The sequence below is a fragment of the Salinibaculum salinum genome (assembly GCF_037645885.1).
GTDB lineage: Archaea > Halobacteriota > Halobacteria > Halobacteriales > Haloarculaceae > Salinibaculum > Salinibaculum salinum.
Genome location: NZ_JBBENW010000025.1, coordinates 1 through 48,858, shown reverse-complemented (window position 1 = coordinate 48,858; position 48,858 = coordinate 1). Strand labels below are relative to the sequence as shown.

The 48,858-nt window shown below is 61.5% G+C and carries 54 protein-coding genes, 3 tRNA genes and 2 pseudogenes; 35 read left to right on the top strand and 24 right to left on the bottom strand.

Annotation, left to right across the window (positions count from 1 at the left end):
* The 7 genes from WDJ60_RS17265 to WDJ60_RS17235 form a co-directional block, all read left to right on the top strand.
* Window positions 1–359: transposase (locus WDJ60_RS17265; RefSeq protein WP_340101958.1), on the top strand; the 359-nt coding region annotated here is incomplete at its 5' end.
* Between the two features lie 220 nt (window positions 360–579).
* Entirely contained in the window at window positions 580–768 is a 189-nt protein-coding gene (locus tag WDJ60_RS17260; protein WP_340101957.1) for a hypothetical protein, read from the top strand.
* 155 nt (window positions 769–923) lie between these two features.
* Window positions 924–1,787, top strand: coding sequence for a hypothetical protein (locus WDJ60_RS17255; RefSeq protein WP_340101955.1), 864 nt, complete (start codon window positions 924–926; stop codon window positions 1,785–1,787).
* A 170-nt stretch (window positions 1,788–1,957) separates the two neighbouring features.
* Window positions 1,958–2,254 carry a ribbon-helix-helix domain-containing protein gene (locus WDJ60_RS17250; RefSeq protein WP_340101954.1) on the top strand — a complete coding sequence of 99 codons (297 nt, stop codon included), beginning with the start codon at window positions 1,958–1,960 and terminating at the stop codon, window positions 2,252–2,254.
* On the top strand, window positions 2,244–2,531 hold the full coding sequence (locus WDJ60_RS17245) for a type II toxin-antitoxin system RelE family toxin (protein ID WP_340101953.1): 288 nt from the start codon (window positions 2,244–2,246) through the stop codon (window positions 2,529–2,531). The genes WDJ60_RS17250 and WDJ60_RS17245 overlap by 11 nt, the downstream gene beginning before the upstream one ends.
* Window positions 2,532–3,046: 515 nt before the next feature.
* Window positions 3,047–4,108, top strand: coding sequence for a hypothetical protein (locus tag WDJ60_RS17240; protein WP_340101951.1), 1,062 nt, complete (start codon window positions 3,047–3,049; stop codon window positions 4,106–4,108).
* A 415-nt stretch (window positions 4,109–4,523) separates the two neighbouring features.
* Window positions 4,524–5,222, top strand: a complete 699-nt coding sequence (locus tag WDJ60_RS17235; RefSeq protein ID WP_340101950.1) for a hypothetical protein — start codon at window positions 4,524–4,526, stop codon at window positions 5,220–5,222.
* Here the strand turns inward: WDJ60_RS17235 and WDJ60_RS17230 are convergent.
* The 4 genes from WDJ60_RS17230 to WDJ60_RS17215 form a co-directional block, all read right to left on the bottom strand.
* On the bottom strand, window positions 5,219–6,106 hold the full coding sequence (locus WDJ60_RS17230; RefSeq protein ID WP_340101949.1) for a prenyltransferase: 888 nt from the start codon (window positions 6,104–6,106) through the stop codon (window positions 5,219–5,221). The two genes, WDJ60_RS17235 and WDJ60_RS17230, sit on opposite strands and share 4 nt — an antisense overlap.
* 30 nt (window positions 6,107–6,136) lie before the next feature.
* Window positions 6,137–7,996, bottom strand: a complete 1,860-nt coding sequence (locus WDJ60_RS17225) for an SLC13 family permease (RefSeq protein ID WP_340101960.1) — start codon at window positions 7,994–7,996, stop codon at window positions 6,137–6,139.
* An 81-nt stretch (window positions 7,997–8,077) separates the two neighbouring features.
* Window positions 8,078–10,117 carry a DEAD/DEAH box helicase gene (locus WDJ60_RS17220; protein WP_340101948.1) on the bottom strand — a complete coding sequence of 680 codons (2,040 nt, stop codon included), beginning with the start codon at window positions 10,115–10,117 and terminating at the stop codon, window positions 8,078–8,080.
* Window positions 10,118–10,187: 70 nt separating this feature from the next.
* Complete coding sequence (locus WDJ60_RS17215) at window positions 10,188–10,580, bottom strand: cupin domain-containing protein (RefSeq protein ID WP_340101946.1); 393 nt, start codon at window positions 10,578–10,580, stop codon at window positions 10,188–10,190.
* A 185-nt stretch (window positions 10,581–10,765) separates the two neighbouring features.
* Between WDJ60_RS17215 and WDJ60_RS17210 the strand changes: the two genes are divergently transcribed.
* The 3 genes from WDJ60_RS17210 to WDJ60_RS17200 all read left to right on the top strand — a co-directional run bounded on the left by WDJ60_RS17210 (window position 10,766) and on the right by WDJ60_RS17200 (window position 12,681).
* Window positions 10,766–11,959, top strand: coding sequence for a CBS domain-containing protein (locus WDJ60_RS17210; protein ID WP_340101945.1), 1,194 nt, complete (start codon window positions 10,766–10,768; stop codon window positions 11,957–11,959).
* Between the two features lie 42 nt (window positions 11,960–12,001).
* Window positions 12,002–12,421, top strand: coding sequence for an ester cyclase (locus WDJ60_RS17205; RefSeq protein ID WP_340101944.1), 420 nt, complete (start codon window positions 12,002–12,004; stop codon window positions 12,419–12,421).
* A 128-nt stretch (window positions 12,422–12,549) separates the two neighbouring features.
* Window positions 12,550–12,681, top strand: coding sequence for a hypothetical protein (locus WDJ60_RS17200; protein WP_340101942.1), 132 nt, complete (start codon window positions 12,550–12,552; stop codon window positions 12,679–12,681).
* 44 nt (window positions 12,682–12,725) lie between these two features.
* Here WDJ60_RS17200 and WDJ60_RS17195 read toward each other — a convergent pair whose 3' ends face one another.
* Complete coding sequence (locus WDJ60_RS17195) at window positions 12,726–13,394, bottom strand: HNH endonuclease (protein ID WP_340101941.1); 669 nt, start codon at window positions 13,392–13,394, stop codon at window positions 12,726–12,728.
* A gap of 285 nt (window positions 13,395–13,679) precedes the next feature.
* Window positions 13,680–13,750 (bottom strand) — tRNA-His (locus tag WDJ60_RS17190).
* 134 nt (window positions 13,751–13,884) lie between these two features.
* On the opposite strand from WDJ60_RS17190, the gene WDJ60_RS17185 reads away from it, so the two are divergent.
* Window positions 13,885–14,340, top strand: coding sequence for a DUF5814 domain-containing protein (locus WDJ60_RS17185; RefSeq protein WP_340101940.1), 456 nt, complete (start codon window positions 13,885–13,887; stop codon window positions 14,338–14,340).
* 27 nt (window positions 14,341–14,367) lie between these two features.
* Here the strand turns inward: WDJ60_RS17185 and WDJ60_RS17180 are convergent, their stop codons facing one another.
* The 3 genes from WDJ60_RS17180 to WDJ60_RS17170 all read right to left on the bottom strand — a co-directional run bounded on the left by WDJ60_RS17180 (window position 14,368) and on the right by WDJ60_RS17170 (window position 16,476).
* Complete coding sequence (locus WDJ60_RS17180) at window positions 14,368–14,817, bottom strand: DUF8146 domain-containing protein (protein ID WP_340101938.1); 450 nt, start codon at window positions 14,815–14,817, stop codon at window positions 14,368–14,370.
* 120 nt (window positions 14,818–14,937) lie between these two features.
* A complete protein-coding gene (locus WDJ60_RS17175; protein WP_340101937.1) occupies window positions 14,938–15,537 on the bottom strand; it encodes an RPA family protein in 600 nt (199 codons plus the stop codon).
* Window positions 15,538–16,476 (bottom strand): replication factor A, encoded by a 939-nt coding sequence (locus tag WDJ60_RS17170; protein WP_340101935.1) that lies wholly within the window; start codon window positions 16,474–16,476, stop codon window positions 15,538–15,540.
* 201 nt (window positions 16,477–16,677) lie between these two features.
* Between WDJ60_RS17170 and WDJ60_RS17165 the strand changes: the two genes are divergently transcribed.
* The 5 genes from WDJ60_RS17165 (at window position 16,678) to WDJ60_RS17145 (ending at window position 19,681) form a co-directional block, all read left to right on the top strand.
* On the top strand, window positions 16,678–16,965 hold the full coding sequence (locus WDJ60_RS17165) for a DUF7091 family protein (RefSeq protein ID WP_340101934.1): 288 nt from the start codon (window positions 16,678–16,680) through the stop codon (window positions 16,963–16,965).
* 54 nt (window positions 16,966–17,019) lie between these two features.
* On the top strand, window positions 17,020–18,009 hold the full coding sequence (locus tag WDJ60_RS17160; RefSeq protein WP_340101932.1) for a mannose-1-phosphate guanylyltransferase: 990 nt from the start codon (window positions 17,020–17,022) through the stop codon (window positions 18,007–18,009).
* A gap of 68 nt (window positions 18,010–18,077) precedes the next feature.
* Window positions 18,078–18,308 (top strand): hypothetical protein, encoded by a 231-nt coding sequence (locus tag WDJ60_RS17155; RefSeq protein WP_340101931.1) that lies wholly within the window; start codon window positions 18,078–18,080, stop codon window positions 18,306–18,308.
* A 147-nt stretch (window positions 18,309–18,455) separates the two neighbouring features.
* Window positions 18,456–18,526, top strand: a tRNA-Gly gene (locus tag WDJ60_RS17150).
* Window positions 18,527–18,838: 312 nt separating this feature from the next.
* Complete coding sequence (locus WDJ60_RS17145) at window positions 18,839–19,681, top strand: NAD+ synthase (protein WP_340101930.1); 843 nt, start codon at window positions 18,839–18,841, stop codon at window positions 19,679–19,681.
* A gap of 4 nt (window positions 19,682–19,685) precedes the next feature.
* Here the strand turns inward: WDJ60_RS17145 and WDJ60_RS17140 are convergent, their stop codons facing one another.
* Together WDJ60_RS17140 and WDJ60_RS17135 are read right to left on the bottom strand one after the other, a co-directional pair.
* Complete coding sequence (locus tag WDJ60_RS17140) at window positions 19,686–20,354, bottom strand: co-chaperone DjlA (RefSeq protein ID WP_340101929.1); 669 nt, start codon at window positions 20,352–20,354, stop codon at window positions 19,686–19,688.
* A 26-nt stretch (window positions 20,355–20,380) separates the two neighbouring features.
* A complete protein-coding gene (locus tag WDJ60_RS17135) occupies window positions 20,381–21,073 on the bottom strand; it encodes an enoyl-CoA hydratase/isomerase family protein (protein ID WP_340101928.1) in 693 nt (230 codons plus the stop codon).
* 60 nt (window positions 21,074–21,133) lie between these two features.
* On the opposite strand from WDJ60_RS17135, the gene WDJ60_RS17130 reads away from it, so the two are divergent.
* Window positions 21,134–21,805 carry a DUF7114 family protein gene (locus tag WDJ60_RS17130; RefSeq protein WP_340101927.1) on the top strand — a complete coding sequence of 224 codons (672 nt, stop codon included), beginning with the start codon at window positions 21,134–21,136 and terminating at the stop codon, window positions 21,803–21,805.
* Between the two features lie 48 nt (window positions 21,806–21,853).
* A tRNA-Thr gene (locus tag WDJ60_RS17125) sits at window positions 21,854–21,925 on the top strand.
* 459 nt (window positions 21,926–22,384) lie between these two features.
* Here WDJ60_RS17125 and WDJ60_RS17120 read toward each other — a convergent pair.
* Entirely contained in the window at window positions 22,385–23,779 is a 1,395-nt protein-coding gene (locus tag WDJ60_RS17120; RefSeq protein WP_340101925.1) for a permease, read from the bottom strand.
* Window positions 23,780–23,957: 178 nt separating this feature from the next.
* Between WDJ60_RS17120 and WDJ60_RS17115 the strand changes: the two genes are divergently transcribed.
* Window positions 23,958–24,329: an SHOCT domain-containing protein gene (locus WDJ60_RS17115; RefSeq protein WP_340101924.1), complete on the top strand. Its 372-nt coding sequence runs from the start codon at window positions 23,958–23,960 to the stop codon at window positions 24,327–24,329.
* Window positions 24,330–24,491: 162 nt separating this feature from the next.
* Window positions 24,492–25,103, top strand: a complete 612-nt coding sequence (locus WDJ60_RS17110; protein WP_340101923.1) for a rhomboid family intramembrane serine protease — start codon at window positions 24,492–24,494, stop codon at window positions 25,101–25,103.
* Here the strand turns inward: WDJ60_RS17110 and WDJ60_RS17105 are convergent.
* The 3 genes from WDJ60_RS17105 to WDJ60_RS17095 all read right to left on the bottom strand — a co-directional run bounded on the left by WDJ60_RS17105 (window position 25,091) and on the right by WDJ60_RS17095 (window position 29,013).
* The gene (locus tag WDJ60_RS17105; protein WP_340101921.1) at window positions 25,091–26,089 is read right to left on the bottom strand and encodes a phosphatase PAP2 family protein; all 999 of its coding nucleotides are present in this window, start codon (window positions 26,087–26,089) and stop codon (window positions 25,091–25,093) included. The genes WDJ60_RS17110 and WDJ60_RS17105 overlap by 13 nt on opposite strands.
* The gene (locus WDJ60_RS17100; RefSeq protein WP_340101920.1) at window positions 26,086–27,882 is read right to left on the bottom strand and encodes an ABC transporter substrate-binding protein; all 1,797 of its coding nucleotides are present in this window, start codon (window positions 27,880–27,882) and stop codon (window positions 26,086–26,088) included. Before WDJ60_RS17100 ends, WDJ60_RS17105 begins: the two co-directional genes overlap by 4 nt.
* A gap of 144 nt (window positions 27,883–28,026) precedes the next feature.
* A complete protein-coding gene (locus WDJ60_RS17095) occupies window positions 28,027–29,013 on the bottom strand; it encodes a DUF5784 family protein (RefSeq protein ID WP_340101919.1) in 987 nt (328 codons plus the stop codon).
* Window positions 29,014–29,135: 122 nt separating this feature from the next.
* Here WDJ60_RS17095 and WDJ60_RS17090 point away from each other — a divergent pair, with 122 nt between their 5' ends.
* Window positions 29,136–29,309: a DUF5786 family protein gene (locus WDJ60_RS17090; RefSeq protein ID WP_340101918.1), complete on the top strand. Its 174-nt coding sequence runs from the start codon at window positions 29,136–29,138 to the stop codon at window positions 29,307–29,309.
* Here WDJ60_RS17090 and WDJ60_RS17085 read toward each other — a convergent pair.
* Window positions 29,306–30,079, bottom strand: coding sequence for a DUF7530 family protein (locus tag WDJ60_RS17085; protein ID WP_340101916.1), 774 nt, complete (start codon window positions 30,077–30,079; stop codon window positions 29,306–29,308). The two genes, WDJ60_RS17090 and WDJ60_RS17085, sit on opposite strands and share 4 nt — an antisense overlap.
* Entirely contained in the window at window positions 30,079–31,020 is a 942-nt protein-coding gene (locus tag WDJ60_RS17080) for an NAD(P)H-binding protein (protein WP_340101914.1), read from the bottom strand. The genes WDJ60_RS17085 and WDJ60_RS17080 overlap by 1 nt, the downstream gene beginning before the upstream one ends.
* Window positions 31,021–31,130: 110 nt before the next feature.
* Between WDJ60_RS17080 and WDJ60_RS17075 the strand changes: the two genes are divergently transcribed.
* From WDJ60_RS17075 to WDJ60_RS17065, 3 genes are all read left to right on the top strand, one after another.
* The gene (locus WDJ60_RS17075; protein WP_340101913.1) at window positions 31,131–31,340 is read left to right on the top strand and encodes a DUF7561 family protein; all 210 of its coding nucleotides are present in this window, start codon (window positions 31,131–31,133) and stop codon (window positions 31,338–31,340) included.
* A 49-nt stretch (window positions 31,341–31,389) separates the two neighbouring features.
* A complete protein-coding gene (locus WDJ60_RS17070) occupies window positions 31,390–33,129 on the top strand; it encodes an ATP-dependent DNA helicase (protein ID WP_340101911.1) in 1,740 nt (579 codons plus the stop codon).
* 262 nt (window positions 33,130–33,391) lie between these two features.
* Complete coding sequence (locus WDJ60_RS17065) at window positions 33,392–33,649, top strand: DUF5789 family protein (RefSeq protein WP_340101910.1); 258 nt, start codon at window positions 33,392–33,394, stop codon at window positions 33,647–33,649.
* Window positions 33,650–33,682: 33 nt separating this feature from the next.
* Here the strand turns inward: WDJ60_RS17065 and WDJ60_RS17060 are convergent, their stop codons facing one another.
* Both WDJ60_RS17060 and WDJ60_RS17055 read right to left on the bottom strand, forming a co-directional pair.
* On the bottom strand, window positions 33,683–34,699 hold the full coding sequence (locus WDJ60_RS17060) for a class I SAM-dependent methyltransferase (RefSeq protein ID WP_340101908.1): 1,017 nt from the start codon (window positions 34,697–34,699) through the stop codon (window positions 33,683–33,685).
* On the bottom strand, window positions 34,692–35,792 hold the full coding sequence (locus WDJ60_RS17055) for a 60S ribosomal export protein NMD3 (protein WP_340101907.1): 1,101 nt from the start codon (window positions 35,790–35,792) through the stop codon (window positions 34,692–34,694). Before WDJ60_RS17055 ends, WDJ60_RS17060 begins: the two co-directional genes overlap by 8 nt.
* Window positions 35,793–35,896: 104 nt before the next feature.
* Between WDJ60_RS17055 and htpX the strand changes: the two genes are divergently transcribed.
* The 3 genes from htpX (at window position 35,897) to radA (ending at window position 38,577) form a co-directional block, all read left to right on the top strand.
* Window positions 35,897–36,769, top strand: a complete 873-nt coding sequence (htpX, locus tag WDJ60_RS17050) for a zinc metalloprotease HtpX (RefSeq protein WP_340101906.1) — start codon at window positions 35,897–35,899, stop codon at window positions 36,767–36,769.
* A 1-nt stretch (window position 36,770) separates the two neighbouring features.
* Entirely contained in the window at window positions 36,771–37,382 is a 612-nt protein-coding gene (gene pspAB, locus WDJ60_RS17045; protein WP_340101905.1) for a PspA-associated protein PspAB, read from the top strand.
* A gap of 145 nt (window positions 37,383–37,527) precedes the next feature.
* Window positions 37,528–38,577 carry a DNA repair and recombination protein RadA gene (gene radA, locus WDJ60_RS17040; protein ID WP_340101904.1) on the top strand — a complete coding sequence of 350 codons (1,050 nt, stop codon included), beginning with the start codon at window positions 37,528–37,530 and terminating at the stop codon, window positions 38,575–38,577.
* A 111-nt stretch (window positions 38,578–38,688) separates the two neighbouring features.
* On the opposite strand, the gene WDJ60_RS17035 is transcribed toward radA, so the two are convergent.
* Complete coding sequence (locus tag WDJ60_RS17035) at window positions 38,689–39,675, bottom strand: CPBP family intramembrane glutamic endopeptidase (protein ID WP_340101903.1); 987 nt, start codon at window positions 39,673–39,675, stop codon at window positions 38,689–38,691.
* A 138-nt stretch (window positions 39,676–39,813) separates the two neighbouring features.
* Between WDJ60_RS17035 and WDJ60_RS17030 the strand changes: the two genes are divergently transcribed.
* Window positions 39,814–40,722: an acyltransferase gene (locus tag WDJ60_RS17030; protein WP_340101902.1), complete on the top strand. Its 909-nt coding sequence runs from the start codon at window positions 39,814–39,816 to the stop codon at window positions 40,720–40,722.
* A gap of 38 nt (window positions 40,723–40,760) precedes the next feature.
* Here the strand turns inward: WDJ60_RS17030 and WDJ60_RS17025 are convergent, their stop codons facing one another.
* Together WDJ60_RS17025 and WDJ60_RS17020 are read right to left on the bottom strand one after the other, a co-directional pair.
* A complete protein-coding gene (locus tag WDJ60_RS17025; protein ID WP_340101900.1) occupies window positions 40,761–42,290 on the bottom strand; it encodes a PAS domain-containing sensor histidine kinase in 1,530 nt (509 codons plus the stop codon).
* Window positions 42,283–43,752, bottom strand: coding sequence for an ATPase domain-containing protein (locus tag WDJ60_RS17020; protein WP_340101898.1), 1,470 nt, complete (start codon window positions 43,750–43,752; stop codon window positions 42,283–42,285). The genes WDJ60_RS17025 and WDJ60_RS17020 overlap by 8 nt, the downstream gene beginning before the upstream one ends.
* Window positions 43,753–43,921: 169 nt before the next feature.
* Here WDJ60_RS17020 and WDJ60_RS17015 point away from each other — a divergent pair.
* Window positions 43,922–44,359: pseudogene (locus WDJ60_RS17015) on the top strand (bacteriohemerythrin); the annotation flags it as partial.
* Between the two features lie 127 nt (window positions 44,360–44,486).
* On the opposite strand, the gene WDJ60_RS17010 reads toward WDJ60_RS17015, so the two are convergent.
* The gene (locus WDJ60_RS17010; RefSeq protein ID WP_340101897.1) at window positions 44,487–44,633 is read right to left on the bottom strand and encodes a hypothetical protein; all 147 of its coding nucleotides are present in this window, start codon (window positions 44,631–44,633) and stop codon (window positions 44,487–44,489) included.
* Window positions 44,634–44,685: 52 nt separating this feature from the next.
* Here WDJ60_RS17010 and WDJ60_RS17005 point away from each other — a divergent pair.
* The 6 genes and pseudogenes from WDJ60_RS17005 to WDJ60_RS16980 all read left to right on the top strand — a co-directional run.
* Window positions 44,686–45,042: pseudogene (locus tag WDJ60_RS17005) on the top strand (protoglobin domain-containing protein); the annotation flags it as partial.
* Entirely contained in the window at window positions 45,022–45,987 is a 966-nt protein-coding gene (locus WDJ60_RS17000; RefSeq protein WP_340101959.1) for a methyl-accepting chemotaxis protein, read from the top strand. The pseudogene WDJ60_RS17005 and the gene WDJ60_RS17000, both read left to right, overlap by 21 nt.
* Before the next feature lie 53 nt (window positions 45,988–46,040).
* The gene (locus tag WDJ60_RS16995) at window positions 46,041–46,310 is read left to right on the top strand and encodes a DUF7577 domain-containing protein (RefSeq protein ID WP_340101896.1); all 270 of its coding nucleotides are present in this window, start codon (window positions 46,041–46,043) and stop codon (window positions 46,308–46,310) included.
* A 38-nt stretch (window positions 46,311–46,348) separates the two neighbouring features.
* Window positions 46,349–47,071, top strand: a complete 723-nt coding sequence (locus WDJ60_RS16990) for an Nmad3 family putative nucleotide modification protein (protein WP_340101895.1) — start codon at window positions 46,349–46,351, stop codon at window positions 47,069–47,071.
* A 46-nt stretch (window positions 47,072–47,117) separates the two neighbouring features.
* Window positions 47,118–47,804, top strand: coding sequence for an RAD55 family ATPase (locus WDJ60_RS16985; protein ID WP_340101894.1), 687 nt, complete (start codon window positions 47,118–47,120; stop codon window positions 47,802–47,804).
* Window position 47,805: 1 nt separating this feature from the next.
* Entirely contained in the window at window positions 47,806–48,222 is a 417-nt protein-coding gene (locus tag WDJ60_RS16980; RefSeq protein WP_340101892.1) for a DUF8057 family protein, read from the top strand.
* A gap of 1 nt (window position 48,223) precedes the next feature.
* Here WDJ60_RS16980 and WDJ60_RS16975 read toward each other — a convergent pair whose 3' ends face one another.
* On the bottom strand, window positions 48,224–48,652 hold the full coding sequence (locus WDJ60_RS16975; protein WP_340101890.1) for a universal stress protein: 429 nt from the start codon (window positions 48,650–48,652) through the stop codon (window positions 48,224–48,226).
* Window positions 48,653–48,858 lie beyond the last annotated feature (206 nt).

Below are 48,858 nucleotides of genomic sequence, written 5' to 3'. Positions count from 1 at the left end.
TCGTGTCGAACAAAATCGACGCGCCCGCGAGCCATCTCATCGAGTTGTACGCGATGAGATGGCGCATCGAGACGTTCTTCAGAGACACCAAGCAGGACCTCGGTTTTGGTGACTGCGAGCTCCGGCATGCCGCAGGTGCCAGTCGGCACTGGCACCTGCTGATGCTGGCCTACAGCCTCCTTAAGCTGGGTGCTGCACACAGCGCTCTTGGAACGATTCTCGGTCATGCAGCGTCGCTACGTGCCGATATCAAACGATCCTTCCGCGAAGGCGTCGAGAACCTCATCTCCTGGGCACTGAATAGCCCGAACCGAAGCACCGACGAGCTAATGCAAGAAATCGAGGGTATCTTCGTCTAACGTGCGAAGTCAAGTAAGTATAGACCGGTTGGCGGCGGGTCTCGTTTGGAACTGTGCGTGTCCCGGACTGGACGAATCTAATTCCCCGGTAGCTCCTATCGATGCGGATGTAGTATGTCCCATTGTCAGTGTACGCAGGCGGCTTTCGGGTTGTCACCAGATGGCCGGACGCGACTGTCTGCGCTGTGATGGTCTGGCCCTCCGGTGAGAGGGTCTCGAAATGAGCGGCCCGCTGCTCCATGTCTGGCGCGTCTTCAACGACAAACTCGTGTGTTGGACCGAACATCAGCGGGAACAACTGGACGGCAGCGACGAGGACAACCGCGATCCCGAGCCCGAGAACGAGCAGCCCGGGGACACGTCTGAGAGCGGGTTGGTTCACTACAATCCAGTGATAGATGAGTTATAGTAAATGTCTTGTGTCACTAAGGTGTTTGTCACTGTCTCCTCTCTATTGAGCAGTTGTCCGAATCTGGATGGAACACCGGTCACTAAGCGTGCGGAGTGAGCGATTAGATGGTGGTGACCACAAGACATTTGCGGGGATATCGGGCATGACAGAGTATGGTTTCTTTCCCTCCGCGAGAGCGACTGCCTGCTCTTTGCTTGATTCTTGTTGGGGTGACTCTCTGTGCGTCAGGGATTTTCTGGATTGGCCCGACGAACGGGTATTCTGTTGACCAGACAGAAACAGCAGTTGCAAGTTTCGCTGAACTGCCAGCAGACGCCCAACGTATCGTCGAGGAGGGCAGTGGTTCTGGTCCAGTCACCGTCGAAGACGTTCCTGATGAGTTCAGTCCGAACAGCGCAACCCTGGTTCGACACGGAGACAACTCATTCTGTGTATACACAGAGGAGAATTCAGGCGCCAACCAGACTGTCAGCGTTAGAGACTGTACTGACGTCACGTTCGATTTTGAACGCCTCTCTCCGCGCGGGAAAGCAATCGTGTCTGTGACACTCGACAGTCCAAATAATGAGATTACTCTCAATCAGGACGTGCCGCAGGAGTTTTCTGCCGGACCGGGAGATTCTGGTGACTTCTACCCTCCTCAAGGGAATAATCGTGTTGAGAATGGGAACTACTATATTATCAAAAACGACACAGTCTATCATTTTACCATCCAAGGACCTGGCGGGTTAGCATTTGGGAGCACGATACTCTTCGGGTTGTTCGTCATCAGCGGACTCGCACTCACCCTGTACGGGTTGGTTAGCTATGCCCGCTCGAAGGTGTACACTCCGCTGATGCTCCTGGCAGGAGTGTCCGTGTACGCTCTGCCGCCACTACTCAGTCTGGTCCGACTCCATCAACAGTCGCTCTGGTTGAACACGCAACCAAGCCATCTCATCGCAGTCGTCTTATTTTTCCTGTCAGGTCTGTCAGTGGCCTTCTACGAGGAATACCAACAGAACGAGGAAGCCTGAATTAAACCCTGCGGCTACAGAGTGGTCTATATTTATTCTGTACTGACTGATTCGGGAGTCTGATTCCAGCTCTTCAGTGGGGTCCGCGTTCACAGGGCTTCTCTCGACTCATTTTCTGAGCACTGTGCCGCAGCAAGGTTTAGGTATATACGAGAGCATAGCATGTGTATATGTCCGACGCAGACACGAGTACGGGAGATGACGGCCCCGAGATGGTGCAAATCAATCTCCGGCTCAGTAAGGCGTTTCTCGACGATATCGACTCGACGTGGCAGGAGCAGGGATTCAACTCTCGGAGTGAGTTCCTCCGCTATGCGGCCCGAGACGCGGTAAAACACCCCGAATTCTCCAGAGAAGGCTGGAAACAGGTCGCGGCGAGCGAACACGACCTTCGCTCGGGCAACGCTGAACTCGTGTCGCGCGAAGAAGTCGTCGAGATGATGGACCGGGACGAGGATGCCGAGTGAAGACAACTGGACGTGGAAATTCACGCTACAGGCTGTGGACCAGTTCGACTCGCTCGACCCGCACGCACAGGACCGTCTCGTCTCGAAACTCGACGAGGTTGTCGAGTCAGAATGGCGCGAACCCGACGAGTTCCTCGACCCGCTCACTGGCGGGCCATTTTCGAAACTCCGAGTCGGACAGTATCGACTCGCCTGTACGCTTGACCGAACCGGGTCAGTGCTGGAAGTCCACCGGATCGAACATCGGAGCGGGGCCTACACTGCTGACGACGACTGATTGGACCTGAGCTTAGAACCACAAGGCGACATCGGGATTAATACGATTCTTTCACGTGGTGTGTCGAAACCCCGGCGAGTCCCTCTCTGGCTTGATTGTCATCTTCGGGTGTTTTCGGGTCTCTACCGCTTACTATGTATGGCATTCCTGAACTCGGGTAGAATTCGTTACGGTTCCTGGCGGAGGTTATCGCTGGCTTGGATTCGTGTTCTGGGACACTTCTCTGGTGGAACCGGACGTTCCTCCGGAAACAGATTCCGTTCTAACAACCCTCGTTTTCTGCAAAACAACGGTTACTCCGCGCTGGATACACAGGAGAAGGATACGTTAGATGTATCTGTCCAGATATCAGTTGGGAGCAGAACCAAATGGTTTTGCGTCTACTACACTATACTATTCCCAATGGAAAGGCAGTCCCACCACGTCAACTCGTCGCGTTCCTCCGCGAGTGTGTTCGATTGTACTGGCGACACGGGAGTTGGGTGGACGCTTCTGTGTGCCCACTGGCTCGCAACATGACGCTGTACGATCGCGTCGCGGGCCTCCCGCTGACGATATCGGGCTCAGATCGGACCAGCCGCTGCCGAGAGATGGCAGGTGAGGCGACTCGCGTCACATCGACGTTCGTCCTGCTGGGAGAGGATGAGTTCGGCGCCGGCGAAGACGTCACGCACGAGCCTGTGGACCACGAGGCGTTGCCCGAGCCACTGACGTTCGATTTCGCGGGCGAGTATACCTTCGACGAGTTCTCACAGTCACTCAAGGCTGTAGACCTCTTCCCGACAAAGCCCCCCGAGTACGAAATCTCGAGAACGTACCGACGCTGGGCGGTCGAGAGCGCTGCACTTGACCTTGCGCTCAAGCAAAACGACACGACACTGGCGTCCCGTTTTGGTCGGGAGCGAGCACCGGTTCGGTTCGTTGCCAGCCCCCCGGTCCCGGACGGAGACCCGACTCGAGTCGGGGAGATACTCGCGGTCAACCCTGCCTGCGAGTTTGCACTTCAGCCGACCGACGCGTGGACCGCGGACACCTTCGCGACGCTCGCGGAGACCGACGCTGTCCGCGTCCTCGATTTGAACGACCAGCCCGAGGGAGTCGACGACGGTCGAGCACCGGACTTTGCGCTCTATCACCGGGTCTTCGAGACGTTCCCCGACGGCGTCGTGGCAGATCCTGCCGTCTCCGACGACGTTCGCGACCTTCTCGCGACGAATGCGGAGCGCCTCTCGTGGGGGAGGTCAATCCGCAGCGTTGCCGACCTCCGTGACGCGCCGTTCGAGCCGAACTGGTGTTCAATCGCCCCGTCGCGATTCGGAACCGTCCGGTCGCTTCTCGAGACCATCGAGTACTGTGAGGACCAGGACATCAATATGTACGGCGACGGGCAGTGTGAACTCTGTGTCGGGCGTGGGCATATCCAACTGCTTGCGTCACTGTTCTACCCTGACGGGCCAAACGACGTCGCGCCGCGAGCGTACAACAAACCGACGACAAAAACGGACCTGCGCGCGAGCCCTCTCGAGCCGCCCGAGGACCCGACTGGGGCGGAGTGGAAGCACCTCGAATTCGAGTAGCGGAGCATTGAGGTGTCGGCGCCGACTGTATTCCCACGACGAATTCGCGCCCGACGAGCACAGATGCCATTTGGCTCCATTCTCCGTTCTGGAGCCAGACGAACGTAACACGATGTTCCACGTGACCGCTGTGTTGGCTGATCTCCTGTTGTGTCGGGCACTCTTTTCAACCCCAGCGGTTGCACGTCAGGCGATACTCTCACGCAGAGATGAACACGAACGTACGGCTGGTCGTGTTCATATTGCATCGAGCCAGTGTGCTGAACACGACCCATCTCTCGAACGCAAACCACTGTGACGAGCTCCACAGGTCGGTGCGTGAGTGACCCGTCTCCCACTGAGCAACCGCCCGTCGTGTTCGCAAAGGGCGGAACCCCGCCCACAACCTCAATACTGTCCAGCCCAACACACGGCTGTGACACGCGAGGCCGCACGCACAGGGTTCGAGCAGTTCGTTGAGGACGCTATCCAGGTGACCGCCGAGCAGTTCAGCGTCTCCCGGGCGCTTCGACAGGGTGTTCGCGGACCTGGTGGGAAAGCTGTCGACCAGTTGTTGAAAGACTCCGAGACGCTGTGGCGACGGGTCGTCCAGCCGGAACTCGACGCCTATCGCGACCAGATCCTCGCACAGTTCGACATCGTCCTCGATTACACCGAGAGCGACGCGGGCATCAACGCCTACCGTGAGGAATTGCTGGCGGTCGACTCCTACGCTGAGGCGCTTCGCGATGACATCGGAACCCAACGGCGAGTGGAGTTACACGACAGATTAGTTGCCCGTCAGCAGGGGCTCGGCGACGCAGTGACGCCCATCGTCGAGGCAGAGGCTGACGACTTCTGGCAGGCAGCGGCGGCAACGTTCGACCGCGAGCAGGCGACGGCACTCGTCGAAGACCATTTCACGTTCACGTCGCCGCTGCGCGAGCATCGGTCCGCGTTTCGGATGCAAACGAGCTTCGACCCGGGGGACGTTCTCGGTGGACTGGGTTCGCTGCTTGGTAGTGGATTGCCGACAGTCGAGGTGGAGTACACTGACGAGGCGTTGCGGTCGATGCGCCGGGCCGAGCAGACGGTCATCGCAGAGACGAAGCGGGAACTCGACCACCACTTCTAGACGGCGACCCAGCACCAGGCAGCGAACTGGGCGAGTGCCAGCGTGACCATCGCGGTGACAGTCAGCCAGGGGACGTGTCGTCTCGTATAGCCGAGCGCGCCCACGACGAGCAGCGGCGCGGCGACGACGCTCGCGAGTGCGACTGGTCGCGGGAGGACGGTTGGCTGGAGGACGACGACGGCGACAGCGGCCAGGAGTGCAACGGAGACGTAGACGGCACGGAGTCGCTGGCGGGGCCACTGGACGGCTAGCGTGTTCTTTCCGACGGCAGCGTCGGCCTCGCGGTCGGGCCACTGGGTCGCAAAGAGGTTCAGGAGGACGACCAGAAAGAACGGAATCGAAGCGAGCGCAACGTGGCCCAGTGGACCACCGACGACGGCCGCGCCGTAGACTGGGAGGACGAGTCCGCCGAGTGCGGCGTTGTCGAGTTCGCCCCAGCCACGCCAGGCGAGTTCGAGCGGGCCGAGCGAGTACTGCCAGCCGAAGACGGCGATGAGTGCGAGCAGTGCGAGCGCAACTGGTGGGAGAACGCCGCTCGCGGTGAACAGGAGTGCCAGACCGAGACCGAATGCGAGCAGCCAGACCGCCGCGCGGCGGACGACACGGCGGTCGAGACCGGAGGCGGGGAGAGCGCCGCTCCCGCCGGAGAAGGGGGTTCGGTCGGTCAACGCATCAGTTTCGTAGTCGGCGTACTCGTTGGCGTAGTGGACGCTGACAGCAATCGGCAGGAGCACACCGAGTCCGACGACAAGGGCGGCCAGCGAGACAGTGACACCGCTGGCGTCTGCAATCTTCACGCCGAGTACGTAGACGCCCGCGATGAGGAGTAACTGTGCCGGGCGGCTGGCGGCCCAGAGGACGCGACTCTTCTCTACCCGTGCCATCGTCGAGTATTGGGGTGGATACATCTTCACTCACACGCCCCAGAAGACGGCGATGCCGAGCGTTGTGACGACCGCGAACAGCAACTGGAGCGGGCCGCCGACGCGGACGTAGTCGGTAAAGCGGTACCCACCGGGGCCGTAGACGAAGAGGTTCGTCTGGTAGCCAACCGGCGTCATGAAGGCCGTCGAGGCAGCGAAAGTGACCGCGAGGACAAAGGAAATCCGAGGAGCAGCGAGCTGGACAGCCGTCTCGTAGGCGACTGGAATCATCAACACGACGCTGGCGTTGTTGCTGATGACGTTCGTCAGGAGCGCGGTGACGACGTAGACGAGCGCGAGGACGCCAAGCGGGGGAAACAGGCCCGCCGACTGGACGACGACGTCCGCGAGTAGCGTTGCACCACCGGTCACTTCGAGCGCGATACCGAGCGGGATAACACCAGCAAGCAGGAAGATAACGTCCCACTGGACGGCGTCGTAGATTTCCGTGGGTTTGAGACAGCCGGTGACGACCATCCCGAGTGCGCCGGCGAGTGCGGCAGCGGCGATGTGAATCGGCGTCACCGCCGCCGCGAGAACGACGGCGGCGACGATGCCGACGGCGACGGCCGTCTTCGACTTCCGGAAGTTGGGGCGTTCGACCTCCTGTGCGACGATGAAATCGGGGCTGTTGTTGAGACGGTCGATGCTCGCCGTGTCGCCCTGGACGAGCAGTGTGTCTCCGACGCGGAGCCTCACGTCATCCATCCGGCGGTGGATGACCTCGTCACCGCGTCGGATGGCGAGCACTGCCGCGTCGTAGCGCTGGCGGAAGTTCGTGCTCGCGAGTGATTCGCGGACGAGCGCAGACCCTGGAGCGACGACGACTTCGACGAGATTGCTGGGCTCTTCTGGGGCTTCGAGTTCCGCGTCGGTAATCTCGGCTTCCGGGAGGTGGTCGAGACCGTCCACATCGAGCAGTTCGACCAGCGTATCCCGGTCGGTCCGCAGTGCGAACACGTCGCCCGGCCGAATCACCTTCGAACCGAAGGGCTCCATGAAAGTGCGGTCCTCGCGAATCATCTGCAACAGGTCGACGTCAAGATCAGTTTCCGCCAGCGCCGAGGCGACGGTCCGGCCGATCAGCGGTGAGTCCTCGCGGACGACCACTTCGGTGAGGTACTCGCTCATCTCGAACTCGGCAGTGAGGTCGGACCTTGGCTTGATTCGGGCCGGCGTGAGCCACCGTCCGACTGTCATCAGATACGCTGCGCCGACGACGGTGAGGATGACACCGAGTTGCGTGAACTCGAACATCGAAAAGCCCTGGCCAGTGCCTTCGAGAGAGGCAAAGAGGTCGCTGGCGAGGATGTTCGTCGAGGTGCCGATGAGCGTCAGCGTGCCGCCGAACATCGAGGCATACGAGAGCGGCAGTAACAGTTTCGAGGGGGAGTTTTTCGCGCGGTGGGCGAGGTCCGAGACCATTGGGAGGAGAATAGCGACGGCAGCGGTGTTGTTGATGAACCCGGAGAGTGGGCTGACGATGCCGATTGTCGCACCCAGCTGGCGAGTCTCGCTGTCGCCGGTGAGTGTGGCGACGAAGTGGCCGAGTCGCTGGATGACGCCGGTTCGCTGCACGCCGGCAGAGAGGATGAACATCGCTAATACGGTGATGGTCGCGGTGCTGGCAAAGCCAGAGAGACCGCTGTCGAGTGCAACCGAGAGGTCGGCCCCGGCTGGCCGGAGGACGAACAGCGGTTGCGTGAGTGCGCCCGCATCCGCCAGCGCCTGCGTGAGTGGGTCAACGAGCACCAGCGCAACGAGGATACCGATCGCAGTGACGTCGACGGGAACCGGCTCCGTGGCGAAGAAAACCAGCGCCACGAGAATGAGCACGAAGACAAAGCCCATCGCCGGCGTAACTGCGGGTGACACGTCTCGACACTCTCGGGGATAGACAAAAAGGACAGCGATGGCGGCGCTCGTCGCGGCTCAGCGCTCGTCGTCGCGCAACTCCATCCGGGCGACGATGTCGTAGGCGTCCTGGCCCTTTCGGATGCCGTCGAGGATGGCAAAGGCGTCGGACGGCGAGAGGAAGTGACGGGTCACCGCACGCCCGAGCGGGGTCGGCTCCAACCCGTCGATAAACTCGTACTCTAGCAGTTTACCCAGGGCGTGTTTCGTCGGTACCTCACCGACCATCGACTCGTTGAGTCGCTTCGCGCCGGAGCCGGCGACGGTGATGTTCGCCAACGTCTCCGCGACGGCGCTCTCCTCGTCGTAGCGGGTCGTCACCGACTCCATCTCACCCTTCAGTAATTTGAACGCGACTTCGTCTTCGGTCATCTCCTGGGAGTTGTGATAGACGCCGTCCGGTTCGACCAGCACGTAGACGGTGCCCTTGTCGTGGTAGTCAGGTCGACCCGCGCGGCCGAGCATCTGGTGGAACTCCTGGACGCTGAGCCACTCGATACCCATCGCCAGCGAGTCGAAGACGACCTGCGAGGCGGGGAAGTCGACACCGGCGGCGAGTGCGGCCGTCGTCACCACGGCGGCCAGTTCCTGGTCTGCGAACTGTCCTTCGACGCGCTTGCGCCGCTTGTGGTCCAGTCCGGCGTGGTACGGTGCTGATGAGTACTCCAGTTTGCGGGAGATCTCGTGACAGCGCCGCCTGGAATTGGTGAAGATGATGGTCTGGCCACGGTAGCCCTTGCTCGATTTCGTGTCGAACGCGCGCCTGACGAGTTTGTTCTCGATATTTAACTTCTCGCGGCCCTCCGCGAAGGTGACGTGTCGTTCGATGGGAACGGGTCGCTCCTCGAACTCGATGAGCGTCGCTTCGAGCGCAGCGGCCAGCCGCTTGGGATTGCCCACCGTCGCCGAGAGATAAATCCACTGCGTGTCACCCGTGCTCAACTGCCGACAGTAGTATTTCAGCCGGGCAATCAGCCCATCCAGACGGTGGCCCCGTTCGTCCTCACCGAGGGTGTGGACCTCGTCGATGACGACAGTCCCGATGTCGCCCAGGTCGCGGCCGACCCGGAGCGAGTGGTCGATACCTTCGTAGGTACCGACGATGATGTCGGCGTCGGGGTCGAAGCGATTGCCGTCGTCGTTGATGCGGCTCGCACCGACGCGGAGGGTCACGTCGGCGATGTCGCCGTAGCGCTCCTCGAACTCCCCGTACTTCTGGTTTGCCAGTGCGACGAGCGGGACCAGAAAGAGGAGCTTCCCCTTGCCGTTGAGCGCCCGGTCGAGGCCGGCCATCTCGCCGACGAGCGTCTTTCCCGTCGCCGTTGCGCTCACGACGAGCTGGTCCTGTCCGTCGGTCGCGCCGTTGGCGACTGCGAGACTCTGGACCGGCAGGAGCGTATCGAATCGCGATTCCAGTTTCGACTGGATGCCGGGGTGGAGACTGAGGTCGCTGGTCGGGACGGGGTCGACGTCCTCGACGGTGGCGCTAATCTCGTCGAACTTCGTCAGGTCGGGGTCGAGTTCGCCTTTCAGGAGGTTCTCGATGCGGTCTAAGTCCTGTACGTCGAGGAGGAGCTCTTCGAGGCGTGCGCGGGCGTCGCCGGTAATCGAGCCGTGGTAGGCGAGTTCCTTGTCCAGGCGCTCGCGGGCGCAGTCCGGACAGATCTCCTCCTGGTCGGCGCTGATTGCCGTCTCGGCGGTGATGGGTGAGTAGCGACCGTCTCTGGCACAGAACCGGCACGTTCGGACGACCTTCGCGTCGAGCTGGTAGGCGTCGAGCATCGCGCGCAGTCGGTTGCGGCCGTGGACGGAGGTCTGTTCGGAGATACGGATACGACCGGCTCGCCGGGCGAGTTCGACGAACTCGTCGGGGCTGCGGAGCTCCTCGCTGGTGCCGTCGATGACCCGGAGTCGGGCCGGTCGGGGACCGGCGTCTATCTGCTTGAGTTCGAGGCGGCCGTGGAACACTCGGTCTCCGTCGCGCTGGACGACCACGCGGTAGTCGTCGCCGTCTTCGTGGAGAAAGAGCGTGTCCACGCGAGCGACCTGCTGTGACACAGTCAGTGCTACGCGGTGGGCGGTACTTCAGTTGCTCGGAGCAGCACTGTCAGACGGGCTGCTCTGACTCTCAGTCCTCGACCAGACGAATATCGTCGTCACCGGTCGGCACAGCACAGATGAACGCTCCCTCTTCGTCTCCATCGTTGCGGTACCAGTGAACGACGCCGGCGGGGATGTGGATGGCATCGCCAGCGCTGACGGTGTACTCCTCCTCTCCGATACCCACGACGTACTCTCCACTGAGGACGTACTGTTCGTGCTCGATGTCGTTCGTGTGTCTCGGCACTTCGCCGCCGACAGCCAGCGTAAAGCGCCGGAGCGCGACATTCGGTGCGCCGTGCGTTTCGTTGATGAGGATTCCTTTTTCGAGGCCAGCGGCAGCGTCAACGGGCTCGTACTCGATGTCATCGTGACGGCGAAGCAGTCCTCGTTCGGCGTGGTTGTGGTCTGAATCGCTCATGGAGTGCCGTTCGATGGCGAGCGGCTAATACTGTTGGACGTAACTTCGTAAAGATATTCGCCACCCCGGGGTGGCGAAATTCTTGAAAGGCTTACGTCCGACAGTATAAGCAGTGTCGCCGGAACGGGTCGTTCCACACTGCCGTCGAACCACGCTTTAAGAGTACGCCAGTCGTAGGTTCGGGTATGCGCCGGTTTCGTATCGGTTCGGCCTTCGGCATCCCTATCAAACTGGACCTGACCTTCCTGCTCGTCCTCCCGCTGTTTGCCTTCGTCATCGCGATACAGGTCGAAACCTGGACGGGAATGCTCAACCAGTTCTGGACAGCCAACATCGACCCGGCTCCGCTCTCGGACCCGCCGGTCTCGTGGATACTCGGGCTGACGGCTGCGCTCGGCCTCTTCGCTGGTATCGTTCTCCACGAACTGGGCCACTCGCTGGTGGCGATGCGCTACGGCGTCGCTATCGACTCGATTACGCTCTGGCTTTTCGGTGGTATCGCTCAACTTGAGGAATTTCCAGACGAGTGGCAACAGGAACTGTACGTCGCCATCGCCGGACCTATCGTCAGCGTCGCGCTGGGCGTCGTCTCCTACGGAGCGTTTCTCCTCGTGCCGCCGTCCGAGACGCTAGCGCTGGAGGCGACTCGATTCCTGCTGGGGTATCTGGCCGTGATGAACGTCGCGCTGGCGGTGTTCAACATGCTTCCGGGATTTCCGATGGACGGTGGGCGCGTCCTGCGGGCGTTGCTCGTTCGGAACCGTCCGTACGCACAGGCGACGAAGATTGCTGCGGAGGTCGGCAAGGTGTTCGCTATCTTCCTCGGACTGGCTGGCGTGTTCGTCGTGTTCAACCCCTTCCTGATTGCGCTTGCCTTCTTCATCTACATCGGCGCGTCCAGCGAAGCCCAGCAGACCATCATGCGCGCGGCCTTTGAAGGCGTCGTCGTCGCCGACATCATGACGCCGGCCGACCGGGTCGAGACGGTCGACGAGGACACCTCGGTCGCCACGCTCGTCGAGAAGATGCTCGCGTATCGGCACACCGGCTACCCGGTCGAACGAGACGGTGAGATCGTCGGTATCGTCACGCTGGAGGACGCACGTGCAGTCAGGGATGTCGAGCAGGAAGCCTACACCGTCGGCGACGTGATGTCGAGGGACATCCACACTGTTCACCCGGCGGCCGATGTCATGGAGGCACTCACGGAGATGCAGGAGAACAGCATCGGCCGACTCATCGTCGCCGACGAGGAGTTCGCGGGGCTGTTGACTCGCACGGATATCATGACCGCCCTGTCGATTATCAAAACGAGTGGACAGTTCGATAAACCCTCGACTGAGGCGGGTGAGACCGACGGCTGGCAGTCTCAGCCCTGAAAGCCAGCACACTGATAACGCGCGCTGGTGTACCCTCTCTGTATGAGTAAAGACCCGTCCGACCTCGACCCCGAGACGCTCGTCCATCTGGGCTGTATCGAGACGTTGAACCGGGGCGATGTCGAGAAAACACACCAGTTCTACACCGATGACGCGATCTACTCCACTGCTGGTATCGAGGATGGCACTGTCGAGGACCTCGTCGACCAGGCCAGAATGTGGCAAGAGGCCGTCCCCGACCTCGAAGCCGACATCACTGAGACTGTCGTCGGCGGTGACGAGATCACGTTCGAGTACGTCGTCCGCGGCACCCAGAAGGACGAACTCGCAGACATCCCGCCGACAGGGGTATCCTTCGAAGCGAAAGGCGTCGGCGTTGCCACACTCGAGGATGGCCTCATCGACGAGTACACGCTCGTCTTCGACCGTTTCGGGATGTTCCAGCAACTCGGTGTCGTCTGAAAGCCGCCGTTCTGTCTGGACACTCTCTTGGAAACTCCTGTTGAATTTCTTGACGTTTATTCCAGACTATTTGCCAGAGAAACTGATACGAACGTATATGCGAATGAGGGTTGTTGGCATACAGTGCGATGCGACCAATTCCACATGTCCGAAAGACGGAGGGAGAGACGGACGAGCGCACTCGTCTGACAGGCCGGCGAAAACGGACGGAGCGTGAGCCGGAGGACGACGAAGCGTGGCTCGCTGTTCAGGAGTTCTGAGCGAGAGACCACGGTATCTTTTTAGCGAATGCGATCCGGGTAGCTCAGGCTGTGCTTCCGCTGCTCAGTGGCCGGTCGTCGGATTCTACACCGAGTTCACCCCAGAGACGCTCTTTCGATACCTGTCCGAAGTCGGCCTTTCGGTGGCAGGGGAGACACAGCGAAATGACGTTGTCAAGACGGTGTGCGTCGGTCTTTTCGCATCCGTCGCTCTCTGCGAACACCCGCACCGGGACGATGTGGTGAACGTCCGGATTGCGGCTGATGTCGGCTTTTGTCGCCCCACAGAGTACGCATTCGTGACCGTCTCGTTCCAGCGCCTCCCGTCGGACGCGGTTCCACCCCGGACCGTAGTTGCCCGTGTCGCCACCCTTCCAGTTTGGGTGGCCGTCGCCGGTGAACTCCGCAGAGAGCCAGTCGCTGAGACAATCTCGGTCACAGACAGTTACTTCGCCGGTTACGTCGCTCGGGTATCGCCGGACTGACTCATTACAGGCCGCGCATTCGAGCTTCAGTTTCCCTCCTTTCCACTGGGGATTATTATCCCCTTCCAGTGGCGGCTGTTCGCGCCACTGCTCTGTCTCAACACAGTCTGGACAGTACAATCCTTCATTTTCTGATGGGTAATACTCGAACGAGGCCCCGCACAAATCACAACTAGTTGTCTCTTTCCCACCACGGTAGTTCGGATTGTCCATCCCTTCGTACGTCACGGCTGCGTCTCGACACTCGTCTGAACAGTATTTCTTTTTGTACTCACTGTAAAATTGCACCCCACATTTTGCACAGTCACGATTCGGCAATCGCTTGCCGTGGACAGAACTGTGATGTACTCCTAGTCCCCGTCTGCTACCGAACTGCGACTCACACATTGGACACCTGTAGTTTGTCATCAGTTTTGAATTTCCTCTGGTTGATACTAGAATGTCTGCGTACCGGAGTGAAAGTAAAACAGCACCGATGTCTCTCCCGCTCAATTTGTGTTGAGGATATAACAAGTCCAGGCGCGGGAATTGAACCCGCCTCTTGGGCGCCACAGGCCCAAAGGATACCACTACCCCAGCCCGGACACGCTGAGACGCATCTGGATATAGGACTGTGGTACCTGAAATACGTTACGTTACGACTCTCAGGGGTGGCGTCACAGTCTCACACACCCTTTCGAGGGGCTTTTGCCCCTCAACCCCTTACTGCTGGGTACGCGTGGCCATCACGGACAAAATCTACATCAAGAACCACCAGCAACTCGTCTCCCAGATCGAGACCTCGTTCCCCAAGAGTGCCTTCTCCGGGGCGACGCTGGACATTCTCTTTCAGGGCGAGGGGCTGGCCAAACTCGACGACGCCACACAGGACCGCGTTCTCGACTTCGCAGAGGACTTTCTGGACTGTGACTGCCAGGCCAACCCCCACTGTGGCTGTGCCGAGGAAAAGTTCGTCCGCTACCTGCTGGAACTGCGCGAGCAGGGGCTCGGTCCCGACGCTATCGTCGACGTGATGGGCGACGACTACATGCTCTATGCGTATCCGGGCGACGTACTCTCCTTTCTCGACAACAGCGTCCGGACGCTCGAAGCAGTCGAGACGCTCGCGGATGTCGAGGGTCACCACGACGCGGCAAAACAGGCCCAGCAGCTCCGTGGGAATTTAGTCCGGTAAAACGGGCATACCCCAGAACAGTCGCGGTCAGAAGTTCGATTCGTCGAAGCTGCTGCCGATACGGTAGGAGGGCTCGCCATCCTCCTCTTCGCCATCCAGGTCTTCGAGCTGGACGACATCCTCCTGGTCGGCCTCGTCGAGTTCCTGACGGAGCTTCGTCACGTAGCGTTTGTGCTCTTCGAGTTGTTCGCGGAGGTGTTCGGCCTCCAGTTCCAGTCGCTCGTGTTCGCGGACGAAACTCTTGGGTACCTCGACCTTCGGCGGGAAGGTTTCGGCCGTGTCGCTGGCGGAGCCGCTGGATTCGCTGACCTCGTGTTCTGGGACGACTTCGACCTGGCCGTCGTGGGCAACGAGCATGTCCACGTAGTCCCGGAAGACGGCAGACAGCGAGATGTCACGCTCCTCCGCAATATCCCGGAGCGTCTCGAACTTCTCCTGGCTGACGCGAAAGGAGATTGTTTTGTTTTTGTTGCCCATTGCTAGCGTCCTGTCGTCGCTCCGTCCACTTAACGGTTTGTCAGACGATTACACGAAACTGACACGTGCGGAAAAAACTGGACGGCGGCGGGTCTAGCAATTGCAGAGATGGCCTGGCGGTCAGTCTGCGCTGGCTTCGGCCTGTTCGCCTTCGAGACTCTCGAGGGCGTCTTCGACCATCCGCTTGTAGTTCTCGACGGGGCGGTCGTACTGCTCGTGGGCCATCTCGACGTACTCGTCGGCGGTGTCGTTCTGTTCGAACGCCTGAATCCGTTCGATGGTCCGTTCTGCCGTCTCGACGACCCAGCGGTCGCGTTCCCCGTCGCCGACTTCGTTGATGGATTCGGGACGGACAGAGACGTTCACTTCGCCCTCGTCGGTTTCGTAGGTCCGGGGTTTGCCCACGACGGCGACGTAGGCTGGCGGTTCGAGTTCCCGGAGCATTGAGGCGGCGTCGGGCTGGTACTGGCCGGCGTAGGTGAAGAAGGTGTCACCGTTCGGATCGACGACCCGGCCCTGCCAGTATTCGGAGTCCTCGCCCACGTCCTCGGTTTCGGTGAGCGTGCCGACGATGAACACGCGGTTCGCTCGCTGCCCGGTCGGCAGGAGGACGTAGACGGGTGCGCGCTCGTCGTCGCTCTCTTTGAAGGTGTACGTTGCGTCGTTGAACTCGCGTGCGAAGACCCGGCGGGCGACTTCGCGGGTTGGTGTACTCGCCATTTAGATCGACCTCGCTTTGATGAGGGCGGCTTCAGGGTCGACTGCGTCGGTCAGCTGTTCGGTTTCGTTCGCCAGGACGTATCGACCGAGCGTCGGCCCGGTCACGCGGTAGTACCGCCCCAGCGTCTTCTCGCGCATCTCGTCGGCGACGACGGAGGTGTCGAGTGCGTCCATCGCCATCTCCTTTGCCTCTTCGAGCTGGATGCCGGTGAGGTTCTCCGTGGCTTCCTGGTCGAAGATGACCTCGTGGACGCTGTCGCCGTCGTCCAGCACGCCCTTGATACGGAGGTCGAACTCGCCTTCGACTTCCCCGTGTTCGCTGCAACGGCCGTTCTGGAGGACGCGCGTACAGTCCTCCTCGGGACAGCGCTTGATGAGTCCCGACCCGGACTGGATGTCGACGAGCGCGCCTTCGACTTCGATACTGTCGTCGCCGACTTCGATGTCCTCGTCGAGTTCTTCGATGGTCGTCGTCCGGTTGAGCTTCACCGAGAACCGGCCCTCGTACTCGTCGGTGACGACGTTTCGAAGGCTGTAGACGTTGCCTTCCTCGAGTTCGGGGAGGTCGGATTTCGACCACTTGGTGAACTTCACAGTTCCTGTCTCGTCACCGAGCAGTCCCACCTGTGCGACGGCGTCGCTCCGGGCGTCCCAGAGTTCGACGACCTTCGCGGTGATGTCTATCCACTCCTCGGCGGCGTCGATGTCCGTGACTTCCTTCGTCTCGTTGCCCCCGCCACCCATCAGGTCGTCGCGGTCCATACCCGCGTCGTCGAGATAGGTATTGGTGACGCTGCGTCGTGCCTCGCTGACGGGCACTTTGTACTCGTTGACGAGCGTCTCGAGTCGCTCTTGGACCCCCTCCACGGTGAGGTCGAGGCGGTCGGAAAACTGGTCGTGTATCTCCTCTGCGTGGGTACGCAAATCTGTCTCAGTCATTGGTGTTCACTGTCTCCGCGTTGTTTTCGATGGGAGACATACGCTGTTTGATTCCCCCTGATATAAAAAGTTCCGTAGGCGGGGTGAAAGTGGAGCCGTCGGGCGGTGACCGACCGACGTAAGTACCCTGGTGTCGCCCACGCTTCGGTTGGCTGCACAGTCGCCGACGGGATTTAGTGTGCGCCGGCCGAACTACTGGCAATGACCGACCGGGACCGGCTGACGCGCTTTTTGCAGACCACCATTCGGAACGCGGGCCGACAGTACGAGGAGGCCCGGCGCGCGTTCGACAGCGCCCGCCAGAGCGCGCTCGCGGACCTCCCGACTGACGACGAGGGTCGTGCCCAGATTGTCTGTCGCCGCTACGCCGAGCGCCGGGCTGCCCGACTCGATGCCGACGCCAGGCCGGCCTGTTTCGAGAGCGACCACCCAGACTGCCAGGGCTGTGTCGAGGACATCCACGCCGGGTGCGTCGAGACCTGGGAGTAGGCCCGAATCGAGCGTTCCACCGGGGATTTAGTGGCCGCTTGCCGTGGGGTACATATGGACCTTCCACTCGTCGCGGTCGTGCTCGCTGGCGGTCGGGGCACGCGTCTCTACCCCGCCAGCAGTCCCGACCGTCCGAAACAGCACCTCTCTTTCGGGGGTGACCGCTCGTTGCTCGCCAGGACTGTTGACCGGGCCGGCTTCGCCGAGGAGACGTACGTCTTGACTCGACCCGCGTACGCGGACGACGTGCGCGAACACGCGCCCGCGGCCGGCGTTCTCACCGAACCCAAACCCCGCGATACTGGCCCGGCGCTCGTCTACGCTGCCCATCGCGTCCGCGAGCAGATTGGCGACTGTGTCATCCTCTCGATGCCAAGCGACCATTACATCGCGGGTGATTTCGCAACCACTGCCCGAACTGCTGCCCTCGTCGCTGCCGAGACAGAAGGACTGGTCACCGTCGGTGTCGAGCCGACCCGGTCAGCCACCGGCTACGGCTACATCGAACCCGGCGAAACCCGCGACGGCTACGCCAGCGTCGCCCAGTTCGTCGAGAAACCCGACGAAGCCACTGCACAAACGTACGTCGAGGCGGGTCATTACTGGAACGCGGGCATCTTCGCGTGGACCCCAACTGCACTCCTCGACGCTGCACGCGACTCCTCACTGGCACCGCTGGTTGACGCACTCGACGACGGCGACCCCGAACGTGGTTTCGGGGTCGTCGAATCGGTGAGCATCGACTACGCCGTCCTCGAACGCACCGACGACGTGTTCGTCGTCCCCGCGAGTTTCGAGTGGGACGACCTCGGATCGTGGGACGCCGTCGGTCGCGTTCTCGACAGCGATAGCGACGGCAACACCATACTCGGTGAGGGCCTGACAATCGACGCGTCCGACTGCGTTCTCGCCTCCGACGGCCACGTCAGCGTCGTCGGCGTCGACGGTCTCGTCGTCGCCTCGTACGACGGAAATACCCTCGTCGTCCCCCGCGAACAGTCCCAGCGCGTCCGTGAAGTCGTCGCCCAGTTAGACGAAGAGTGATCGGTTACTCCGGGTCCCAGTATCAAACTTGAGAAAGAGATATATTGCTGGGCGTTCAGTATCAAACGATGCACACACTCGTTCGCTTCTGGGTCGTCGTGCTCTCGCTGTTGACGGGAGTTGCGTCGCTTGGATATCTCTCGTTGTCCTTTCTATTCCCAGAGGTGCCGGTGTTTGCGGTCGATTCGGCCACGAGGCTGTTCGTGGTACTCATCGCTGCAACGGCGATTGTCGTCGTCGTCTGGGGGACACTGTCTGAGGAAAAGATTGTTCTCGATCAGTCGCGGAATCAGCCCTGAAAACGGCCGGGAAATCCCTGAGTGTGCACGGCACGGTGAAGGGAAACATCCATTAGGGGACGACTGTCTATGAACGAGTGAGCGCCGGTGTCTCACCGAGCGAAGCGAGGTGGGGCTCGGCGCGCGAGCGACCGAAGTGAGCGATGCGCGCCGGTGGTCTAGTGGTAGGACATGAGCTTCCCAAGCTCATAGCCCGGGTTCAATTCCCGGCCGGCGCACTTCTGCGACGAGTGGACGCGAGGAGCGAAGTCGCCAGAGGGAATTGAATCACGGCAGACCGAACGCAGTGAGGTCTGGCATCGGGTTCAATTCCCGGCCGGCGCACTCCCTTCGGTCGTTCGCCGCCCGACCCTCGCAAACGCTTCGCGTTTGCTCGGTCCCGTCGCGACTGTGTCGCGACGACCTTCGCGGAATCTCCGATTCCGCTCAGTCCCGACCAGCGCCTCCCTTTGTGTCTCTGAAATCTAACACGCGTCCACTCTTCTTTGTCGAACGCACCATATTTTATTGTGCAGCCCCAACCGCTATCCATGTCTGACGTAGCGCATGCCGAAAACCCGCTGGACCTCACTCTCTCGGAGTCCGAACTGGAGGCGTACCGCGAGCACATCACGACGTTTATCGAAGCGTCGACGGACGCTGCTGGCGTCGACGAGGCGATTATCGCACTCTCTGGGGGTATCGACAGCACACTCACCGCGTATCTCGCAGTCGAGGCGCTCGGCACAGACTCGGTGTACGGACTGGTTCTGCCGAGCGAGGTCAACCGCGACCAGAACATGAGCGACGCCGAGCGCGTCGCCAGCGAACTGCTGGGTATCGAGTACGATGTCGTCGAGATCGGGCCGATGGTCGATGCCGTGCTGGAGGGGACACCCGAGTCGATGCACGCGGACGACGAAGACCGTGCCAGGACTGCCGTGGGGAACCTCCGAGCGCGACTACGAGCGGTCCTCAACTACTTCGCGGCCAACAGCCGGAACGCCCTCGTTCTGGGGACCGGAAACCGAAGTGAGGCGCTCGTGGGATACTTCACGAAGTACGGTGACGGCGCTGTCGACTGTCTGCCGATTGCGCCGCTGTACAAACAGCAGGTCCGACAGCTGGCCCGTCACCTCGGTGTTCCAGAAGACCTGGCAGCCAAGACCGCGAGCGCGGAGCTGTGGGCAGACCAGACCGACGAGGAGGAGATGGGCGTCGACTACGACACGCTCGATTCGATTCTGGCACTCCACGTCGACGGGCCGCTCTCACCGTCGGCGACGGCACATCACATCGGTGTCGAGATTGGCCTCGTCGAGCGAGTGGCCGGGCTGTTCGAGCGGAGTGCACACAAGCGGGAGTTCCCACCGGGGCCGGGACCGCTGTACTGAGTGGTTAGCCTTCGGTCGTGACGATGATACGGATGAAATCACCCTGCTCTGGACGCTGGTCGCTCGACCCCGAGAGTTCGTACGTTTCCGGGCCGACAGGCTCACCGTCGACGGTGACCGTGACGTTTGTCCCGGTGTCGCTGTCGCGGTAAGTCGTGCCGTCGAAGGTGACGCTGTCGTCGCTTACATCGATGCCCAGCGTCGCCATCGCGTACTCCAGCGTGACGCCGGAAGCGTGTTTGTGCCAGACACGTCCGTCGCCACCCTCGAAGTGGAAGGCAGCGAACTCCTGGGGGCGCTGGAACTGGCTCTGACTGAAGTCCAGTTCCTGCCCGTCGATGGTGACGTTGATGAGACCGTGCCCGTGTTCGCTCTGACTCGGCTGGCCGGGCGTCTGTGCCACGTCGATACCGTTGACCGTCCCCGCCCCACCAGCACCGCCAGCACCGTGGACGAAGATGACGTAACCCACGATGGCGACAGCGACCGCGAGGACAATTCCGAGGACGACCGGTCCGGTCGGCAGTCCATCGTTGTCGTCGCCGGTCCCGAACTCCGCTTCGACCCGGCGACTGTCTATCGTTCCCAGTTCCCCCTCGTGTTCGTTCCGGAGGTGTTCGAGGTGTGACTGGTCGTCCTCGAACGAGGCGCCACAGTAGTTGCACTCCGGCATTGTCCCCTCCGACGAGTCTGAGACACTCAGCCGTTTCGGTTCGGCGGTTCGAACGACTCGATGAGACTCGTGAACGCCGTGGCCTCGCGACGTTCCTGCGTGTCGCTGTCTGCTCGGTCTCGAATGCGTGTTTTGATCGTTCGGATTGCGTCGGGGTCGTTGGCCGCGATCTCTGCTGCCACTGTCGTCGGGTCGGCGACGATGCGGCTGACGAGTCCCATCTCGAGTGCTTCCTCGGCGTCGACGGTCCGACCGGAGAGCGAGAGGTCCAGCGCGTTGCCTTCGCCGACGATTGCCGGCAGGCGGGTGGTCCCGCCCCACGCACCGAATAGGCCCAGCGCGACGCCAGTTTCGGCCAGCGTCGCGGCGGGCGTGGCCACGCGCACGTCACAGGCGAGTGCGAGTTCGACGCCGCCGCCGCGTGCCGGGCCGTCGATACCGGCGACGACTGCCCCGTCGTAGTCGGCGATGGCGTTTGCCGCGTCCTGGCCGCGCTCGGCGAATGCAGCCGCCTCGTCGCTGTCGAGGTCGGCGACGACGTCGAGGTCTGCACCGGCACAGAAAGCGTCGCCGGCCCCGCAGAGGTAGACGACTGGCTCGCTGGCGGTCTCGAACACCTCGACGAGGTCGTCGAGTCCACCACGCGTGAGCGCGTTGCGGCGGTCCGGGCGGTCGAGGGTCACGACGCGGTACTCGTCCTCGGCCGTGCTCCGTATCATGGTCTCTACTTCCTCGTTGTTTCCAAAGGTCTTTGCCTTCCCCGCCGCTAGAACGGTCTGATGGAGGAAGCCGCGGCGGTCCGCCGAGCCGCGATGGATGCAGTCGGCGACGTCGAACCTGTACCGCTCCGGGAGCGTATCGAAACACAGCTCGGTGAGGGGTCGATGGCACCAGGCGTGTTGACGATACTCACTGTCCGGGCCCTCGACACAGCTAGTGTCGACGCTCCAAATGGAGCCTTATCAGAGCCCGTCGCAGAGCGCGCAGCCGGCGTCCAGCTCATCTACGATGGGCTGCGACTGACCCGACAGCTCGCCGACGACGAGCCGTGGCTCTCGGGCGACAAAGACGACGGCGACCTCGCGGTGCTGGCCGCCGACGTACTCGTCGCCAGGGGGTTCTACCTGCTCGCGCGAACGGAAGCTGCCGACGCTGCTGTCAGCACGGTCCGTGCATTCGGTCGCGACCAGACCGTCAGCCGGGAGACCGGCGACGCCGCGCTCGCGCGGAATCTGGAAGCAAACGTCCTCGAACTGGCCGTCGTCGCCGGCGCGACGCTGGCAGACGGCGGCGTCGCACCACGTCTCCGGGAGTTCGCTGCGGATATGGCAAACGGGAGCCCCTTCCCAGACGCGGAGTCGTTCTTTCCCGAGACGGTCACGGACACTATCGGCCGACTCGGGACGGATGCGACCGGCGGTGCAGGTGTGACAACGTCCGCCGACCAGTGATGCGAATCGAAACGCCTAAAGACAGTACGACGCAACAGACTCATGCGTGCCTGGGTAGCTTAGCGGTAAAGCGCGTCCTTGGTAAGGACGAGACCCCGGATTCAAATTCCGGCCTAGGCTTCATCCGACCACACTTCTGCGAGGCGCTTCGTCGCCGAGCGACCGCTGTGGTCGGTGACACCGGATGCGGGATTTGAATCCCTGTCAGTCGCGCGCAGCGGAGCGAGCACGTCTGAATCCGGATTCAAATTCCGGCCTAGGCTTTCTCTCCCTGTAACGTCCGGTAGTTATCGGGTTCTTCGTCGGTGAAACAATGTCCACTGCGCAAGAACGAGTACCCGGGTGTGTTTCGGGTACACCGACGCAGTCCTGTGGTTATCAAAAAGTATCATGGATGAAACAGTACATTATTAAAAATTGGGCTCCACTAGTTCTAGCTTCTAGGCAGAGGTGTCGAAAATGAGGTACAGCGAAGAAAACAAAGTCGATGGAATCGTTCTCGTCCCCGATGGCTCGCAAGAGTATCTAAACCCGAGACAGGAGGTAACCTACCGGGAGCACCGGAGAGAACTCACACCATCAGTGGTCATGGTCGTGACCGTGGCTCGTGACCTGCGGACCCTGCTCTGCAAACGTCCCCGGGTCGTCTTCGAACGCTCGCTTGCAAGCGCTTGAACAGAAGTAGTACGTGGTTCCCTCGTGCGAAGTGCTCGGACTGTCATCGTCGGTTCGCATCCCACACACTGGGTCTCGGTACTGTCCGGGTGCGCCGAGTCCCCGTCGGTAGACGAACAGGAGGAAGCCGGAGAGGGTGAACGCGATGAGGTTGAGGTAGAACGTGTAGTTGAGTTCGAAGTAGGTCTGCTCGGCCGCCGTCTCCCCGCCTGCAAGATCGGGAACAATGCCGAAGGCGTCGAACAGTAACTCCATGAGGAAGCCGGTGAATGCCATCGTCACGAAGAAGACACCGAGAATGTACAGCATGACTTTCCAGCCGTAGTACTTCCGGTAGATGTTCAATACGGGAATCGTGATGAGATCGGCGTAGACGAACGCGATGACGCCCGCGAAGCTGATGCCACCGCCCCAGAGGGCGACCGCGAACGGGACGTTGCCCATACTGCCGACGAAGCTGATAACGGCGATGGTGACTCCCATAATTGCGTTCTCGGCAGTTACGAGCAGGCCATCACCCTGAATGAACAGCGTGTTCCACACCCACTGCGGGACGAAGACGATTACGAACCCTGAGATGAGAAAGCCCGCGATAACGTCCTTCCAGATCATCGACCACTCCTTGCGGTACTGATTACCGACCTTGTACCAGCCACCCCACGACAACAACTCCTCGCGCCAGCCGCCATTGCTCGACGTTTCCTGCAGATACGTCTCCATACAACCCTCAGAACAGAATTTCAGCGTCTCACCACCATCGGTCGTGAGCGTGTACTCGTCTTTGCCCTCCATCCCGCAGGTGGGGTCTTCAGTGACACCCGATTCCCTGTCGTGCGCAGTGAGCGTTGCTCGAATCTCGTCAAAGAGGCTTTCCGGGAGCGTCAGATGAACGATGACTGCCATGACGGCAATGAGGATGAGGCCGCCGAGCAGTTCAGCAACGAGGAACTCCCAGCCCAGCAGAATGAGAATCATCAATCCGAGTTCGACGATGAGGTTCGTCGACGCGAACATGAACGCCATGAAGTTCACGGCGTGAGCACCTTTTTTGAACAGCCCTTTGGCGATGGCGACGGCTCCGAAACTGCACCCACTGCTCGCCGCACCGAATACGGTCGCTTTCGCTACTCCAGCAAAATCACCCTCGCCGAGAAGCTGTGCCATCCGTTCCTTCGAGACGTACACCTGCACGAGACTCGTGATTGTAAGCCCCATAATAATCGCCCACACCGCCGTCCAGAGAAATCCGACACCGATACGGAGTGCTTCGAGAACTCCGTTGAGTATCGTCGCCTGCATAGGTGTACCAACGGAGGGCTAATCTATTGCAATTCCCCTTAGAAAATCAATCCTATCTGGCACCAAAACTATGGAATCTACGGAAAAACTCGAACTAGGACAGCGGAATCGAAGCCGCAACCACATTGAATAGTGACCTCGTATTGAGAGCTAGAGGCGGACCTCACGGAGAAAAAACATGTCAAAACAGGCAGACGATACACGACTTGTCGCGATTGTACTCCTCATCATCGGTGCGTTCGTCATCTTCCCGATGCTGTTCATGGGCTTTGGAATGATGGGATTCGGTCCGATGATGGGTGGAACGTGGGGGAGTGGAATGTGGGGCGGCGGAACGATCCCGGGCTGGATGTTCATCGCAGGAATTGTGATACAAATCTTGTTTCTGGTCGTCCTCATCGGCGGTGGCTACTTCATTTACCGGACAGTCACGGGACGTGATAGCGATTCGGATCAGGCGCTTGAAGAACTCCGTCTTGCGTACGCTCGTGGCGAACTGACTGACGAAGAGTACGAACAACGCCGAGACGCCCTCGAACGGGATCTCTGATCAGGGCAGCACGGGTCTGCGCAATGATTGGGAGCAGTCGAACATCCCTACATACGACGGAAGCTTCTCTCCCCACGTGCGTAGACCCATAGCCGCCGTGCCACGGACAGGGGGGCGGTGTTCATCCCGGAGGGTTTTGCCGATGGAACCCCGATACTGGGTATGCGACTGCGTGGCCGCCCGACGCTTCAGACGCTCACCGTCATCTTCGTCGTCTTCCTCGCCCAGCAGGTCATTAGCCTGTTCTGGACGGTCGAGTATCTCCTCTTTGTCCTCGATGCGACCGTGCTGGCGCGCCCGTGGGCGCTCGTGACGAGTGTCTACGCCCACAGCGGCCTCCCACACCTGCTGGCGAACCTGGTCGCGCTGGTTGTCGTCGGACCGCTGGTCGCCCGCAGGACGACCGCTATCCGCTACCACGTGTTCTTCCTCGCGACCGGTTCGCTCTCCGGGCTGGCGGAGGTGTTTCTCGGGGGGCTGGTCGGTCCGCCACACGCCGTCTGGGGTGCTAGTGGTGCAGTTCTCGCGTTTCTGGGCTATCTGCTCGGGGGGAACGTCGTCTCGACGCGGATTCTCGACCGCGTCCAGCTGTCCGCTCGTGCGCAGACCGTCCTGTTCGGTCTCATCGTCGTCGTTGTGACGGTGGTCGCCAGCGGTCCGGGCTCTGCGGTCATCGGTCACGCGACGGGGCTGGCCTGCGGACTGGCTGCCGGTCGAGTTGGTGCTCTCGATATCCCCCGGCGGCGGTCGTCGAACGCGAGTTACCGACTCTGACTGTCAGTCTCCTCCGAGCGGAGATTCGAGAACCACTCTCGGGTGAGCCGGAGGCGCCGGTCGAGCGCGCTGACGGCGCGCTCTGCCACCCGATTCAGCCAGGCGTTTTCTCCGTTCTCGTCGGTCACCTTGTCCGCGAGAACGATACTCACGACTGCAAGCCCCACGCCGGCGACGACGTCGACGCCCCAGTGGATGCCGAGGAACATCGTGGCGACGAGGACGCCGAGTGCGATTGACGTCGAGATGTACAGCCACGCCGGGTAAGTGTCTCGCGTGCGGTAGGCGAGCAGTGCGACCGTCGCCGCGATGGAACTGTGTAGCGACGGGAAGACGTTCGTGTTCGTGTTGATCTCACCAGTCAGTATTTGCGAGCGCGGCCACCACTCGTACATCAGCGACTGCACTTCGGGGTACAACAGGTTCCGCGGCCCGTAGGAAATAAACAGGACGTAACAGAGCACGCCGATGGTGTAGTTGAACGCGTAGGCGAGCATCAGCGTCCGAAAGGATCCCATCCTGTCTTTCGCGAGATAGGCGACGAACGGAAAGACCATCAGGAACACGTAGCCGTAGACGTAAATGAACGAAAAGAAGGCGATGACCTGGTCGGCGGGGACGACGCCGGTGTACTCCTGAACGCTGGCGGTCAGTTGCGCGACCCCCGGTAGAGTGAGGAAGCCCCCGGTCAGATACGCCTGGAGGTTCGCAACCAGGTCTCCCTCGATAGAGTAGATAGCCCCAGTTACCTGCCAGTCTAGCAGCCAAGAAAGTATCTCTCCGTACGTTCTCACGAGGGAATTTATCACCAGCACGATGGCAAGCAGCAGTATGTAGGGGTACACCGCTTCGAGGCGACTCACGAGATTGCGGCGTAATCGCCCGAGGCGGCCGATGCCGATGATAGTCAGCGAAAAGAAGAGGAGGAGGGCACCGACGACGAGGACGATCTGTCTGAGTAAGCCAAGCGGAAGCGACAGTATCATCTAGCTATCATCCTCCCAGAGTCGTCGTATTTGAAGCCAGCGTCTCTGAACAGTTTCCTGGCTCGTTCCGTATCGAACGTCCCGCTGTCGCCGATGAAGGGAACCTGTGGGTCGTGCCCCTGCCAGGCGAGGTCTGCGGGAACCCAGTCGGTGCCGTTCAGCGGTGTCACACCGGGTGTCGCATAGCCGTCTAGCGTCTCCTCGACGATGTGTTCCTTGTCGAGCAGTCGCATAATTAACCGTCGGAAGTGACCGTTTCCGAGTGGGACCTGCTGGGTGTTGAAGCCGACGTGATAGAACGTCCGTGAGTCGGCCGTGTACAGTTCGAGACTGTCGTACTCGCCGACCCGGGAGACGCTGTTCGGAGAGATACTCATCGCTGTCGCGTCCGCCTCGTCGTCGGCGACCAGTTCGACTGCGGCGGCGTCCGAGGGAACGATTCGGACCGAGAGCCGATTGAACGGGACGCCGCCGGTGAAGTACTTTGCTGGCTCTGTCGAGGGGTCGCGATGCAGGAAGTGATCGTCGAACCGAGTCAAGACGAGCGATTCGCCGTTGGTCGCTCCCTCGAACTGCAGGACGCCGCTACCCATCGGCTCGCTGTTCGACGTGACGAGCGCTTCCGTCGGGTACGGCGTCATGTTCAATCCGGCTGCCGAGGCCCGTGCCGTCATCGACTCCCAGACGTGCGCCGGGAGTATCGGTACCGTCAACGCTCGTCGTGCAACCGCCGGGTTCGTCTCTCCAAACTGCAATTCGACCGTCCGCGTGTTACGAACATCCGTCGATTCGACCAGCGCGGCACGACCCCGGAGGCGCGGTGCCGGGACTTCCGCTTCGCCGTTTTCGAGCGTCGTATCGTTCAGAAAACGGAACGTGAAAGCAACGTCGCTGGCAGTCAGCGGCTGCCCGTCGTGCCAGCGCAGGCCTGACCGGAGGTTTACTGTCGCCGTGGTAGTGCCGCCGGACCGCTCGATGTCCCAGCCGTCGGCCAACCACGGGTTGACGCTCCCGTCGTAACGGCGACCCAGCGGGTCGTACAACAGGTCCGTGAACGTCCCGTAGTAGCGGTGAACGGCCGACAGCGGATTCAGATTTTCCGTTGGCTTTTCGTCGGTCGTCGTGACGCGGAGTCGACCCTCGCCGTCCTCTGCGCGGTCGCGCTTGTTGAGCGCGATAAACGCCAGCGGATTCGTCGGCGAGAACTCGTCCCATCCGGTGTAGCGGTCGGTGCGTGCCGTCCAGATGTCCTTCGGAAAGGCGAGCACGCCGAACGGTTGCTCACGGGCAGTTTTCCGCTGGAGTTCGTCGACGGCGAGTTGTCGGTCGCTGTCGGTCGCCGCTCGCTGTGTTCCAAGTTGCTCGTCCACCGTCAGGTCGGTGTAGTCGAAGGGGTTCTGCCAGCCCGCCTCGCCGGTGAACACCGAGTGCATCATCGGACGCATCATGTCGGGCTCGTCGTGAGCCGGGTACTCGTCGATGTAGATATCGTACTCGTTGTTCATCAACACGTCCTGACGGAGTTCCGTTCGGGACTCCAGCTGGACGCGTGCGTCGATGCCAACGTCCACCAGCCGGTTGACAAGCTGGCGCGCAATCTGTGTGACCACTGCGTCAGTGTCTGCGGGGACCGCTTTGACTGTCAGTGAAAGCTGGGAGGGACCGCCGCCACCGAGGAAGTTTCGGACTGGGCCGACGCAACCGCCGGCCAACCCTGCACCGACGCCTGCTGCAGTCCCGAGGACTGCACGCCGGCTGACGGCCCGCTCCTCGTTGGCGTGCTCACCGCTCATCTCTGTTATGTCGTACAATAGTTAGTTCATATATAAGACTGCTGATTAATCCCGAAACCGCACCACGGAAACGCGGTCGTTGTGGTCCGCCGTAGTGGGATTTCACGGTGCTCGACGTCGTGGCGTTTCGGCGCTGTCCGGTCATCATTCGAGGAGAGCATCGAGTGCCAGTGGCACGTCACCACGGGTGTATCCTGCGACGGTTCCGTCGGGTCGCATTCGGTAGACGACGGCCGGTTCGTGCCCGGCTGCCGGGCGGTCGGCGGCGACGGCATTCCACTCGTCGTCCCGGAACGACGAGCAGTCGGCGAAGACCACCGCGTCTGCGTGGGCGCTGAGTTGGTCGTTCGTCTTTCCACCGACCGTCTCTCGGAGTGCGGCTGCGGGCGTCCCTGCCCGTCGGCGCGTCGGCGGTTCCGGTCGTGTCACTTCCACGAGTGTATTCGGTTCGTGGACGCGGAAATCGAGCGCGTGGCCCGAATCCAGTGCGACCTCGGGCGTGTAGTCGTAGCCGGTGTCAGTCAGGAGCTTGGCGGCGTTGAACTCGGCCATCGTCGCGCGCATCCGCACGAGGTCGACCGCTTCGCTGGTGCCGAGTTTCGATGCCATCGTGTACCGGTGGTCGTCCAGGTCTGTCGCCGAGAGGAGGCGGTCATAGAACTGCAGTCCCTCCTCGCGGGTCGCGTCAGGAAATCCTGACGCGTGCTCCCGAAAGAAGGCCCGCGTCGTCTCCTGCCCGTCCTTCGAGAACAGCACCGGGAGAAAGTACCACGAGACGTAGGCGTACTCGGCCAGCCACGGGTCCGAGACCTGCAGCTCGGTCAGCAACTCCCGCTGTGCCCATCGCGCGACGGGATAGGGGACTTCGGAGAACGTGTACTTGTCCGTCCGCCAGAGGCTCTTCGGGGTCTCGGTGTTACCCAGCCAGAACGCGTCCTCTCCCCACGCAAAGAGTGCGAGGTCGCCGTTGTCCATGCGGAGCTGGCACGCCTCGTACCCCGGCGGTGGGTCGTGAGCCGGCGCGCGCCGCTTGGCGCCGAAACGGCTGTGTAACGGCGCGTAGAGGTCTCTATCGACCCGCTCACTGGTCCACTGTCGCGTATCGCGTCGAAATCGTATCGGCCCTGCCACTGGGGAGTTCTAGGTCGGTGGGCACATATATACTGTCGGCCACGGGACGTTGATCCGACCGAATACCTCTATTAACCGTTACATTGATACGTACCAACTAGTAAGTGTGGGTGTGGTTCACAATGTCGATGGGCGCATATGACGAAGCCGAGCACGAACGCCGGGAACGAAAGAACAGCGAAGTCGACGCGAGTTTCGACGACGAACGCGACGAGTACGAGGGTAGCGTCGAGTACGAAGGCGGTGACTCGGCTGAGGAGCTCCTCGACCAGTTCAAAGAAATCAAGTCGAGCTAGTTCTCGCTCCGGATTTCAGGCAGGGCAACAGCCAGTCCCGTTACCGTCGAGACCGCGATAACGTGGCCGGCGACGGCAGCGAGCAGCACCGGCTGGTCCAGGAGGAAGGGAACGAACGCGAGTTGGAGCAGCCCGAAACCGAACGCTTCGAGGTCGGCTCTGCGCAGCGACCGGCGGGTTTCGGCGTCGAACCGGAACCGTGCCGACCGCCACAGCGCCGTGATCGATGCCCACCACCCCGTTCCGATGCGGTAGCACACGTCCCACAGTATCAGGAGCATCAGGTAGACCACCAGAATCGGCGGTTCAGTACCGAACAGCCGCGTTACAAGTGGCTCTGTTGCCGTCTGGGGGTCCCAGACGAACAGATGCGTGATGAGCGCGATGTAGGCCAGCACCGAGAGGACGACCTCGACGTTCGAGGAGAAGAGCAGTCGTCGGTAGGCGTCGGGGACGTCCTCACCACGCGTCACACGAGCGATGCGCAGCATCTCGGCGCTTCCGACTGTCGCGACGGCGACTGCAATCGTGCCCGCGATGGCGGCCGTCCAGAGCTGGTAGTACCACGCCAGCAGGAGGATTGCGACCTCGAACCCGACGAACTGGATGGCCAGGGCGACCGTCGGGCTGATGTGGATTCCCGGGAGCGCCCCGATGATACTCTCGTAGACCCACGTCTCGCCGTATTCCGGGGGGACTCTCTCGCCATCTTGGCGGGCGGTGCCGTCGTCCTGTCGTGGTGGTTGTCGGTCGTGCTCGCCGCCGGCCATCAGGCCTGGCCCCCGGTCTGTTGGACCGCTTTCGCAGTGGGGTCATGCTCGCCCTGGTTGGCCGCGAGCGCGCGCCTGACGGCCGTCACGAACGGCGTCACCTCGAAGTCGAGGTGGTCGCGGATGCTGTCGTCCCGGACGACGACGGCGTTTCGGAGACCGTCGATGAGCGGGCGAGCCACCTCGGGGTCCACGTCTGTGACGAACCCGACCCAGTACGAGGAGAGTCGCGGCGTTAGCACCGGAACAGGAATGATAGTCGGCACTCTCCGGTCCATCTCGCGTGCGGTTAGACGGAGGATTTCACCGTAGGTCAGCACGTCCGGACCGCCAATCTCGTAGGTCTCTCCCGCCGTCTCCGGGTGGTCGAGCACCCCGACGAGGTAGGAGATGACGTCGTCGATAGCGATTGGCTGACACTCGTTTTGCACCCAGCGCGGCGTCACCATTATCGGCAGGCGGGAGGCCAGTTGCTTGACCATCTCGAAGCTGGCGCTGCCGTGGCCGATGATGATGGCCGCCCGAAGCGTTGTCAACTCGTAGTCTCCCTCGCCGAGCACCTGTTCGACTTCGCGACGTGACTGGAGGTGTCGAGAGAGTTCTTCGCCTTCCTCGCCGAGGCCGCCGAGGTAGACGACGCGGTCGACGCCGGCCGCGCTCGCGGCGTCGGCGAAGTTCTTCGCTGCGGTCCGGTCGCGCTCCTCGAAATCCTCTCCTGCTTTCATCGAGTGAACGAGATAGTAGGCCGCGTCCACACCGGCGAGGGCAGCGTCGAAACTGCCGGGTTCCAGCAGGTCGCCTTCGAACACCGTGACATCTTCGCTCTCGTCGTATCGAGTGGCATCTCGGACGAGTACGCGCACGTCGTGGCCGGCGCCTCGCAGCGCCGGCACGAGTCGACCCCCGACGAATCCGGTTGCCCCCGTCACAAGTACGTCCATATCTGACCTGTCGGTCTCTGTCGTCTTAATTCGGTGGCCCAACTGCTGTGAACCGCCCCCTTCGCCGCGACGACGGAAACTGTTTCAGCCTCGGTCCCCCAGAACCAGGTATGGCACGCCAACCCTGTGACGGGTGTGGCAAACAGGTATCGATAGCCGGCGGTATCGCGAACCTCTGGACGCTCGAGAAAGACACCACCGGCGGCATCGAGCTCGAACTGGCCGACGGCACGGAGCATTTCCTCTGTTTCGAGTGCATCGAGCGGCTGCCAGACGACCACGACGTGACAGCCGAGGACGTGGCTGCACTCTCGGAGTGACCGAGTACCATCCGATAGCTTAAGACGGGTCGCGCCACTCACTTCCGGTGTGGATACGTCGCGCATCTTCGAGGAGTTCCCAGCCCCCAGCTACCGCGGTGCCCAGGAGCAGGCACTCCACGACATCGCTGCCGCCTTCGATGATGGCAACGACGTGGTGCTGGTCCGCGCGCCCACCGGGAGCGGGAAGTCCCTGCTCGCCCGCGCCATCGCCGGCTGTGCGCGCCGCACCGGCAGCGGCGACCCGACCGCGCCCGCTCGCGCCTACTACACCACGCCGCAGGTCTCCCAGCTCGACGACGTCGAGAGCGATTCGTTACTTGCTGACCTCTCTATCATCCGCGGGAAGAACAACTACTCCTGTATCCTCCCCGGCGAGACGGACACGCCGGTCGACCAGGCCCCCTGCGTCCGGGAACGGGAGTTCGACTGCGAGGTCAAACACCGCTGTCCCTACTTTTCGGACCGGACTATCGCCGCCAACCAGTCGATTGCGGCGATGACGCTCGCGTACTTCATGCAGACTGCCGGCTCGGACGTGTTCGGCACGCGAGACGTCGTCGTCATCGACGAGGCGCACGGCCTGGGCAACTGGGCGGAGATGTACGCGACAATCGAACTCTCGCCCGAGACAGTTCCGTTCTGGGACGAGGCGAAAGCGCCGGACATCGAGGATTTAGACGACGCCGTCGAGTACGCCGACTACCTCCAGACGCTGAGTACGCGCCGGCTCGAACAACTGCGGGGCAACGCCGAACTCACACCCGACGAGGCCGCCGAGCGCGACCGGGTGAACGAACTCCGCTCGGATTTGAAATGGTTCGCCGAGGAGTACCGCGACCCCGAGAGCGCGACGACGTGGGTCGTCGACCAGCCCGATGGCGAGGGAACCCGCGTCACGATAAAGCCGATGAGTCCCGAGCGCTACCTCAAACACACCGTCTGGGACCGCGGAACGAAGTTCGCCCTGCTGTCGGCGACAATCCTCAACAAAGAGGCGTTCTGCGCGAACGTCGGCCTGGCACCCGAAAACGTCGCGCTGGTGGAGGTGCCCCACACCTTCCCCGTCGAGAATCGGCCGCTGTACGACGTGACCCAGGGGAAGATGACCTACGAACACCGCGAGGAGACGCTGCCGAAGATCGCGCGCACGCTCGTTCGCATCATGCAACACCACCCCGACGAGAAGGGGCTGGTCCACTGTCACTCCTATGCGATTCAGGACCAGCTCCAGTCGCTGCTCGCGGATTTCGGTGTCGGGTCGCGGGTGCGTTCCCACGAGTCGGCAGACCGTGACGGGCAACTCGCCGCGTGGAAACGCGCCGACGACCCCGACGTGTTCCTCTCGGTGAAGATGGAGGAGGCACTGGACCTGGAGGGTGACCTCTGCCGGTGGCAACTGCTCTGTAAAGCGCCGTACCCCAACACACGCGACTCGCGAGTCGCACACCGACTGGAAGAAGGGCAGTGGGCCTGGTACTATCGGACAGCGCTTCGAACGGTCATCCAGGCCTGCGGACGGGTGGTGCGCGCCCCCGACGACTACGGGGCGACGTATCTCGCGGACTCGTCGCTGGTCGACCTCTTCGACCGAGCGCGAACGGACACGCCAGACTGGTTCCGCGAACAGGTCGACCGAATGTGCCCCCCGGACTTGCCCGAGTTCGCACCGGGTGAGGCGCTGGGTGGTGTGTCGGATGCGCGGACACGGAGCCACTCCCGGTCGTGGACGCAGTCACAGTCGGCGACCGACGACGGGGACCACCCGCTCTCTGACGTGTGGGACTGACGGCGGGCCGTACCTCTCATCGGGCTAGAACAGCGCCGACACGCCGTAGATGACCGACGACCCTACCATCAGGAGGACGAAGACGATGGCGATGATCTGCTGCTTGTTCATGTTCGCACGTACGCATCCGGACAATTAGAGTTTTCGTGCCGGAAAGCAGCTCGATGGTCGAATGTCGACTCCGCGTCCGTCGTCTTCTGCGAGCGACCTACCGAGGTGGTGTCTAGCATACATCTAAACCGCTGCGTCCCCTCTATTCGCCATGGTCAGAGAACTCAAACTCGAGCAGTTGTACACGTTTCTCGAGGAAGTAGAGTACCCGCATTCGGTACAGACAGCCGCTGAAGCGTTCGACGACGTGACGCTCTTACTTGCTGACGGGACAGTGAATCTCGGCGAGGTCGTCGCCGACTCCAGCAGTGATGAGTTCGAGTCCGCAGACGACCTGGCGTTGGAAGTGATGTCACTGCTACCCCGACGGGCCGTCGGCGAACCGTTCCAGTCCGAAGGCGAGGGATAGTCGGTGACTCCTGAAGGGGTGTCGGCAGACGGACTAATTTACCCGCACGTCCACGACGACGTGGACGACGCCCTCGCTGTACCCCTTGACTTCTCGCACGTCCAGTATCTCGATGGATCGATCCAGTTTGGCGGCGGCATCTTTTAGCCGTCCGACTGGGCGGTCCGGCACCAGCGCTTCTGGGGTCGCCTCGTGCATGTGCAGCGTGCCGCCGGGTGCGAGCACTGACAGCGCCTCGGGCAGGAACTCGTGACTGTCGTAGTAGCCCATCACAATCCGGTCGAACTGCTCGCCGTCGTAGGAGCCGAGCACGTCGCGGTTGTCGGCCCGATACGGTTCCACCCGGTCGGAGACGCCGTTTCGCATCGTGTTCTCCAGCAGATACTGGAAGGAGTCGGGATTGCGCTCGATGGCGGTGACGTGGGCACCGGCGCGGGCCATCGGGAGCGTAAAGTAGCCGATGCCGGCGAACATGTCGAGGACGCGCTCGTCTTCTCCTGTTACGTCGCCCATCTGCGCCCGCTCGGCCTTGTTGCCCGGCGAGAACATTACCTTGGCCAGGTCCATCGCGTACTCGGTGCCGTGCTCGCGGTGCACAGTTTCTGTATCGCCCTCGCCGGCGACGACGGTCACGTCGGGTTCGCGGTGCTGGCCGTCGATACCGCCGCGAGAGAGGACGGTGTCGGCCTGGCCGTGCATCGCCAGCAGCGCCTCGCCCACCGCCTCGGGGTCGTGTGCGTCGCCCATCTCGACCAGCACGACGCTGCCGAGGACGGCCCACGACGACGGTGCGGCCGCTATCTCGTCGTCGGTCCACCCATCTTCGCGGAGGTGGTCGGCCAGCGTTCGCAGGCGTGGCTCGCCCTCCTCGCGGATGACTCTCAGGATCTGTGTCTCGGTGGGCGTCTCGGTGACTGGAATCGCCACCGTCTCGCCGCTGGCTTCGAACACCGAGCGGTCGTCGTCGTAGACGCCCTCCGCGCGGAGCGATCCGATGGCCGCCTGTGTGCGTGCTTTCTCGACGACGGCCGCGAGAAATTCGTCACTCATCGTCGGGTACTACGAACACGCCGTCACGACTCTTCACCACCGGTACTTCGTCGGCGTCGGGGTCCATGTACTCCGGCCGGGCGATGGTTTTCGCCTCGTAGGTCTCCGGGTCGAGTACCTGGACTGCACGCTCGTCCTCGACGGCGACGAGTGTCGTTTCCTGGGCGTCTTCGCGCCAGCCCAGTCGCTCGGCGTCGGGTGCCTCCCCGTCCTCGAAGGGCGCTTCGTAGCGCTCGCCGGTCGTCAACCGGATTCCCTTGAGGTTGCCCTGGACACTGGTCACCAGCACCGGTCCCTCGTCGTCGTCGGGAGCGATGACCTCGCCCGGACGGTAGGCGGGCAGACGGGCGGCGTAGGCCATCCGGTAGAGACGCTGGCCGTCGTCGTCCTCGCTGACGAGGCGGCGTGCCTCGTCGATGGTGCCGCCGAGTTCCCGGACGATGCGGTCGGCAATGGCGCGACCGATCTGACTGGTCGAGACTTTCACGTCGACGCCGTCGCGGGCGTCGTTGATCTCGCTGATGAAGGCGTTGCGGTCGCCCTTGCCCTCCCGGTCGTCGATGTACGCCTCGGCGATTTCGACGGCGCGGTCGGTCTCCTCCTCGGTCGGCGTGCGCTCGCGGGCGCGAATCTGCACCGTGGCTGCGTAGGAACCGCCGGCGATCTGCCCACACCGGGTGCACGTCTGGCGGCCGATTTTCACCGGCACGGTGACCGCCTCGGCGACCGGCGTTCCGCGGAGGACACCGGAGAACTGGCAGTGCATCCGGATGGTCGTCTCGTCGACCTGTTCCGGGCTGACCTGCCAGGAGATGCTGGTGGCGGCGACGTGGACCGAGAGCGCTTCGGTCACCTCTTCGATGGCGATGTCGGTGTAGTCCTCTGCGCCCACGTCGACCCAGCGGTTGCCGCGATGGACCGCGCCACAGCGGGCACAGACGTTGACCTCGACGCGGTCGGGCGCGTCAACGAGGTCGTACTCGTCGAGATAACAGGCGTCACAGAGTGTGGCGTCCGGCCCCTCCACGTCGAGCGATACGTCTCGCTCGATGGCGTCCCCACAGCGCGGACAGAATTCCCCGGAACGACTCATTGGACCTGGCTAGGCCGCTGTGGCGTTTAAGTTGTCCGTTCGATAGCTGTCACACTGCACAGGACGGCAGTGTCGTTTAGTTTCTTCCGGGCGTATCGCCTGGTATGGAGTGGCGCACTGATTGGGGACTCCGCGGACGGATGGTTCTCACCATCCTCCTGCTCGGTGGTCTCTACGTTGTCTTCCTGGCGGTGCTCTGGACGGCCTTCCAGAGCCTGCTCGTCGTCGTTCTTCTCTTCGGGTCGTTCTCGCTGGTCCAGTTTTTCTACAGCGACCGTCTCGCACTCTGGAGTATGGGTGCCAGCGAGGTCGACCCGACAGAGTATCCCGAACTCCACCGCTCGGTCGACCGCCTCGCACAGCAGGCGGACCTGCCGAAACCGACGGTCGCCGTCGCGGAGACGAGCATGCCAAACGCCTTCGCAACCGGCCGCTCACAGGACACGTCGACGGTCTGTGTTACCGCGGGTCTCCTCCAGACACTCGACCGCGAGGAACTCGACGGGGTCATCGCTCACGAACTGGCCCACATCAAGAACCGCGACGTGGCCGTGATGACCATCGCCTCGTTTCTCTCGACGATCGCCTTTCTGATCGTGCGCTGGGGCTGGTTCTTCGGCGGTGGCCACAACCGCCGTGGCAATCCCTCTATTTTCGTCGCCATCGCAGTCTCGCTGGTCGTGTGGGTCGTCTCCTTTCTGCTCGTGCGCGCGTTGTCGCGCTATCGCGAGTACGCGGCCGACCGCGGCGGCGCGCTCATCACGGGCAACCCCGGCGCGCTGGCCTCCGCGCTCGTGACTATCGATGGCCGGATGGACAGAGTTCCGAAAGAAGACCTGCGCGAACAGGCCGAGATGAACGCGTTTTTCGTCATCCCCATCGACCGCGGTTTCGTCGGTCGCATCGCCCGCACACACCCGCCGACCGAGAAACGAGTCGCCAAACTCCGTGACCTCGAACGGGAGCTTGAGATCTGACATGGGGCTATTCGACACGATAAAACAGATTCTCGGTGTGAACGCGGAGGTCGACGCGACCAGCGCGGCGAACCCCGACGACCTCTTCGAGATGACCTCGGCGTACATCACGATGGAGGCGAACCTCGATTACGTCCCTGCTGGAGACGCTGCCCTGTGTTTTAGCGGTGTCGACAGCACGCGCTTTGCACAGGCGGTTGAGGAGGTCGAGGCCATTCTGGCGGCGGGCGAGGAGGAGACCGGCACGGTCGCACAACTGCACGAGGACGACTACGGCTACCGGTGGATCGTTCTGGAAGACGAGACGTTCGAAGACCTGGTGACGACTATCCACTTCGCGGTTCGCACGCTCGAAGACCACGGCTTCGGGTCGCGGCTGCTCGCTGCCGTTTTCGCGTTCGAGAAACCCTCGGAGAACCACACTGTCTACTGGATTTACTCGTTCCGACGGGGGTCGTACTATCCGTTCGTCCCCGAGTCGGGCCAGGAACGGGACAGCCAGACGGAGTTCAAACTCCAGAGCGTGCTCGACGGTGAACTTACTCTGGAGGACGACCAGGCGTACTGGTATCCGCTGTGGCCCGACACGCCAGGCAGCCACCCCTGGGAGTGACAGCCGCCGCGGTTCCACCAGTGACTGCCCGCCTTCTTGTATCAATCCTTGCCGACTCTTCAATAGACCCGGCTCACGTCTTGCTGTTTCACTTTCACTCTCCTGTTAACGGGGGTTTATGTGACAGGGGGCGCAACGACCGAGTATGTCCACAGGTGAAGACCTCGAAGACCTCCCCGGCGTCGGGCCGGCGACAGCAGAGAAGCTCAAAGACAACGGATTCGATAACTACCAGGGTATCGCCGTCGCCAGTCCCGGCGAACTCTCGAACACGGCCGACATCGGGGAGTCCAGCGCCGCAGACATCATCAACGCCGCTCGTGACGCCGCCGACATCGGCGGCTTCGAATCTGGCTCGACAGTACTGGAGCGACGCGAGCAGATTGGCAAGCTGACGTGGGGCGTCGACGAGGTCGACGACCTGCTCGGCGGCGGCGTCGAAACCCAGTCTATCACCGAAGTGTACGGCGAGTTCGGGGCCGGCAAGTCCCAGGTCACCCACCAGCTCGCGGTCAACGTCCAGCTGCCGTCCGAGTACGGCGGTCTCGAAGGCAGCTGTATCTTCATCGACAGCGAGGACACCTTCCGCCCGGAGCGTATCGACGACATGCTCCGCGGCCTGCCGGACGACGCCATCGAAGCGGCGATGGTCACTCACGAAGTCGTCGAGGAGGAAGCCGACGCCGACGCCGGTGACGACGATCTGCTCGAAGACCTGCTGGAGGCCTTCCTCGACAAGATTCACGTCGCGAAGGCGTTCAACTCCAATCACCAGATTCTGCTCGCGGAGAAAGCCCAGGAAATCGCCGGTGAGAGCCAGGACGGGGAGTTCCCCGTTCGACTGCTCTGTGTCGACTCGCTGACCGCACACTTCCGCGCGGAGTACGTCGGCCGTGGCGAACTCGCGGACCGCCAGCAGAAGCTCAACAAACACCTCCACGACCTGATGCGCGTCGGCGACCTGAACAACACCGCCGTCGTCGTCACGAACCAAGTCGCTGCCAACCCCGACTCCTTCTTCGGCGACCCGACCCAGCCCATCGGTGGCAACATCCTCGGTCACACCTCCACGTTCCGTATCTATCTCCGCAAGTCAAAGGCCGACAAACGCATCGTCCGCCTCGTGGACGCGCCGAACCTCGCCGACGGCGAGGCCGTCATGCGTGTCAAGGGCGAGGGGCTGAAGGCAGAGTAACGGAGCAGCTGATTCCCCCCTTCTGATATGTGTCTGACGGGGCACGGTGAAAGTGTCTCCCGTGAGATGAAACCACACGACTGAGTGCGGGTTCGAGCCGAAATGAACGGGTCAGGAATCGTCGCCTTCGGCGACCCACAGGTCAGGAATGGCGATACGTTCGTCGATAGCGAGAGTACCGTACTGCTGGTGGACCCACCAGACGAAGACAGCGATACCGGCCAGCAGGCCGACAAGCATGACGACGCCGCCTTCGGGACCGAAACTGCCGCCAGTGAGCAGCGTCGGGCCGTCGGGTTCGACAGCGAGCAGGGCGCTGTCGGTGCGGAGGCCGCTGACCGGCAGTCCGAACACCGAGCCGACGGTGAAGTTCCAGCCGACGTGTGCGCCGATGGGGAAGGCAAGCCGGTCGGTCGCGGCGTAGGCGACGCCGAAGAAGACGCCGGCGACGGCGATATTCACAAGGCTGAGTGCTGTCCCGCCGGGATTGGCGGCGTGGAGCAGGCCGAACAGGGCTGCCGTAAGTGCAATAGCGCCGACAACGGCGCGGCGATCGGTCGAACTGTACTGGCGAATCCCTTCAGCGATATTGACGAGCAGATACCCCCTGACAAGCACCTCTTCGAGTGTTGCGAAGACGGTGAAAAAGAGAAAGCCATAGAAGACGCCGATGGCGGTCGACCCTGCGTTGAACGTGAAGTCGGGGTTCTCGACGGTGTACGTAGCGCTGACAGTAGCCAGCCCGCCGACGAGGAGCAACGCGACGGCGACGGCCACCATCAGACCGCCGACACCGAGTCCGACGAGCAGGTCTAGCCCCCACTGCCGGTCCAGTGCCAGCCCCACGTCACGGATTCGCCGACGGTCGATGAACCACGTGAGTGCGACCAGCCCGACGATGACGAGTGAGAAGGCAGCCACCTGCGGGAAGATGCTGGGGAGACCGAGGATGCTGTTTACCACGCCGACAATGGAGAGAACGAGCGTGACCACCAACAGGAGGAGCCCGGCTGTGGCCAGCACCCGAAACAGCGCACGCAGTCGCAGCTCCTCGGAGTTCCAGAAGAGGCTCTTGATGCCGCCGAGTATTCCGCTCATGCACACCGACAACGGTGCGGCGATGATAAATCCACGCGGGTTCGACCCGGTTCGAATAGTGCCGCAGTAACGGCGAGGATACCGGGTGACGAACGCGTAACGGAAACCCCTATGCGTGCTGCCGGGCAATGGCGGAACATGACGAAGCGACACGTGTCGTTGCCACCCGCTGCCGAGGAAGGGGTACAGGAGTTCATCGACGAGGTCGACACCCGTCTCGCCAGCGACGAGGATACCTGCGAGGTCGTCAAGGAGACACTCGTGGACCTGATGGGTGACCGCGATGCCTACGAGCGCTGGCAGGCCGGCGGCGACGTGACGCCCGCCGAACGGGTCCGACTGCAGGGGTACGACCCCTGCAACGCGACCCTCGAAAGCGAGTACTACGCCGAAGTCGAGACGATGGACGCGGACTTCCAGCAGTCGAAGTACCTCCAGTGGCTCTGGCGACAGTTCGACGCCACTCCGATGGCCGACAACATCGCCTTCGCCCTCCGATTCCGTCGGATGCTCGCCCACCATCTCTTCGAAGAGTGTGGCGACAACTGCCGATTTTTCAAGGGCATTACTTTCACGTACGGCCACAACATCACCGTCGGCGACAACGTCGTCGTTCACGACGATGTCCACCTCGACGACCGCGGGAAACTGAGTATCGGCGACCGCGTCTCTATCTCCGACAACGCCGCCATTTACACGCACGACCACGATGTCGTCGACCAGACTGCCGTGACTAACTACCACACCATCATCGAGGACGACGCACGCGTCACCTACGACTCGATGGTCCGTGCCGGTGTCAAGGTCGGCCGGAACTCGGTTCTGGCTGCCAAGTCTGCAATCTCGAAAGACATTCCTGCCCACCACATCGCCGCCGGTTCTCCCGCACAGAGCATCGCTATCAAGGACGGCTGGGAGTCGGTCGCCGACCCGCTCGAGGATGGCAACGTCGACCGACGCGAGGAGCGCCGCATCCCCATCGAGATTCCTGACAATCTGAACGTCTTCGACGAGTTCCAGCGTGACTTAACTCCGCCTGACGCCTGAACTGCTGTACGGGAGTGTCACAGTGTTGTGCTATCGCTTCAGTGACTGTCGTTGCCGGTCGTGGTAAGAACTGCTCCGTCGACGACTTTTTTCTTCGGAAGTTCGAGTTCGACGCGTGTTCCTTCGTCATACCTGTCGAAGTGAATCGTGCCGTCGCACTGGTCGATAATCCAGGTGACGAGCCACAGGTCGACACTGCTTCCGTGTTCGAGCGAGGTCTCTTCGTCCTGTCTGAGCGGCACGAGTTCACTCTCCGGGATTCCCGGCCCATTGTCTTCGATGACGAGCCGAATTGTCTCGTTCCGTTCGAGCGTGATATCCACCCACGGGTCGTTGGCGTCGTTGTACTCGGCGGCGTTCTCGACGAGCTCAGTGAGGGCACGCTCGAACTCCTCGCTGGCGTACGCCGAACACTCCGCTGGCAGGTCGACCCTGACTGTCGTTTCGGGGAATCGATCACGCACGTCGGTAGCGACTCGCTCCACGAGCGGGACGATATCCTGTTGTGACGGGGTCTCACTCCGTTCGATGAGAGCGGCTATTTCCCGTGCAGTCTCGCTGGTCTCTGCGATGGACTCGGCCTTCTGGATAATCTTGGACAACCCCTCATCCGATTCACACTCGTTGGCGAGGCGCTCTGCGTGTCCCAGGACGACGTTGAGGTCGTTACGGATGTTGTGTCTGAGAACGCGAGTGAGAATCTGTCGCAGGAGGTCGAGTTCCTGTCGTTGGTGCTGGAGTTTTTCTTCCCGTCGGATACGCTCGGTTACCTCCGCATTGACCGAAATAAACCCCTCTATTTCACCACCGTCGAGTATCGGTGCAATCGTCTGTTCGACGACGTATCGCTCGCCGTTCTTGCGCTCGTTTATCACATTGCCGTCCCAGATGTCTCCGGCAAGTATCGTCTCCCAGAGGTCTGCGTAAAACTCCTCGTCGTGTTCCCCCGAGTTGAGGATTCGGGGGGTGTTTCCGATTGCGTCCTCGGCACTGTATCCCGTCGTCTCCTCGAATGCACTGTTGACAAACTGGATCGTTCCGTCCGTCTCGGTAATCGTGATCGAGTGGCCAGAGTGTTCGACTGCCTGTTTGAAACTCCGGAGTTCGCGCTCGCGCTCTTCGAGTGTCGACACCTGCGCCTGGAGTTGCTGTGCCTGTCTGCGCCGGATAAGCAGCGTCTCGAGTCGTCGGACGAGCAAGCCCCGGTCGACGGGAGCATCGATGACATCGTCGAGTACCACCGGCGATTCACGCTCACCGAGCGTCCGGAGTGATATCGACGAGTTGCTCGAATCCCGGCGGAGAAGGACGACCGGACAGAACACTGGGGCCTCCCGCTCGACGACCGCGCGAAGGTCGTCGACGTGCTCGGTGAACAGTCGGTCCTCGATGAGGTAGAGGTCGGCATCGGTGATGGACTGGTCGGGGTCGACGACGTACCGGTCGTCGAGCATCGCCCGGAGCGCCGACCGGTTCCCCTCGTCACCGACGAGTAATTGTACTGTCGACCGTTCGTCGCTCGATTGGGCGGCAGCGCCTGGGACAGTGGAATCGTCGTCATCAGCCATCGGTCTGATTCCTGTGACACGGGTTCATCTGTGGCGTCCCCTGCAAAATTCCCGAGGCGTTGGTCAGCGGGTCGCCGATGTGGATGCCGCCGTCGAGGTCGAACTCTCTGAGCGTGTTCTCGAAGCCGCCTGCCCGCTTTTTCAGGACCCCGATGATTTTCTCGAGTGTTCCCTCAGTCTCGATATAACTCAAAAAGAGGATGTTGTCGGCGATGTAACTGAGGTTCGTACTCGTTGCCGTCGACATGCCGGTTATCTGTGACACTTCGTCGGTTATTATCACCGATACGTCACGGTTCTTGAGGTGTCGTGTCAACGCATGTATCTTCTCGACGAGCGTCGCATCTGTCCCCTGAATCGACATCTTGTACCCGTCGATACCGTCGATGAGGACGACTTCCGAACCGGTCCGGTCGATTTCACGATTGACCGTCTGTGCGAACTCTTCGGCCGACTGCGCGAGCGGTTCGACCGCTCTGAGCGACACCGCCCCCTGCTCGCGCAGGTCCGAGAGTGGGATACCCATCGACTCGGACCGGTGTGTGAAGGTGTCCGTTCCCTCCTCGAACAGGTAGGCAATGGAGTCCATCCCCTGATTCGCAGCTTCTGCGAGGAACTGTGTCGCCGTCGTCGTCTTCCCGACGCCCGTCGGACCGCTGATGAACGTCACGGTCCCTCTCTCGAGACCACCGCCGAGCAGGTCGTCGAGGTTATCGATTCCGGACCTGAGCCGGCACGTATCCAAGGTGTTGTCGAGTTGTTCGGGAATCAGTGACGGGAACACCTCGACACCGTTGTCTCTGATTGCGAGACCGTGGCTGCCGTCTCGCTGTCCGAACCCACGGTGCTTTGCGACCCTGAGCCGTCGGCCCCGGTCCGTGTGGGACAGTTGGATGACCCCGTCGCTCAACGAGCGCATTTCGGTCTGGTATCCGGTGTCGCTGGACAGCGTCGCGGTCCCGATGACAGTCGTGTCTCGCTCCTTGAGAAACCGCATAAACGAGAGAATTCGCTTTCGAAACTGGTGTTCGTTTGCTTCGATGTAGCGCAGTTGCGTGATCGGGTCGAGTACCACCCGGTCGGGATTGATTTCCTCAATTGCATCGTGGATATCTGCGGTGTATTGGTCGCGGTCGACTGCGCCCGGCTCGACCAGGTCGTAGTTTCGGTCCTCGGTGAAGAACTCGGAGTTCGGTCCCAGGTCCAGGAACTGCGCGTCCTGAAGGTCGATACCGACCTTTGCTCCGTTCAGGAGTATTTCATCTCGTGACTCCTCGCCGTGAATACATAGCACTGTCTCGTCGTTGTCCATGCCGACCTCGAGAAAGTGCATCCCGAGCAGCGTCTTGCCCGTCCCAGGTTCACCGCAGACAAGATACATCCGACCAGACACGAACCCGCCGTGCAACAGTTCGTCAAGCCCGCTGATACCGCTGCTAACCCGCACGGCTGAAACGTCCATACCGGCCTCTCAGGCAGCGACTCATATAAGCTTCAGGCACGTTCCCAGCATGCAATACTGACCGTGTGAATCCCTCTTGATATCGAAGCTGCTCGCTCTTCTGGGACACTGAGAATCCAGGAAAGAGTTTATAAAGTTTGCTCGAACCGTCCTGTAGAGGTGACCTAACGTGGCACTTATCGAGTGGGACGACGACCGGTACAGTACGAATATCGACCGGTTCGACGAACAGCATCAGAACCTCTTCGAGTTGTTGAACGACCTCCACAAGGCGATGGAGGAAGGGCGTGCAGAGGAGGAACTGGGAGATATCCTCCGGGAACTCGAGCGATACACCGAATATCACTTCGGCGACGAAGAGGAGTTCATGCAGGACTGTGGCTACTCACACGACTGTTCCGAGTGTTTCCACGACCACCAGGAGATGCACGAGAATTTCGCGTCCAAAGTGACCGAACTCAGAGAGAAACACGAGAACGGCGAGTACATCACGATGGAGGTACTGGAGTTCGCCCGCGATTGGCTCGACTCGCACATCGCCGGCGACGACCAGGACCAGAACTACGGCGAGTATTATCTCACGGAAGTCGACGACCACGAGTTCGACTGAGTGCCGGTGACTCGCGCTCGTGACTTTCGACACGCGGTGAGACGGAAGGATACCGCCTGCAGTCACAATCGACAATGGCAGCGAAACTGATACCGTCGCACGGAGAACAAGAGAGGATATGAGTTCATACGCTGATGTATTCGGACAGGGTGGATTGAATTCGGAGGTCGACGAGGGGGAACTCGTCGACCAAATCGGGCTGGACGGCGAGGAGAGACGCTGGCGGAAAGATTTCGTCGGCTTCGGTGACGAGGACGTAGGCCCGTCTCACAGCGCTTGCAGATACGTTCGCGGAGTACGAGGACGACGTTGCCGAGGAGTTTTACGAGAATCTGACGGCCTACGAGCAGACGACCGAAGTCATCGACCGCTCTCCGAAGGGCGTCGACCAGCTCAAACAGACACAGCGGGCGTACTGGCGAACGCTCGCTGGCGGGCAGTACGGGCGTGAGTACTTCACGAACCGTGCCCGTATCGGCAAACTCCACGAGTTGCTGGACATGCCGACGAGCCAGTACATCGGCCAGTACGGCGTCTACTTCGAGTTGCTGTTCGACGTGATGGCCGAGCGGATGCGAGCACAGATGGCCGAAACGCTCGCTTCGGCTGGCGTCGACGACGAGACGGTTTCGGCCGTCCGCGAGCAACTGGACGACGGGATGGACGAGACGCTGTCGGTGCTGAAACTGATGAACCTCGATATGCAGGTGGCCATCGATACGTATATCGACAGCCGTGAGCAGGACCTCGAGGCGGAAATCGAGCGTCGACGGGAGATGGCAGCGGAGACCAACGACGCTGCCAGCGACCTCCAGGAGTTTGCGAACGATGTCTCGAAAAGCTCCCAGCGTATCAGCGACCTCACCGAGACTGAGGCCGGTAACATCGACGAAATCCGTGCCGAGATGTCGAATCTCAGTGCGACCATCGAGGAGATCGCGTCGACGGCCGACCGCGTCGAGAAGACGAGCGAACAGGCCGTCGAGGCGGCCGAGAAAGGGCAGATGTCGGCTTCTTCGGCCATCGACGTGATGGAAGACATCCAGTCGTCTGCAGCGGAAATCGGGACGAGCGTCGAACGCCTCGAAGACCGGACAGAGGAAATCGACGAGGTCGTCGATGTGATAAACAACATCGCCGACGAGACGAACATGCTCGCGTTAAACGCGTCTATCGAGGCAGCCCGCGCCGGCGACGCCGGCGACGGCTTTGCAGTCGTCGCCAACGAGGTGAAGTCGCTGGCTGAGGAGTCTCAGGGGCAGGCCGACGAGATAGAACGGATGATTGCAGAAATTCAGGAAGAAATCAATCAGACGGTCGAGAACGTCGAGACGACAGCCGACAATATCGATACGGGAATCGAACGTGTCGAGAACGCTATGGCACAACTCGACGAAATTGTCGATGTCGTTCAGGAAGCGGCCAACGGTATCAAAGAGGTCGCAGAGGCGACAGACGACCAGGCGGGGACTGCCGAAGAGATTGCGACGATGATAGACGACGCGACCGACCGGATCAACGAAATCAACGAAGAAATCAACGAGGTGGCAACCGCAAACGAACAGCAGACAGCGAAGGTGTTCAAAGTCACTTCGGACCTGCGGCAACTCAGCGAGGAACGATAACACGCTGTGGCCGGAGCCGAACATCCAAGTACTGTGAATGCCTAGCATGATACATGGAGGCTTGGGCCTGGCTCGCGGCGTACCTCATCGGGTTCGCGCTGTTGCAGCTGGTGCTGTACCGGTACTTCCAGCGGGGTGAGTCCACGCACGACGGGGAGTCGCGGGAACCGGGGTACAAGCGACTGGAGGGGTCGGCTGCCGCGGTTGACGTCGACGCCGACCGTGGCCCTGACGACGCCGTCGTCTGCCAGCAGTGCGGGGCGCTCAACGATCGTGACGGCATGTTCAGCTACTGTCGGGAGTGTGCCGAGCCGCTACGCTGACGGAGTTCTTTTGCTCGTCGCCCGTCGACTGGTACGCAATGCGGGCGATCGCTATCAACGTCGGTGCCAACACGAACGAACCAGGATTTCGTGGGCCCATCTGGCCCGACGGCTCCTTCGTGTACATCCCGATTCCCGAGACCGAACCCGCCGTCGACCCACCGACGTACGGCGACCTCGCGGACCACCTGACGACCACAATTCCAGAGACACTCTCCGACCACCCCATTCACCTCGACCCGGAGTTTCCCGAGTATCCCTGCTGTGAGCGCTACACCTACGGCGACGACCACGGCAGCAAAGCCGGCCCGCTCTCGGAACTGACGGCGGGCGATTACGTCATCTTCTATGCGACGCTTTCAGTCCGTGAGCCAGCGGAGTGGCTCCCGCCGGAGTGGGGCGCGTTCTGTATCGGCCAGTTCCGACTGGCACAGGACCCGCTCACCGGCGAGGAGTACGCGGCGCTCGATGCCGACGGGCAGGCACCGTTTGCGAACAACGCTCACGTCCGTAGAACGGAAACCGACGCCCGTGTTCTCTTGCTCGGGGAGCCTACCGAATCGGCACTGTACGACCGTGCAGTGCCACTCTCGAAGCCGTCCGGCGGCGTCGACGCGAACGAACTCGTGACCGAGCTCTCGGCTGACTCCGGAAAGGGGCCGTGGTGGCGGCGTCCCCTCAGATTCGACGAGCGGGCGACCCGCAAACTGCTCGCCGTCCGCGAATCGTTCGCGACTGGCGTGGTGAGTTATCAACACTGAGAACACAGAGCAAACATCTATATCTCGATACGGCGTTGACCCTCGCATGCGACTTTCGAGTGGCGTCCCCGGATTCGACGAACTCGTCGAGGGGGGACTTCTGGACGACCGACTCTACGTCGTGAGCGGACCGCCGGGAAGCGGAAAGACGACTTTCTGCTCACAGTTTATTACACAGGGTGCAAAGGAGGGTGCGGACTGCCTCTACGTGACGATGCACGAGACCAAAGAGGAACTGATACAGGATATGTCGGGCTACGACTTTGGCTTCGACCGGGCCGTCCAGTCCGAGAACGTCCAGTTTCTGAACCTCGTCACAGAGGCCGGCAAACGGACGATAACGCAGTTCGGGACCGACGGTGGGCTCACGAATCGCTTGGTTGCGTTCATCCAATCGAACGATATCGACCGGGTCGTCATCGACTCTACGATGCTCCTCCAGCACTTCTTCTCCGATATGAGCGACGAGATTACGGGCTTTCTCTCCGCGCTGAAACAGACCGACGCGACCACGCTGCTCATCTCGGAGATGACTGATCCGACCTCCTACTCGGACGAGCACTACCTCGCACACGGGGTCATCTTCTTCCACAACTTCCTCGATTCCTCTGGGATGACCCGGGGAATTCAGGTGATCAAAATGCGCGGGACTGCAATCGACTGTGATATTCGGGAGATCAGTTTCTCCGACCAGGGACTGCGCGTTCACGGTGACCGGAAGGTCCAGGGATAACATGAGCAAGTACGAACGCGCCTACGGAACCGACTGGGATGCACTCGACAAGGACGAGGCTATCGACCGCGCGTACGCACTCGGTGTCGCCACGTCTCTCGGAGAGTACCATCCCGAGGAACTCGAACGCGTTCGTGCGGAGATGGATACCTCCTACAACAAGAGCGTGGTCGACCTGGCCTTCGACGAGGGGAAAAACGAGGCCCGCGAGTTCGACGCTGATGCCACCGAGAGCGCGGCCAACCCCGTCTGGGCGGAACTCGTCGAAGGCGAGTCAGTCACCGTCGACGAGGACGAGGTTCCGACCGGCGGCCGCGACGGGTTGCCCGACGCTATCGACAAGATGGAGGCGCTCGACCGCCCGGAACCGGGCAAGAACGAAGCCGTCGAACGGCCCGACTTTCTGGAAAAAGACTAGATCATCCCATTGCCGACACTAGTACCGGACGGTTCGCGTCCAGTAACACCGACTGCGTGACGCTCCCGAACAGGACCTTCCCGGAGGGACTTCGTTTGCGACCGCTCATCGCGATCGCGTCGGCGTCGACCTCGTCGGCGACTGCCAGAATCTCTTCGCTCGGGGTACCGTGGACGCGTCGCTTTTTTGTCGCGATGTCTGCGTCCTCCAGCATATCGAGGACCATTTCGACGCTCTTCGGATAGTCTGTTTCGTCGAAGAACTCTTCGGAACTAACCCGGCCGCCGCCGTCGCCGACGCTATACGGCGCCTCGACGTTCAGCACGACGACTTCGATGTCGTCTGCGTCTCTCGGGAGATTTATAACGTTCTGAGCCGCCTGTTCGGCGCGTTCTTCGTTCTCGTCTACCGGCAACAGTACGCGGTACATACACCCAGATAACCGTCACCAGTACGTTATTTAACGGGGGCGTTCTCAGGAAGCTATGTTCGTGGCGTCTTTTTTATATACTTGACTTCGCACCTTATGCTGATGTAGCGCGTAGAGAGACGTGAAGATCGGATGCTCCCACTCACGTCGTTTCTATCTTGTACCGCTCCAATCGACGAGTTAGAGTGCTTCTCGACCCGGCAAAA

What these genes read in the sequence shown, in the direction of transcription:
- WDJ60_RS17240 (WP_340101951.1), top strand. Translation starts at nt 3,047, where the DNA reads ATGACGCTGTACGATCGCGTCGCGGGCCTCCCGCTGACGATATCGGGC.
- WDJ60_RS17230 (WP_340101949.1), bottom strand. Translation starts at nt 6,106, where the DNA reads ATGGCACGGGTAGAGAAGAGTCGCGTCCTCTGGGCCGCCAGCCGCCCG.
- WDJ60_RS17180 (WP_340101938.1), bottom strand. Translation starts at nt 14,817, where the DNA reads ATGGGCAACAAAAACAAAACAATCTCCTTTCGCGTCAGCCAGGAGAAG.
- WDJ60_RS17030 (WP_340101902.1), top strand. Translation starts at nt 39,814, where the DNA reads ATGACGAAGCGACACGTGTCGTTGCCACCCGCTGCCGAGGAAGGGGTA.
- WDJ60_RS17065 (WP_340101910.1), top strand. Translation starts at nt 33,392, where the DNA reads ATGGTCAGAGAACTCAAACTCGAGCAGTTGTACACGTTTCTCGAGGAA.
- WDJ60_RS17245 (WP_340101953.1), top strand. Translation starts at nt 2,244, where the DNA reads ATGCCGAGTGAAGACAACTGGACGTGGAAATTCACGCTACAGGCTGTG.
- WDJ60_RS16990 (WP_340101895.1), top strand. Translation starts at nt 46,349, where the DNA reads ATGCGGGCGATCGCTATCAACGTCGGTGCCAACACGAACGAACCAGGA.
- WDJ60_RS17260 (WP_340101957.1), top strand. Translation starts at nt 580, where the DNA reads ATGAGCGGCCCGCTGCTCCATGTCTGGCGCGTCTTCAACGACAAACTC.
- WDJ60_RS17080 (WP_340101914.1), bottom strand. Translation starts at nt 31,020, where the DNA reads ATGGACGTACTTGTGACGGGGGCAACCGGATTCGTCGGGGGTCGACTC.
- WDJ60_RS17000 (WP_340101959.1), top strand. Translation starts at nt 45,022, where the DNA reads ATGGACGAGACGCTGTCGGTGCTGAAACTGATGAACCTCGATATGCAG.
- radA (WP_340101904.1), top strand. Translation starts at nt 37,528, where the DNA reads ATGTCCACAGGTGAAGACCTCGAAGACCTCCCCGGCGTCGGGCCGGCG.
- WDJ60_RS17165 (WP_340101934.1), top strand. Translation starts at nt 16,678, where the DNA reads ATGACCGACCGGGACCGGCTGACGCGCTTTTTGCAGACCACCATTCGG.
- WDJ60_RS17120 (WP_340101925.1), bottom strand. Translation starts at nt 23,779, where the DNA reads ATGCAGGCGACGATACTCAACGGAGTTCTCGAAGCACTCCGTATCGGT.
- WDJ60_RS16985 (WP_340101894.1), top strand. Translation starts at nt 47,118, where the DNA reads ATGCGACTTTCGAGTGGCGTCCCCGGATTCGACGAACTCGTCGAGGGG.
- WDJ60_RS17105 (WP_340101921.1), bottom strand. Translation starts at nt 26,089, where the DNA reads ATGATACTGTCGCTTCCGCTTGGCTTACTCAGACAGATCGTCCTCGTC.
- WDJ60_RS17060 (WP_340101908.1), bottom strand. Translation starts at nt 34,699, where the DNA reads ATGAGTGACGAATTTCTCGCGGCCGTCGTCGAGAAAGCACGCACACAG.
- WDJ60_RS17020 (WP_340101898.1), bottom strand. Translation starts at nt 43,752, where the DNA reads ATGGACGTTTCAGCCGTGCGGGTTAGCAGCGGTATCAGCGGGCTTGAC.
- htpX (WP_340101906.1), top strand. Translation starts at nt 35,897, where the DNA reads ATGGAGTGGCGCACTGATTGGGGACTCCGCGGACGGATGGTTCTCACC.
- WDJ60_RS17025 (WP_340101900.1), bottom strand. Translation starts at nt 42,290, where the DNA reads ATGGCTGATGACGACGATTCCACTGTCCCAGGCGCTGCCGCCCAATCG.
- WDJ60_RS17085 (WP_340101916.1), bottom strand. Translation starts at nt 30,079, where the DNA reads ATGGCCGGCGGCGAGCACGACCGACAACCACCACGACAGGACGACGGC.
- WDJ60_RS17090 (WP_340101918.1), top strand. Translation starts at nt 29,136, where the DNA reads ATGTCGATGGGCGCATATGACGAAGCCGAGCACGAACGCCGGGAACGA.
- WDJ60_RS17075 (WP_340101913.1), top strand. Translation starts at nt 31,131, where the DNA reads ATGGCACGCCAACCCTGTGACGGGTGTGGCAAACAGGTATCGATAGCC.
- WDJ60_RS17160 (WP_340101932.1), top strand. Translation starts at nt 17,020, where the DNA reads ATGGACCTTCCACTCGTCGCGGTCGTGCTCGCTGGCGGTCGGGGCACG.
- WDJ60_RS17175 (WP_340101937.1), bottom strand. Translation starts at nt 15,537, where the DNA reads ATGGCGAGTACACCAACCCGCGAAGTCGCCCGCCGGGTCTTCGCACGC.
- WDJ60_RS17215 (WP_340101946.1), bottom strand. Translation starts at nt 10,580, where the DNA reads ATGAGCGATTCAGACCACAACCACGCCGAACGAGGACTGCTTCGCCGT.
- WDJ60_RS17055 (WP_340101907.1), bottom strand. Translation starts at nt 35,792, where the DNA reads ATGAGTCGTTCCGGGGAATTCTGTCCGCGCTGTGGGGACGCCATCGAG.
- WDJ60_RS17255 (WP_340101955.1), top strand. Translation starts at nt 924, where the DNA reads ATGGTTTCTTTCCCTCCGCGAGAGCGACTGCCTGCTCTTTGCTTGATT.
- WDJ60_RS17035 (WP_340101903.1), bottom strand. Translation starts at nt 39,675, where the DNA reads ATGAGCGGAATACTCGGCGGCATCAAGAGCCTCTTCTGGAACTCCGAG.
- WDJ60_RS16995 (WP_340101896.1), top strand. Translation starts at nt 46,041, where the DNA reads ATGGAGGCTTGGGCCTGGCTCGCGGCGTACCTCATCGGGTTCGCGCTG.
- WDJ60_RS16975 (WP_340101890.1), bottom strand. Translation starts at nt 48,652, where the DNA reads ATGTACCGCGTACTGTTGCCGGTAGACGAGAACGAAGAACGCGCCGAA.
- WDJ60_RS17170 (WP_340101935.1), bottom strand. Translation starts at nt 16,476, where the DNA reads ATGACTGAGACAGATTTGCGTACCCACGCAGAGGAGATACACGACCAG.
- WDJ60_RS17250 (WP_340101954.1), top strand. Translation starts at nt 1,958, where the DNA reads ATGTCCGACGCAGACACGAGTACGGGAGATGACGGCCCCGAGATGGTG.
- WDJ60_RS17155 (WP_340101931.1), top strand. Translation starts at nt 18,078, where the DNA reads ATGCACACACTCGTTCGCTTCTGGGTCGTCGTGCTCTCGCTGTTGACG.
- WDJ60_RS16980 (WP_340101892.1), top strand. Translation starts at nt 47,806, where the DNA reads ATGAGCAAGTACGAACGCGCCTACGGAACCGACTGGGATGCACTCGAC.
- WDJ60_RS17130 (WP_340101927.1), top strand. Translation starts at nt 21,134, where the DNA reads ATGGAGGAAGCCGCGGCGGTCCGCCGAGCCGCGATGGATGCAGTCGGC.
- WDJ60_RS17200 (WP_340101942.1), top strand. Translation starts at nt 12,550, where the DNA reads ATGCGACCAATTCCACATGTCCGAAAGACGGAGGGAGAGACGGACGAG.
- WDJ60_RS17110 (WP_340101923.1), top strand. Translation starts at nt 24,492, where the DNA reads ATGCGACTGCGTGGCCGCCCGACGCTTCAGACGCTCACCGTCATCTTC.
- WDJ60_RS17115 (WP_340101924.1), top strand. Translation starts at nt 23,958, where the DNA reads ATGTCAAAACAGGCAGACGATACACGACTTGTCGCGATTGTACTCCTC.
- WDJ60_RS17145 (WP_340101930.1), top strand. Translation starts at nt 18,839, where the DNA reads ATGTCTGACGTAGCGCATGCCGAAAACCCGCTGGACCTCACTCTCTCG.
- WDJ60_RS17140 (WP_340101929.1), bottom strand. Translation starts at nt 20,354, where the DNA reads ATGCCGGAGTGCAACTACTGTGGCGCCTCGTTCGAGGACGACCAGTCA.
- WDJ60_RS17135 (WP_340101928.1), bottom strand. Translation starts at nt 21,073, where the DNA reads ATGATACGGAGCACGGCCGAGGACGAGTACCGCGTCGTGACCCTCGAC.
- WDJ60_RS17225 (WP_340101960.1), bottom strand. Translation starts at nt 7,996, where the DNA reads ATGGGCTTTGTCTTCGTGCTCATTCTCGTGGCGCTGGTTTTCTTCGCC.
- WDJ60_RS17205 (WP_340101944.1), top strand. Translation starts at nt 12,002, where the DNA reads ATGAGTAAAGACCCGTCCGACCTCGACCCCGAGACGCTCGTCCATCTG.
- WDJ60_RS17100 (WP_340101920.1), bottom strand. Translation starts at nt 27,882, where the DNA reads ATGAGCGGTGAGCACGCCAACGAGGAGCGGGCCGTCAGCCGGCGTGCA.
- pspAB (WP_340101905.1), top strand. Translation starts at nt 36,771, where the DNA reads ATGGGGCTATTCGACACGATAAAACAGATTCTCGGTGTGAACGCGGAG.
- WDJ60_RS17210 (WP_340101945.1), top strand. Translation starts at nt 10,766, where the DNA reads ATGCGCCGGTTTCGTATCGGTTCGGCCTTCGGCATCCCTATCAAACTG.